The 57,671-nt window shown below is 59.6% G+C and carries 54 protein-coding genes (1 of these 54 running past the window's edge); 21 read left to right on the top strand and 33 right to left on the bottom strand.

Features of this window, described 5'->3' with window-relative positions:
- Positions 1 to 128: 128 nt before the first annotated feature.
- On the top strand, positions 129 to 581 hold the full coding sequence (locus HU770_RS18795; protein ID WP_186664821.1) for a putative adhesin: 453 nt from the start codon (positions 129 to 131) through the stop codon (positions 579 to 581).
- 176 nt (positions 582 to 757) lie between these two features.
- On the opposite strand, the gene HU770_RS18800 is transcribed toward HU770_RS18795, so the two are convergent.
- Together HU770_RS18800 and HU770_RS18805 are read right to left on the bottom strand one after the other, a co-directional pair.
- Positions 758 to 1,297 (bottom strand): Rrf2 family transcriptional regulator, encoded by a 540-nt coding sequence (locus HU770_RS18800; RefSeq protein WP_186659469.1) that lies wholly within the window; start codon positions 1,295 to 1,297, stop codon positions 758 to 760.
- Between the two features lie 106 nt (positions 1,298 to 1,403).
- The gene (locus HU770_RS18805) at positions 1,404 to 2,783 is read right to left on the bottom strand and encodes an NAD(P)/FAD-dependent oxidoreductase (protein WP_186659467.1); all 1,380 of its coding nucleotides are present in this window, start codon (positions 2,781 to 2,783) and stop codon (positions 1,404 to 1,406) included.
- Between the two features lie 511 nt (positions 2,784 to 3,294).
- Here HU770_RS18805 and HU770_RS18810 point away from each other — a divergent pair.
- On the top strand, positions 3,295 to 4,497 hold the full coding sequence (locus tag HU770_RS18810; RefSeq protein WP_186664825.1) for an NAD(P)/FAD-dependent oxidoreductase: 1,203 nt from the start codon (positions 3,295 to 3,297) through the stop codon (positions 4,495 to 4,497).
- Positions 4,498 to 4,724: 227 nt separating this feature from the next.
- Positions 4,725 to 6,350, top strand: a complete 1,626-nt coding sequence (locus HU770_RS18815) for a methyl-accepting chemotaxis protein (protein ID WP_047583889.1) — start codon at positions 4,725 to 4,727, stop codon at positions 6,348 to 6,350.
- Positions 6,351 to 6,487: 137 nt separating this feature from the next.
- Here HU770_RS18815 and HU770_RS18820 read toward each other — a convergent pair whose 3' ends face one another.
- The gene (locus HU770_RS18820; protein ID WP_186659461.1) at positions 6,488 to 7,891 is read right to left on the bottom strand and encodes a cytosine permease; all 1,404 of its coding nucleotides are present in this window, start codon (positions 7,889 to 7,891) and stop codon (positions 6,488 to 6,490) included.
- A gap of 316 nt (positions 7,892 to 8,207) precedes the next feature.
- Between HU770_RS18820 and HU770_RS18825 the strand changes: the two genes are divergently transcribed.
- The 10 genes from HU770_RS18825 to HU770_RS18870 all read left to right on the top strand — a co-directional run bounded on the left by HU770_RS18825 (position 8,208) and on the right by HU770_RS18870 (position 17,685).
- The gene (locus HU770_RS18825; RefSeq protein ID WP_033697327.1) at positions 8,208 to 8,693 is read left to right on the top strand and encodes a flavin reductase family protein; all 486 of its coding nucleotides are present in this window, start codon (positions 8,208 to 8,210) and stop codon (positions 8,691 to 8,693) included.
- Between the two features lie 66 nt (positions 8,694 to 8,759).
- The gene (locus HU770_RS18830; protein ID WP_186664828.1) at positions 8,760 to 9,800 is read left to right on the top strand and encodes an LLM class flavin-dependent oxidoreductase; all 1,041 of its coding nucleotides are present in this window, start codon (positions 8,760 to 8,762) and stop codon (positions 9,798 to 9,800) included.
- 230 nt (positions 9,801 to 10,030) lie between these two features.
- Complete coding sequence (locus HU770_RS18835) at positions 10,031 to 10,627, top strand: amino acid synthesis family protein (protein ID WP_033697324.1); 597 nt, start codon at positions 10,031 to 10,033, stop codon at positions 10,625 to 10,627.
- A 68-nt stretch (positions 10,628 to 10,695) separates the two neighbouring features.
- A complete protein-coding gene (locus HU770_RS18840; RefSeq protein WP_033697323.1) occupies positions 10,696 to 11,529 on the top strand; it encodes an alpha/beta fold hydrolase in 834 nt (277 codons plus the stop codon).
- A complete protein-coding gene (locus HU770_RS18845; protein ID WP_047583887.1) occupies positions 11,526 to 13,007 on the top strand; it encodes an aldehyde dehydrogenase in 1,482 nt (493 codons plus the stop codon). The genes HU770_RS18840 and HU770_RS18845 overlap by 4 nt, the downstream gene beginning before the upstream one ends.
- Positions 13,008 to 13,020: 13 nt before the next feature.
- Positions 13,021 to 13,506: a flavin reductase family protein gene (locus HU770_RS18850; RefSeq protein ID WP_033697321.1), complete on the top strand. Its 486-nt coding sequence runs from the start codon at positions 13,021 to 13,023 to the stop codon at positions 13,504 to 13,506.
- Between the two features lie 84 nt (positions 13,507 to 13,590).
- A complete protein-coding gene (locus HU770_RS18855) occupies positions 13,591 to 13,980 on the top strand; it encodes a carboxymuconolactone decarboxylase family protein (protein WP_033697320.1) in 390 nt (129 codons plus the stop codon).
- 88 nt (positions 13,981 to 14,068) lie between these two features.
- Positions 14,069 to 14,833, top strand: coding sequence for a GntR family transcriptional regulator (locus tag HU770_RS18860; RefSeq protein WP_033697319.1), 765 nt, complete (start codon positions 14,069 to 14,071; stop codon positions 14,831 to 14,833).
- Between the two features lie 2 nt (positions 14,834 to 14,835).
- On the top strand, positions 14,836 to 15,399 hold the full coding sequence (locus HU770_RS18865) for an NUDIX hydrolase (protein ID WP_033697318.1): 564 nt from the start codon (positions 14,836 to 14,838) through the stop codon (positions 15,397 to 15,399).
- A gap of 102 nt (positions 15,400 to 15,501) precedes the next feature.
- Positions 15,502 to 17,685 (top strand): response regulator, encoded by a 2,184-nt coding sequence (locus tag HU770_RS18870; protein ID WP_186659459.1) that lies wholly within the window; start codon positions 15,502 to 15,504, stop codon positions 17,683 to 17,685.
- Positions 17,686 to 17,692: 7 nt separating this feature from the next.
- On the opposite strand, the gene HU770_RS18875 is transcribed toward HU770_RS18870, so the two are convergent.
- From HU770_RS18875 to HU770_RS18885, 3 genes are all read right to left on the bottom strand, one after another.
- The gene (locus tag HU770_RS18875) at positions 17,693 to 19,864 is read right to left on the bottom strand and encodes a response regulator (protein ID WP_186659451.1); all 2,172 of its coding nucleotides are present in this window, start codon (positions 19,862 to 19,864) and stop codon (positions 17,693 to 17,695) included.
- 86 nt (positions 19,865 to 19,950) lie between these two features.
- Entirely contained in the window at positions 19,951 to 20,583 is a 633-nt protein-coding gene (locus tag HU770_RS18880) for a LysE family translocator (RefSeq protein ID WP_033697315.1), read from the bottom strand.
- Positions 20,584 to 20,649: 66 nt separating this feature from the next.
- Positions 20,650 to 21,264 (bottom strand): LysE family translocator, encoded by a 615-nt coding sequence (locus HU770_RS18885; protein ID WP_047583884.1) that lies wholly within the window; start codon positions 21,262 to 21,264, stop codon positions 20,650 to 20,652.
- Between the two features lie 111 nt (positions 21,265 to 21,375).
- Between HU770_RS18885 and HU770_RS18890 the strand changes: the two genes are divergently transcribed.
- A complete protein-coding gene (locus HU770_RS18890; protein WP_033697313.1) occupies positions 21,376 to 21,828 on the top strand; it encodes an Lrp/AsnC family transcriptional regulator in 453 nt (150 codons plus the stop codon).
- 315 nt (positions 21,829 to 22,143) lie between these two features.
- Positions 22,144 to 23,556 carry a cytosine permease gene (locus tag HU770_RS18895; protein WP_186664830.1) on the top strand — a complete coding sequence of 471 codons (1,413 nt, stop codon included), beginning with the start codon at positions 22,144 to 22,146 and terminating at the stop codon, positions 23,554 to 23,556.
- A gap of 83 nt (positions 23,557 to 23,639) precedes the next feature.
- Here HU770_RS18895 and HU770_RS18900 read toward each other — a convergent pair whose 3' ends face one another.
- A complete protein-coding gene (locus HU770_RS18900; RefSeq protein WP_033697311.1) occupies positions 23,640 to 24,533 on the bottom strand; it encodes a LysR family transcriptional regulator in 894 nt (297 codons plus the stop codon).
- A 147-nt stretch (positions 24,534 to 24,680) separates the two neighbouring features.
- Between HU770_RS18900 and HU770_RS18905 the strand changes: the two genes are divergently transcribed.
- The 4 genes from HU770_RS18905 to HU770_RS18920 all read left to right on the top strand — a co-directional run bounded on the left by HU770_RS18905 (position 24,681) and on the right by HU770_RS18920 (position 29,837).
- Entirely contained in the window at positions 24,681 to 25,751 is a 1,071-nt protein-coding gene (locus HU770_RS18905) for a 4-oxalomesaconate tautomerase (protein WP_077068377.1), read from the top strand.
- Positions 25,752 to 25,813: 62 nt separating this feature from the next.
- The gene (dctA, locus tag HU770_RS18910) at positions 25,814 to 27,130 is read left to right on the top strand and encodes a C4-dicarboxylate transporter DctA (RefSeq protein ID WP_033697310.1); all 1,317 of its coding nucleotides are present in this window, start codon (positions 25,814 to 25,816) and stop codon (positions 27,128 to 27,130) included.
- A 91-nt stretch (positions 27,131 to 27,221) separates the two neighbouring features.
- On the top strand, positions 27,222 to 28,547 hold the full coding sequence (locus HU770_RS18915) for a citrate:proton symporter (protein WP_328286657.1): 1,326 nt from the start codon (positions 27,222 to 27,224) through the stop codon (positions 28,545 to 28,547).
- 36 nt (positions 28,548 to 28,583) lie between these two features.
- On the top strand, positions 28,584 to 29,837 hold the full coding sequence (locus tag HU770_RS18920; RefSeq protein WP_186659433.1) for an OprD family porin: 1,254 nt from the start codon (positions 28,584 to 28,586) through the stop codon (positions 29,835 to 29,837).
- Between the two features lie 28 nt (positions 29,838 to 29,865).
- Here HU770_RS18920 and HU770_RS18925 read toward each other — a convergent pair whose 3' ends face one another.
- The 4 genes from HU770_RS18925 to glnT all read right to left on the bottom strand — a co-directional run bounded on the left by HU770_RS18925 (position 29,866) and on the right by glnT (position 34,215).
- Positions 29,866 to 31,191, bottom strand: coding sequence for an FMN-binding glutamate synthase family protein (locus tag HU770_RS18925; RefSeq protein WP_033697307.1), 1,326 nt, complete (start codon positions 31,189 to 31,191; stop codon positions 29,866 to 29,868).
- Positions 31,192 to 31,206: 15 nt separating this feature from the next.
- Positions 31,207 to 31,881, bottom strand: coding sequence for a protein glxC (locus HU770_RS18930; protein WP_186664833.1), 675 nt, complete (start codon positions 31,879 to 31,881; stop codon positions 31,207 to 31,209).
- A 27-nt stretch (positions 31,882 to 31,908) separates the two neighbouring features.
- On the bottom strand, positions 31,909 to 32,814 hold the full coding sequence (locus HU770_RS18935) for a glutamine amidotransferase family protein (protein ID WP_156311414.1): 906 nt from the start codon (positions 32,812 to 32,814) through the stop codon (positions 31,909 to 31,911).
- A 66-nt stretch (positions 32,815 to 32,880) separates the two neighbouring features.
- Positions 32,881 to 34,215, bottom strand: a complete 1,335-nt coding sequence (gene glnT / locus HU770_RS18940; protein ID WP_186659429.1) for a type III glutamate--ammonia ligase — start codon at positions 34,213 to 34,215, stop codon at positions 32,881 to 32,883.
- A gap of 303 nt (positions 34,216 to 34,518) precedes the next feature.
- On the opposite strand from glnT, the gene HU770_RS18945 reads away from it, so the two are divergent.
- Complete coding sequence (locus HU770_RS18945; protein WP_186659426.1) at positions 34,519 to 35,112, top strand: cupin domain-containing protein; 594 nt, start codon at positions 34,519 to 34,521, stop codon at positions 35,110 to 35,112.
- 294 nt (positions 35,113 to 35,406) lie between these two features.
- On the top strand, positions 35,407 to 36,336 hold the full coding sequence (locus HU770_RS18950; RefSeq protein WP_186664836.1) for a DMT family transporter: 930 nt from the start codon (positions 35,407 to 35,409) through the stop codon (positions 36,334 to 36,336).
- A gap of 57 nt (positions 36,337 to 36,393) precedes the next feature.
- Here HU770_RS18950 and HU770_RS27130 read toward each other — a convergent pair whose 3' ends face one another.
- The 22 genes from HU770_RS27130 to HU770_RS19060 all read right to left on the bottom strand — a co-directional run.
- A complete protein-coding gene (locus HU770_RS27130) occupies positions 36,394 to 36,723 on the bottom strand; it encodes a transposase (protein WP_346014125.1) in 330 nt (109 codons plus the stop codon).
- Positions 36,724 to 36,988: 265 nt separating this feature from the next.
- The gene (locus HU770_RS18960; protein WP_186664839.1) at positions 36,989 to 37,357 is read right to left on the bottom strand and encodes a histone-like nucleoid-structuring protein, MvaT/MvaU family; all 369 of its coding nucleotides are present in this window, start codon (positions 37,355 to 37,357) and stop codon (positions 36,989 to 36,991) included.
- A gap of 86 nt (positions 37,358 to 37,443) precedes the next feature.
- Complete coding sequence (locus HU770_RS18965; protein WP_186664842.1) at positions 37,444 to 38,412, bottom strand: AraC family transcriptional regulator; 969 nt, start codon at positions 38,410 to 38,412, stop codon at positions 37,444 to 37,446.
- A gap of 552 nt (positions 38,413 to 38,964) precedes the next feature.
- Entirely contained in the window at positions 38,965 to 40,560 is a 1,596-nt protein-coding gene (locus tag HU770_RS18970) for a hypothetical protein (RefSeq protein ID WP_186664847.1), read from the bottom strand.
- A gap of 51 nt (positions 40,561 to 40,611) precedes the next feature.
- Positions 40,612 to 41,838: a carbohydrate porin gene (locus tag HU770_RS18975; protein WP_186664850.1), complete on the bottom strand. Its 1,227-nt coding sequence runs from the start codon at positions 41,836 to 41,838 to the stop codon at positions 40,612 to 40,614.
- Between the two features lie 200 nt (positions 41,839 to 42,038).
- Positions 42,039 to 42,923, bottom strand: coding sequence for an alpha/beta hydrolase (locus HU770_RS18980; RefSeq protein ID WP_186664853.1), 885 nt, complete (start codon positions 42,921 to 42,923; stop codon positions 42,039 to 42,041).
- 41 nt (positions 42,924 to 42,964) lie between these two features.
- Positions 42,965 to 43,738, bottom strand: a complete 774-nt coding sequence (locus HU770_RS18985; RefSeq protein WP_186664856.1) for an SDR family oxidoreductase — start codon at positions 43,736 to 43,738, stop codon at positions 42,965 to 42,967.
- A 136-nt stretch (positions 43,739 to 43,874) separates the two neighbouring features.
- The gene (locus HU770_RS18990; RefSeq protein ID WP_186664859.1) at positions 43,875 to 45,311 is read right to left on the bottom strand and encodes an NAD(P)(+) transhydrogenase (Re/Si-specific) subunit beta; all 1,437 of its coding nucleotides are present in this window, start codon (positions 45,309 to 45,311) and stop codon (positions 43,875 to 43,877) included.
- Between the two features lies 1 nt (position 45,312).
- Positions 45,313 to 45,627 (bottom strand): NAD(P) transhydrogenase subunit alpha, encoded by a 315-nt coding sequence (locus HU770_RS18995; protein ID WP_186664863.1) that lies wholly within the window; start codon positions 45,625 to 45,627, stop codon positions 45,313 to 45,315.
- A gap of 11 nt (positions 45,628 to 45,638) precedes the next feature.
- Positions 45,639 to 46,760, bottom strand: coding sequence for a Re/Si-specific NAD(P)(+) transhydrogenase subunit alpha (locus HU770_RS19000; RefSeq protein ID WP_186664866.1), 1,122 nt, complete (start codon positions 46,758 to 46,760; stop codon positions 45,639 to 45,641).
- Between the two features lie 59 nt (positions 46,761 to 46,819).
- On the bottom strand, positions 46,820 to 47,905 hold the full coding sequence (locus tag HU770_RS19005) for a Gfo/Idh/MocA family oxidoreductase (RefSeq protein ID WP_186664869.1): 1,086 nt from the start codon (positions 47,903 to 47,905) through the stop codon (positions 46,820 to 46,822).
- A 47-nt stretch (positions 47,906 to 47,952) separates the two neighbouring features.
- Positions 47,953 to 48,930, bottom strand: a complete 978-nt coding sequence (locus HU770_RS19010) for a Gfo/Idh/MocA family oxidoreductase (RefSeq protein ID WP_186664872.1) — start codon at positions 48,928 to 48,930, stop codon at positions 47,953 to 47,955.
- An 85-nt stretch (positions 48,931 to 49,015) separates the two neighbouring features.
- Positions 49,016 to 50,176, bottom strand: a complete 1,161-nt coding sequence (locus HU770_RS19015; RefSeq protein ID WP_119688877.1) for a Gfo/Idh/MocA family oxidoreductase — start codon at positions 50,174 to 50,176, stop codon at positions 49,016 to 49,018.
- A gap of 143 nt (positions 50,177 to 50,319) precedes the next feature.
- Positions 50,320 to 52,029: a biotin carboxylase N-terminal domain-containing protein gene (locus HU770_RS19020; protein ID WP_186664875.1), complete on the bottom strand. Its 1,710-nt coding sequence runs from the start codon at positions 52,027 to 52,029 to the stop codon at positions 50,320 to 50,322.
- Complete coding sequence (locus HU770_RS19025; protein WP_202883865.1) at positions 52,026 to 53,612, bottom strand: urea amidolyase family protein; 1,587 nt, start codon at positions 53,610 to 53,612, stop codon at positions 52,026 to 52,028. Before HU770_RS19025 ends, HU770_RS19020 begins: the two co-directional genes overlap by 4 nt.
- A gap of 16 nt (positions 53,613 to 53,628) precedes the next feature.
- Positions 53,629 to 54,402, bottom strand: a complete 774-nt coding sequence (locus HU770_RS19030) for a 5-oxoprolinase subunit PxpA (protein WP_186664881.1) — start codon at positions 54,400 to 54,402, stop codon at positions 53,629 to 53,631.
- Positions 54,403 to 54,445: 43 nt separating this feature from the next.
- On the bottom strand, positions 54,446 to 54,736 hold the full coding sequence (locus HU770_RS19035) for a putative quinol monooxygenase (protein WP_186664884.1): 291 nt from the start codon (positions 54,734 to 54,736) through the stop codon (positions 54,446 to 54,448).
- A gap of 23 nt (positions 54,737 to 54,759) precedes the next feature.
- Positions 54,760 to 55,209: an OsmC family protein gene (locus HU770_RS19040; protein ID WP_186664887.1), complete on the bottom strand. Its 450-nt coding sequence runs from the start codon at positions 55,207 to 55,209 to the stop codon at positions 54,760 to 54,762.
- Between the two features lie 23 nt (positions 55,210 to 55,232).
- On the bottom strand, positions 55,233 to 56,036 hold the full coding sequence (locus HU770_RS19045; RefSeq protein ID WP_186664890.1) for a putative hydro-lyase: 804 nt from the start codon (positions 56,034 to 56,036) through the stop codon (positions 55,233 to 55,235).
- 30 nt (positions 56,037 to 56,066) lie between these two features.
- Complete coding sequence (locus tag HU770_RS19050) at positions 56,067 to 56,474, bottom strand: heme-binding protein (protein ID WP_186664893.1); 408 nt, start codon at positions 56,472 to 56,474, stop codon at positions 56,067 to 56,069.
- Positions 56,475 to 56,493: 19 nt separating this feature from the next.
- Positions 56,494 to 57,249, bottom strand: a complete 756-nt coding sequence (locus HU770_RS19055) for an SDR family NAD(P)-dependent oxidoreductase (RefSeq protein ID WP_186664896.1) — start codon at positions 57,247 to 57,249, stop codon at positions 56,494 to 56,496.
- Between the two features lie 64 nt (positions 57,250 to 57,313).
- Positions 57,314 to 57,671: the end of an acetoin dehydrogenase dihydrolipoyllysine-residue acetyltransferase subunit gene (locus tag HU770_RS19060; protein WP_186664899.1), read on the bottom strand. It continues 767 nt past the right edge of the window; only the last 358 of its 1,125 coding nucleotides appear in the window; its start codon lies off the right edge, out of view — the gene reads right to left on this strand; it ends in the stop codon at positions 57,314 to 57,316.

The raw sequence follows: 57,671 nt of genomic DNA on the forward strand, positions 1-57,671 counted from the left end.
CGACTTTGCTGTCGGGACGCATCATGGCGGACTGGCTCCAGAAAGAAATCGGGAGCGCAGCATCGGGCTTCAGGTAGTCGCTTGGAATGTGGGCTTCATGGAGCGGACACCCATCAGACAGAGTGGTCATGTCATTCCACGGGAAAAATGCAATCAGAGGAGGGAAAGTAGAAATCCCGTCCAATTCCCAACTTAATCATTACGCCCCCGCAACTGGCACGGCAAACACTGACATCGCATACATCCGGAGAACAAACATTGTCTCTCGAGATGTTGGATTAGGAAAAGTAGCTGCAGGAACAGGTAATATAACCAAAACCGTACCCGGCGGCCACTATACATCTAACTACGTGATTGACCATTTTGAAAAATACAACCACACGAATCTGTGGGACCTCGTGGAGAAGCATAATGTCGACATACTGGTTCTCAAACCTAACACCGGCTCCCACACACTCGAAGACGCCTTCAACACACTCGAAACCGCCGGCCACCAATATAAAGTCTACGACTACGTCGCCTGCCGTGCATCAGAAATAAAATTGAACCTCTGGATGAAGTTACCTGCCAATAAAATTTGACAGGGAATACCCGATCAGAACTGCGAAGGCGCCGAGTTTTTACTCCAGAAGAGTAAAGGCTGCATCAGGCCCCAACTGCGCCGAACAGGCCTCCCACCGATTCGCAACTCAATACAGAGGTTGTGCATCGGTGAGAAGCCAGTTTGCAGACAGTTCGTACTGAATCTGAGCGCGCCCTACAGCTGACCGACCGGGATATCCCCCCCGCTCTTGCCATCACGCCGCTCACCCATCCACTCATTCACCCGCTGCCCAAACGCCGCCGGTGCCTTGCGCCCGAAGCGCCGCGCCAGGTCGAGGATGGTCTGCTGCGCCAACGCCTCTTCCATGCGCTTCTGCGCCCCCAGCATCACGGCATGAATCGCACAGGTGCCTTCAGTCGCCCAAGCGGGCGGCGAACCTTCGAACAGCGTGCAACGCTCGCGAATCTCGCGGCAGTCGAAAATAGCCTTGGGCCCGTCAATAGCATTGACGATATCCAGTACGGTGATTTCGTCCGACGGCCGCGCCAGGCGGAAGCCACCGCGCACGCCTTCGGTGGCAGCCACCAGCCCGGCGCGGGCCAGTTTGGTGAAAACCTTGGCCAGGTATTCCTGAGGCACACCTTGCAGCTCAGCCAGGTCGCGCACGCTGGACTCACGCGTGTCACCGCGCTCGCCCACCAGGTACAACAGGCAATGGATGCCGTATTCGACGCCAGCACTGTAAAGCGCCATAACAATCTCCGACCAACTTTGTCGCAAATGATACGCGGGGAAGGCCAGCACCGCAAAGCACTTCCCCGCATGTCAGGCAACCTGGTCGCGATGTCAGGGTTGGCGGCTACCCGCGCAGCACCTTCACCTCACCTTGCTTGCCGTCCGTTTCGCGCAAGTACTCCTGCAGCGAGTCGTCCATCGCCTGCAGCCAGCGGGTATGGTGAGGCACGGCCTTGGTGCCGGTGATCACAGAGCGGTACGATTTGTCACGGTAGCCCATGATGTCGTGCTTCTTGTCGCTCTTCCATTGCAGGAAGATGCGGTTCACCGCATCGATATCGAAGCGCGGGTAATCGGTCTGCTCGATCAGGTGCTTGATGTATCGGCCCTGGAATTCATACATCGAAGCGGTGGTTGCCAGCTGCTCCTCTTCCTCGCGCCAGCGCGCGCTGTCGGCCTGCATGGCCGCCTTGGCCGGCAGCTTGATGCGCCCCAGCATGTAGTCGCGCGCAAACCATGCCTGGGCGTCGAACAGGTTGAAGCTGTACCACAGGTCCTGCATGCCCAGGTAGAGCAACTGCGGGTTCTGCTCCCACACCACGCCTTGGTACAACCCGGCAGGCCACAGGCGGTTGTTGGTCTTGAGGGTGAGTTCATCGGGCAGGAACGGGAAGTGATGCTGGTAGCCCGTGCACAGGATGATCGCATCCACACGCTTGTTCGAGCCATCGGCGAAGAACGCCAAGTCGTTTTCGACGCGGACCAGCTGCGGGCGCTCTTCCCAGCCCTTGGGCCATTTGTAGCCCATCGGCTGGGTGCGGTAGGCCGTGGTGATCGAGCGCGCGCCGTACTTGTAACACTGCGAGCCGATGTCTTCGGCCGAGTAGCTGCTGCCGACAATGAGCAGGTCCTGGCCGTTGAATTCCATCGCTTCGCGAAAGTCGTGGGCATGCAGGATACGCCCGGTGAACCGCTCGAAGCCTTCAAACTCCGGCACGTGCGGGGTAGAGAAGTGCCCACTGGCCACCACCACATAATCAAACACCTGCTCGATGCCAAGCCCCGCGCTGTAGTCGTGGGCGCTGACGGTGAACTCGCGGGTGTTCTCATCGAAGCTGACGTTCTTGACCGCAGTATTGAAGCGGATGTAGTCGCGCACCCCGGCCTTCTTCACGCGGCCTTGGATGTAGTCCCACAGCACCTCGCGCGGCGGGTACGAGGAAATCGGCCGGCCAAAGTGCTCATCGAAGCTGTAGTCGGCGAACTCCAGGCATTCCTTGGGGCCGTTGGACCACAGGTAGCGGTACATGCTGCCGTGCACCGGTTCGCCATGCTGGTCGAGGCCGGTGCGCCAGGTGTAGTTCCACATACCGCCCCAGTCGGCCTGCTTTTCGAAGCATACGATCTCGGGCATGGGTGCGCCCTGGGCATGGGCGGATTGGAAGGCACGCAGTTGCGCAAGGCCGGACGGGCCGGCACCGATGATTGCGACACGAAGAGTCATAGTGATTCCTGAACAGTTGAACGCTGAAAAAATGCAAAGGCTCCCCAACCCCGAACGGCAAAAGGCCGGGGGTGGTGGAATTCAGGCGCTACGGTGCAGGTGGAGGGACGGGGCGTTTGCGCATCTGGGTCAGCAGGAGCTTGACCGGCGGGATCGACAACACGTGGAACAGGCTCGAAAGCGGAGAAGGCGTCATTGAGGTCGGCCCGTATCCATCTGCGCAGGGCGCGAAATGGGGGCCTGAGGGGCGGAAGATACGTGTGATCTCGTGCATGGGGGCTGAAATGGCCTCTTTTCTTTATGGTTTCCTTTTTATCTATAACGGATGGGGGTGGGGATATCAAGGTTTGCGGCCCCGCCGCCCCCTCCTCCCTGCCACTGCAGGAGGGGGTGGATAAGAAAAAAAGCTTGCAGGCAATAACTACGACCAATAGAGTCGTAGTTATTCGAGAGGCACCTTGCGTGTGATCGAAGCCCCTTTTTCTCTATCCGACCTCTGCGGAGCACTTGCATGAAATCCAACATCCTGATCATCGGTGCCGGCTTTGCCGGTGTCTGGAGCGCCCTGAGCGCTGCCCGCCTGCTGGACCAGGCGCAACGCGAAGACGTGCGCATCAGCGTGCTCGCCCCGCAACCCGAACTGCGCATTCGCCCACGTTTCTACGAGGCGGATGTGCAGGCCATGAAGGCACCGCTGGGCGAGCTGTTCGAGGCCGTGGGCATTCACTTCATCCAGGGCAACGCTGACCGCATCGATGCCGACGGGCGCAGCGTCAGCTACACCGACGCCGCAGGGCAGCAACAGCAGCTCGGCTACGACCGCTTGATCCTCGCCGCCGGCAGCCAGGTAGCACGCCCGCCGGTGGCGGGCCTGGCCGAACACAGCTTCGATGTCGACCAGATGGAGTCGGCCATCGCCCTTGAGCAGCACCTGCTGCGGCTGGCCGCCCTGCCCGCCTCCCCGGCACGCAACACGGTAGTGGTCTGTGGGGGCGGGTTTACCGGCATCGAGACCGCCACCGAAATGCCCGCGCGCCTGCGCGCCATCCTGGGTGACGACAGCGCGGTGCGGGTGCTGCTGGTCGACCGCGGCGCCAGCGTGGGCGCGGCGCTGGGCGCGGGCATCACCCCTTCGATCCAGGCCGCCTCGGCGCAGGCGAGTGTGCAATGGCTGACCGGCACCTCGGTGGTGGCAGTCGACGCCGGCGGGGTAACCCTTGACAGCGGCGCGTACATCGCCAGCAACACCGTGATCTGGACCGCAGGCGTCAAGGCCAGCCCATTGACCGCACAGGTCGCTGGCGAACGTGACGGCGCGGGCCGCCTGCGGGTCGACGAGCACCTGAAAGTGATCGGCCAGGCGCACATCTATGCCACGGGCGACACTGCGTGGGCCGCCGTCGACGACCTGGGCAACCACGCCCTGATGACCTGCCAGCACGCCATCCCCATGGGCCGGCACTCTGGCAACAATGCGGCCGCCGACCTGCTCGGCGTCGAACCTGTTATCTACCGCCAGCCCAAATATGTCACCTGCCTCGACCTGGGTGACTGGGGCGCGGCCTACAGCGAGGGCTGGGAACGGGAGCTGAAGCTGCACGGCCAGGAGGGCAAGGCGCTGAAACGCCAGATCAACTCGGTATGGATCTACCCGCCAGCCGCTGACCGCGCGCAGGCACTGGCCGCTGCCGACCCGTTGATCCCGATCGTATGACGTCTGATTGCGGGCAAAACCGTCAGTAAACGACGGATTTGCCCGCACACGTCGTTACATTGAATGACTGGTCAATAATGATGGCACTGTGACATCATTTAAATAAAAACGTAAGAGGGTGAGGCACACACACTAAATCCGCAGCGCATCGAGAGCTGGCACCCCCTGGTGAGCCGGCCTTCCGTCCATGCTCTTGACGCCTGCACGCCACCGTCAAGGAGCATTCCATGCAATTACGGAATATGAAGATCGGCATTCGCGCAGCCAGCGTATTCGCCCTGTTGGGCGTATTGGTACTGGCCATGGGCATGATAGCCCTCTATGAAACCCGGCAAATGGATGAGGCCACGGATGAAATCCGTGTCACCTGGATGCCGGCCGTGGTAGCCCTCAGTGAAATCAGCAGCAACCTCGGCCGAGCGCGTGCCATCACCCTGCGCGCAGCGCTGGAAGAAACCGACCTGGAGCGTGCGCGCAGTCTGGACATGCTCAAAAGCATCAATGCGCAACTCAAGGACGGCCTGAAGGATTATGACAACACCATCGTCGCCGCCGATGACCGCGCCCTGTTCAACCGCTTCAATACCGCCCACGAGCAATACGTCAGTCTTCAGGCGCAGGTCATCAGCGACATCGCTGCCGGGCGCCTCGACCAGGCCAAACTGCAGATCAACGGCCCGCTTTCCGAGCATGCCGACAGCATGATGAAAGCCATGGCGGCGCTGATCGCCTACAACGGCAAGGGCGCCGAAGAGGCCTCGCAACGCAGCAGCGACGTCGCTGACCAGGCGTTGACCGCGATCATCGGTTCATTGCTGGTCATCATGCTGGTACTGGCCGCCATCGCCACACTGCTCACCCGCAGCATCGTGGTGCCCCTGGCCGATGCCGTGGCCGTGGCCGAGCGCGTGGCCACCGGCGACCTGACCCAGAACATCCAGGTCACCGGCCGCGACGAGCCTGCCCTGCTGCTGCTCGCCTTGGGCCGCATGCAAGAGAGCCTGCGCGACACCTTGCGCAAGATCGCCGCCTCGTCCGACCAACTGGCCTCGGCCTCCGAAGAGCTGCATACCGTCACCGAAGACACCAGCCGCGGCCTGCATCAGCAGAGCGCCGAAATTGACCAGGCAGCCACCGCAGTCAACCAGATGACCGCCGCCGTGGAAGAAGTGGCCAACAATGCAGTGAGTACCGCTGACGCCTCCAAAGGCGCCGACCGCACCACCCGTGACGGCCGCGACCAGGTCAACCAGGCGCTGGCGTCGATCCAGCACCTGGTCGACGACGTGACCGGCACCTCGGCCGAAATCGAACAGCTGGCCAGCAACGCCAACGAGATCAGCCGGGTGCTCGATGTGATCGGCGCAATCGCCGGGCAAACCAACCTGCTGGCGCTCAATGCCGCCATCGAAGCCGCCCGCGCGGGTGAGGCCGGCCGCGGGTTTGCGGTGGTGGCGGATGAAGTACGCGCCCTCGCCCACCGTACCCAACAGTCGACGGCAGAGATCGAGCAGATGATCGTGGGCATCCAGACCGGCACCGAGCGTGCGGTGACGGCCATGCACAGCAGCCAAGGGCGCGCTGCGGGTACCCTGGAAGTGGCGCAGGGTGCGGGCCAGGCGCTGGAGGTGATTGCCGAGGCCATCGCCTCGATCAACCAGCGCAACCTGGTAATCGCCAGCGCCTCTGAAGAACAGGCACAGGTGGCGCGCGAGGTGGACCGTAACCTGGTGAACATTCGTGACCTGGCGATGCAGACATCGGCGGGGGCAAACCAGACCAGTGCAGCGGCGCAGGACTTGTCGCAGTTGGCAGTGGACCTGAATGGCATGGTGGCGCAGTTCAAAGTCTGATCAGGAATAACCGGGCTGCTTTGCAGCCCATTCGCGGGACAAGCCCACTCCCACAGGTTGATTCAGTTTTTTGAGTGATCCTGTGGGAGCGGGCTTGTCCCGCGAATGGGCCGCAAGGCGGCCACCCGTTGCAACTGTCAGTCGTTGACGCTGATAACCCGCGCACTGTTTACCGCCTGCCCTCGCGTGGCCAGGCAGTAATACAGCGGCACCGTCACCAGCAAGCCGATCAACCAGGACAAATCAGCCCCTTCGACAAGGTTCGAATACGGCCCCACATACAGCGCGGTATTGGCAAACGGCAGCTGCACCGCAATCCCGCAAGCATAGGCAATGATCGCGTGGTGGTTGAAGCGGCCATAGATGCCGCCGTCGGCACTGAAGATAGACGCGATGTCGTACTGGCCCTTCTTGATCAGGTAGAAGTCGATCAGGTTGATCGAGGCCCACGGCACCAGCACCAGCAACAGCGCCAGAATCAGGCCGATGAACTGGCCGATGAAGTCCGCCGATGCATTCAGCGCCACCAAGCCACAGCCCAGCAGAATTACCGAGGCCAGGGCCACCCGCACCTTGATGCTCGGCGTCCACTTGGCGAAGAAGGTCTGGATGGCCGTGACGATCGACAGCACCGCGCCATACAGGTTGAGCGCGTTATGGCTGATGATGTTGAGCAGGAACAGCACCATCAGGATCGGCCCCAGCCAGCCGGTGGCTTGCTTGACCGCGTCCATCGCGTCGGTGCCTTCTGGCACGCACAGCACCGCCACTGCACCAAAGCTGAAGCACAGGATGGTGCCCAGGGTGGCGCCGAAGTAGGTCGCCCAGAACGGCTTGGCAATGCCCACTTCCTTGGGCAGGTAGCGCGAGTAGTCCGAGGTGTACGGCGAGAAGCTTATCTGCCAGATCGTGCCCAGCGACACGGTGGCGATGAAGCCGGACAGGTTGAACGCCCCACGGCTGAAGAAATCAGCCGGCAGCTCCTGGACGAACATCATGATGAAACCGGCCAGCAGCGCCGAGCCCATGACCCAGGTACCGATGCGGTTGAGGATATGTATGAAGCGGTAGCCGATCACGCCGATGGCCGTCGCGCTGAGGGCGCCGATGACGATGGCACCGGGCATCGGCACGCTCGGGGCGATGCCGTGGATGGTCTTGCCCGCCAGCACGATATTGGAAATGAAGAAGCCGACGTAGATCAGCGCCGTGAAGAACACGATCAGCAACGCACCATAACGGCCAAACTGGCCGCGGCTCTGGACCATCTGCGGAATGCCCAACTGCGGTCCCTGCGCAGAAGCCAGCGCGATGACCACGCCCCCGGCAAGATGGCCAAGCACGATGGCGACCAGGCCCCACAACAGGTTCAGGTGGAACACCTGGACCACCATGGCGCCGGTGACGATGGGCAGTGGCGCAATGTTGGTGCTGAACCAGAGGGTGAACAGGTCGCGCGCCTTCCCATGGCGCTCGGCAGGTGGAACGTAATCGACCGTGTGATTCTCGACAAACTGGTGTTGCGATGACGGTTGGGACATGGTTTTCAGCTCGAAAGGTCGTTTTTATCTTTGTAAGGAAACCGCGTCTAGGCGGCCTCTCAGCTGCGGACCATATTATGGTATTCCAAACTTTTGACAACACTGATTCGGTCTAAAAATCTTTAACTGATCCGGTTCAGCAGCCGCGCTCAGGCCGTCTCGCTTTCGCCAAACCCACTATTCACGCGGCTTTGCGCCATTCATCGCGAATTTTGTGCGCTAGAAAATTCCGCTTGCAAATCGAGTATTACGGTATACCATCAGACACATCAACGATAAAAAGCGGCCCACCGCTACCCCTTTCGAGGAACACGCCATGATCGACGCAACCGTCTATAAGAACGTCCTGGGCTCCTTCCCCTCAGGCGTCACCGTCATCACCACCCTGGACGACGACGGCTCGATCGTCGGCCTCACCGCCAGCGCCTTCTCTTCGTTATCGATGGACCCGCCGCTGGTGCTGTTCTGCCCCAACTACAGCTCCGACTCCTACCCTGTGCTGATCAAGCAAAAGCGCTTCGCCATTCACCTGCTGTCCGGTGAACAGCAAGCCGAAGCCTATGCCTTCGCGAAAAAGGGCAAGGACAAGGCCACCGGCATCGAGTGGACCCTCAGCGCCTTGGGCAACCCGTTGCTGGCCAATGCCACCGCCATTATCGAATGCGAACTGTGGCGTGAATACGAAGGTGGCGACCACGCCATCATGGTCGGCAAAGTGCACAACCTCATCGTCCCCGAGCAAGCCCCGCAGCCGATGATCTACTGCCGCGGCAAGATGGCCAGCCTGCCCGCCTTCGCCTGAAGCACCTAGCCTTATTACTGACGCCTGGTGCGCCAGGCGAGACTTTCAAGCTCCGAGGAAAGCCCCATGAAATTTTCGTTGTTCGTACACATGGAACGTTGGGATGAACAGGTCAGCCATCGCCAGCTGTTCGAAGACCTGACCGAACTGACCCTGATGGCCGAGCACGGCGGTTTCAGCACCGTGTGGATCGGCGAACACCACGCCATGGAATACACCATCTCGCCTAGCCCGATGCCGCTGCTGGCCTACCTCGCTGCGCGCACCGAGAAGATTCGCCTGGGCGCCGGCACCATCATCGCGCCGTTCTGGAACCCGATCCGCGTGGCTGGCGAATGCGCCCTGCTCGACGTGATCAGCAACGGCCGCATGGAAGTGGGCCTGGCACGTGGCGCCTACCAGTTCGAGTTCGATCGCATGGCCAATGGCATGCCCGCCACCGACGGCGGCAAAGCCCTGCGCGAGATGGTACCGGTGGTGCGCAAGCTGTGGGAAGGCGACTACGCCCACGACGGCGAGGTGTACAAGTTCCCCACCTCCACCAGCGTACCGAAGCCTTTCAACGCCGAACCGCCGATGTGGATCGCCGCCCGCGACCCGGACTCGCACAACTTCGCCGTGGCCAACGGCTGCAACGTCATGGTCACCCCGTTGATGAAGGGTGATGAAGAAGTGCTGGACCTGCGCAACAAGTTCCAGACGGCCCTGGACAACAACCCGGATGTGCCACGCCCGCAACTGATGGTGCTGCGCCACACCCACGTGCACAGCCCGTCCGAGCCTGAAGGCTGGAAGGTCGGCGCCCAGGCCATTTCGCGCTTCTATCGCACCTTCGATGCCTGGTTCGGCAACAAGACCGTACCGGTCAATGGCTTCCTTGCGCCAAGCCCGGAGTCGAAGTTTGCCGAAGTGCCGGCGTTCCAGCTGGAGAACATCCGCAAGAACACCATGATCGGTACACCCGAAGAGATCATCGCGCGCATCAAGTACTACCAGGAACTGGGCGTCGACGAGTTCAGTTTCTGGTGCGACAACAGCCTGCCCCACGCCGAGAAGAAGAAGTCGCTCGAGCTGTTCATCAACGAAGTGGTGCCGGCATTCGCCTGAATTCCCTTTGCCTGAAGTAGTTGCGGGATCAGCCCGCTCCCGGGGGTCCTCGTGGCCCTCGCGAGCGGGCATTTTTTTGAGTTTTCGGCCGGTACAGATGCCGCGCAAATCAAGGGATCAAGACGCCTTTCGTCCCCCGGCAAGAGATTTTTCCAGCCCCCTCTTGCACAACAAATATTATGGTATACCATCAGACAACAAGAGCTGATAACCCTCACCAGGAGCCACCCATGAGTTTCGAAATCCGCAAGATCGTCACCTACTCCGAAGAGACCCGCATCGAAGGCGGCAAGGCCACCGACAAACCGGTGACCATGGTCGGCCTGGCTGTGGTGATCAAAAACCCATGGGCCGGTCGCGGTTTTGTTGAAGATCTGAAGCCGGAAATCCGCGCCAATTGCTCCGAGCTGGGTGCGCTGATGGTCGAGCGCCTGATTGCCGCCATCGGCGGTGCCGACAAGATCGAAGCCTACGGTAAAGCCGCAGTGGTCGGCGCCGACGGCGAAATCGAGCACGCCTCTGCCGTGATCCACACCCTGCGCTTTGGCAACCACTACCGCGAAGCGGTGCAGGCCAAGAGCTACCTGAGCTTCACCAACAAGCGCGGCGGCCCAGGCACCTCGATCCAGATCCCGATGATGCAGAAGGACGACGAAGGCCTGCGTTCGCACTACATCACCCTGGAAATGCAGATCGAAGACGCCCCACGTGCCGACGAAATCGTCGTGGTCCTGGGCGCCGCCGACGGTGGCCGTCTGCACCCGCGCATCGGTAACCGCTACATCGACCTGGAAGAACTGGCTGCCGAAAAAGCCAACGCTCAATAACAACAACCAAGACGGGCCGGGGCGTGGCGTGCTTACCCGCCGCGCCCGACCTTCAAGGAGCGCCCTCCATGATTCAGCCTGTCGCTGAACGCACACCGGCCGGGACCAGTTACCTGGTTCAAGGCCAGGGCCAGGCTGTGGTACTGATCCACGGCGTGGGCCTGAACAAAGAAATGTGGGGTGGTCAGTTCGTTGGCCTGGCCAACGACTACCGCGTCATCGCCTATGACATGCTCGGCCACGGCCAGAGCGCGCTGCCAGCCGCCGACACCAGCCTGGAAGGCTACGCCGCCCAACTCGCCGAGCTGCTCGACCACCTGCAGATTGCCCAGGCAACCGTCATCGGCTTCTCCATGGGCGGCCTGGTAGCCCGCGCCTTCGCCCTCGCCTACCCGCAACGGCTGGCGGCGCTGGTGGTGCTCAACAGTGTGTTCAACCGCACCCCCGAGCAAAGTGCCGGGGTAATCGCCCGCGCCGCCCAGGCTGCAGAACTGGGCCCCGACGCCAACGTCGACGCCGCCCTCGACCGCTGGTTCAGCCGTGAATACAAGGCCGCCAACCCGGCCCAGGTCGCCGCCATTCGCCAGGTACTGGCGAGCAACGACCCGCAGGGCTACCACACTACCTATTCGCTGTTCGCCACCCAGGACATGTACCGCGCCAGCGACCTGGGCAGTATCCAGGTGCCGACACTGATCGCCACCGGCGAACTCGACTCGGGCTCCACCCCGGCCATGACCCGCCAGCTTGCCGCCAGCATTCCGGGCGCGCACAGCGTGGTCCTCGCCGAGCAACGGCATATGATGCCGGTGGAAGCACCGCGTGAAGTCAACAAGATGCTGTTGGACTTCCTCAAGCAAGCCCGCACCCTCACCGAATCCGCCAAGGGGATTGTTGCATGACCCTCGTACGTTTCCAGATGTGCATCGACGGCCAATGGCTCGATGCCCAGAGCGGCAAGACCTTCGACAGCCTCAACCCGGCCACCGCCCAAGCCTGGGCGCAACTACCCGACGCCGACGAAGCCGATGTGGAGCTGGCCGTGCAGGCCGCCCAGCGCGCGTTCGACAGCAAGGCCTGGCGCAGCATCACCGCCACTGCGCGCGGCAAGCTGCTGCGCCGCCTGGGTGACCTGATCGCCGAGAACAAAGAGCACCTGGCCCAGCTGGAAAGCCGTGACAACGGCAAGCTGATCCGCGAAACCCGCGGCCAGGTCGGCTACCTGCCAGAGTTCTTCCACTACACCGCAGGCCTTGCCGACAAGCTCGAAGGCGGCACCTTGCCGTTGGACAAGCCGGACCTGTTCGCCTACACCGTGCACGAGCCGATCGGCGTGGTCGCCGGGATCATCCCGTGGAACAGCCCGCTGTACCTGACCGCGATCAAGCTGGCCCCGGCCCTGGCCGCCGGCAACACCATCGTGCTCAAACCGTCCGAACATGCCTCGGCGACCATCCTCGAACTGGCTCGCCTGGCCCATGAGGCCGGCTTCCCGCCGGGCGTGGTCAACGTGGTCACCGGCTACGGCCCAAGCACCGGCGCGGCGCTGACCCGCCACCCGCTGGTGCGCAAGATCGCCTTCACCGGCGGCGCCGCCACCGCCCGCCACGTGGTGCGCAGCAGCGCCGAGAACTTCGCCAAGCTGTCGCTGGAGCTGGGCGGCAAGTCGCCGAACATCATCTTTGCCGACGCCGACCTGGACAGCGCCATCAACGGCGCCGTGGCCGGCATCTATGCCGCCTCCGGGCAAAGCTGCGTGGCCGGTTCTCGCCTGCTGGTGCAGGACGAGATCTTCGACGAATTCGTCGCCCGCCTGGTCGAGCGTGCCAAGCGCATCCGCATCGGCAACCCGCAGGACGAGGCCAGTGAAATGGGCCCGATGGCCACCGCCCAGCAACTGGCCGTGGTCGAAGGCCTGGTCGCCGCGGCCAAGGCTGAAGGGGCCAAGCTGCACTTGGGCGGCAAGCGTGCCGAGGTTGAGGGTGACGGCTGGTTCTACGAGCCGACCCTGTTCGAGTGCGACAGCAACGCCATGACCATCATGCAGGAAGAGGTGTTCGGCCCAGTGGCTGCGGTCATCCGCTTCAAGACCGAGGAAGAAGCCCTGGAAATCGCCAACGACTCGCAGTTCGGCCTCGCCGCCGGCATCTGGACCCGCGACCTGGGCCGCGCCCACCGCCTGGCCCGCGACGTGCGCTCGGGCATCATCTGGGTCAACACCTACCGCGCGGTATCGGCCATGGCGCCGATCGGCGGCTTCAAGAACAGCGGCTACGGCCGTGAAAGCGGCATCGATTCGGTGCTGGCCTATACCGAGCTGAAGACCGTGTGGATCAACCTGTCCACCGCGCCCATGCCCGACCCGTTTGTGATGCGTTGAGAGGTAGCACGAGATGATCGAACCAGGCATCTACAAAGACGTGATGGGCTCGTTCCCGTCCGGCGTTACGGTGGTCACCACCCTGGACGCCGACGGCGGCATCGTCGGCATCACCGCCAGCGCGTTCAGCGCGCTGTCGATCGAGCCGGCGCTGGTGCTGTTCTGCCCCAACTACGCCTCCGACACCTACCCGATCCTGCGTGACAGCAAGCAGTTCGCCATTCACCTGCTGTCTGCCGACCAGACTGCCGAGGCTTATGCGTTTGCCGGCAAGGGCAAGGAGAAAGCCAAAGGCATCGACTGGCACCTGAGCGAGTTGGGCAACCCGTTGCTGGCCAAGGCCACGGCGATCATCGAGTGCGAACTGTGGCGCGAGTACGACGGCGGTGACCACGCGATCATCGTCGGCGCGGTGAAGAACCTGGTGCTGCCGGCTGCGCCGGTGACGCCGATGGTTTATCACCGGGGCAAGCTGGGCGCCCTGCCGCCACTTGGCTGACAGACACCGACCGTCCTGCTTTTAGGGGCCGCGCTATCGCCTCACCCTCGGTAGCGGCCCCTGTTTTCTTCCGGAGTACAGTGCATGAGCAACGAAAAGTACGAGAAAGGCCTGCAGATCCGCACCCAGGTGCTGGGCGAGGAGTACGTCAACCGTTCCATCCAGAACGCCGACGAGTTCACCAAACCGCTGCAGGAGCTGGTCACCGAGTACTGCTGGGGCCATGTCTGGGGCCGCGATGGCTTGTCGCTCAAAGAGCGCAGCATGATAAACTTGGCCATGATTTCCGCGCTCAACCGGCCCCACGAACTCAAGCTGCATATCCGCGGCGCATTGCGTAATGGGCTGAGCCGTGAACAGATTCGCGAGATCCTGCTCCAAGTCGGCATTTATTGCGGCGTACCCGCGGCGGTGGACAGTTTCCGCCTGGCCCGCGAAGCGTTCGCCGAAGCCGATGCGGAGTCAACCCGTTAACAACGGGCTGTTCGAACCACTGCAAGGAGTGCCAAGGTTCCAGGCACTCCGCGATGTTGGCGCAACAGCCTCATAAAGAGCGCACCTGATGAAACGCCAGCCACTCGACGACAGCTTCAAGGTCAACCGCAACCCCGTTACCCTGCGCGAAATCGTGCTCGACAAGCTGCGCGCCGCGATCATGAACTTCCATCTGCTGCCGGGTGACCGCCTGGTAGAACGCGACCTCTGCGACCGCCTCGGGGTCAGCCGTACCTCGGTGCGAGAAGCGCTGCGCCACCTGGAATCCGAAGGCCTGGTCGAATTCGCCGATGCCAAAGGCCCGCGCGTGGCAATCATTACCCTGGAAGATGCCCGCGATATCTACGAGCTGCGCTGCGTGCTCGAAGGCCTGATCGTCCAGCTGTTCACGCTCAATGCCAAGGCCAAGGACATCCGCGCCCTGGAACGCGCGCTGGAGGTCAACCGCGAAGCGCTGGAAGAAGGCGAGCTGCAACAGGTGCTCGACTCGGTGCAAGGCTTCTACGACGTGCTGCTGGAAGGCTCCGGCAACCAGGTCGCCGCCCAGCAGCTGCGCCAGTTGCAGGCACGCATCAGCTACCTGCGTGCCACCTCGGTCTCGCAAGAGAACCGCCGGGGTGCCAGCAACCGGGAGATGGAAAAGATCGTCGAGGCGATCAAGGGCGGCGACCCGCTGGTTGCCCACCAGGCCTCGGTCGATCACGTCCGCGCTGCCGCCAAGGTAGCCCTGGACTATCTGCGCCAGAAGCAGGATGACAACACCAAGGTGCGCGACATGGTCGAGCCCCTGGCCCTCAAAGAACCCCGTATAGAACCCCGCATAGGCCGCTGACCATGCCCAACGCCCCGCGCTACTGCCCGCACTGCACCACGGAACTGGCTCGGGGCGTTCCCACAGGCGACACCCACGAACGCCTGCGCTGCACCGCCTGCGGTTACATCCATTACATCAACCCGAAGATCATCGCCGGCTGCATCATCGAGCGCGATGGCAAGTACCTGTTGTGCCAGCGCGCCATCCCGCCGCGCCCTGGCACCTGGACCTTGCCTGCAGGCTTCATGGAAGCGGGCGAAACCACCGAGCAGGCGGCGTTGCGCGAAGTGTGGGAAGAAAGCGGCGTGCACGCCGAAATCGTCTCGCCCTATTCGATCTTCAGCGTGGCCAAGATCAGCGAGGTGTACATCATCTTCCGCGCCATCGCCACCCAGGAGACCGGGCAGTTCGGGCCGGAGACCCTGGCCTACAAGTTCTTCGAACCGGGGGAAATCCCCTGGGACGAGATCTACTATCCGGCGATCCGGCAGATTCTAGAGCGCTACATTCTTGAGCGCCAGGCGGGGGTTTACGGCATCTACATGGGCAACGACGATACTGGCAAGGTGCACTTCATTCGCTGAGCCTGCCCCGCGAAAAGGCCGGACCAGGCGACATAAAGGCCTCGCCAATTGGCCATTCTCGGTGCACCCTTATGCTCCCAGGCAAAAGGATCGGCAGAGCACATGGCGAAATGGCTAGATGGCGGCGGGCTGATGGCCGAACACATCCGCCAGCATGATTGGCACAGCACCCCACTTGGCCCACTGCAGGCATGGCCCAGCGTACTCAAGACGACGGTGGCCCTGTGCTTGGGCTCGCGCTTCCCGCAGGCAGTGCTATGGGGCAATGAGCTGATTACCCTCTACAACGACGCCTTCACCGAGATTCTCGGCAGCAAGCCACAGGCCCTGGGCCGCCCGTTCAGCGAGGTGTGGCAGGAAGCCTGGGGCGAGATCGGCGCCATGGCCGACCGCGCCCTGGCCGGTGAAGCGGTGTTCATCGAAGACTTCCCGCTGGTCATCGACCGCAACGGTGGCCCCGAGCGCGCCTATTTCACCTTCTGCTACAGCCCCATCCGTGGCGAGGACGGCAGCGTGCTGGGCATGCTCGACACCGTGACCGAAACCACCACCAGCGTGGTCAACAGCCAGCGCCTCAACTTCCTCGACGGCCTGGGCCGGGAGGTGGCCAACGCCACCGACCCCGAGCGGATCATGGCCATCACCACGCGCATGCTGGTCGAGCACCTGCAGCTTTCCAGCTGCGCCTACGCGGTCATGGATGCAGACCAGGATGGCTTCAACATCTGTGGCGACGCCGTGTCAGCCGGTTCACCACGGCTGATCGGCCAATACCGCCTGGCCGACTTCGGCCGCCTGGCAGTCAGCCAGTTGCGCGCTGGCGAGCCGCTGGTCATCAACGACAACCTCAGCGAACTGGCCGCCGAAGAAGCGGCGACCTTCCAGGCCATCGGCATCACCGCGACCATCTGCATGCCGCTGATCAAGGACGGTCGCCTGACCGCACTGATGGCCATCCACGACAAGGCGCCCCGGGTGTGGACCGGCTACGAGCTGCGCTTGATCGGCGAGGTGACCGAGCGCTGCTGGTCGCATATCCAGCGGGTCCAGGCCCATGCCGAAGTACGCGAGGCAATGGCGGCGCTGGAGGCGCTCAATGCCACGCTGGAACAGCGCGTCGACCAACGCACCAGCCAACTGCTGCACACCGAAGCCGTGTTGCGCCAGGCGCAGAAGCTTGAAGCCATCGGCCAGCTGACCGGTGGCGTGGCGCACGACTTCAACAACCTGCTGACCATCATTCGCTCGTCGTTGCACTTCCTGCAGCGCCCCGACCTTGAGCAAAGCCGTCGCGAACGCTACCTGAAGACCATGGCCGACACCGTCGACCGCGGCGCCAAGCTGACCGGCCAACTGCTCGCCTTCGCTCGCCGCCAGGCATTGAGCCCACAAGTGTTCGAGGCCGGGCCACGCCTGGAAGCCATGGCCGAGATGCTCGACACCGCCACCGGAGCACGCATCAAGGTGGAACTGCAACTGCCAGCCGCGCCTTGCCATATCCGCGCCGACCTCAGCCAGCTCGAGACGGCGGTGATCAACCTGATGCTCAATGGTCGCGATGCCATGGCCGGCGAAGGCACCTTGCGCCTGCGCCTGTTGGCCGATCAGCACATGCCCGCGCTGCGTGGTCAGCCTGCGCCAGCGGGCACGTTTGCGGCCATCTCGGTGGTGGACAGCGGTATCGGCATTGCCGCGAAGTTGCTCGACCGCATCTTCGACCCCTTCTTCACCACCAAGGCCCCCGGTGAAGGGACCGGGCTTGGCCTGTCCCAGGTGTTTGGTTTCGCCAAGCAGTCCGGTGGCGATGTAGCCGTGGTCAGCGTCGAGGGCGAAGGCACAACGTTCACCCTGTACCTGCCGCAAGAGGCCCCGCCTGCCGAACCGGCCGACGTCACCGCCGCCCCCACCCAACCCGAGGTCGGCAAGGCGCGAGGGCGGATACTGGTGGTGGAGGACAACCCCGACCTCTGCACGTTCACCGCGCAGATTCTCGAGGACCACGGCTACCGGATCAGTTGGGCAAATTCGGCAGAGGAAGCGCTGGCCTTGTTGGCAGGCCCGGCGGGCGATTTCGATGCCGTGTTTTCCGATGTGCTCATGCCCGGCATGGGGGGCTTGGCACTGGCCCGCGAACTGCGGCGCCAACGCCCGCAACTGCCGGTGATCCTCACCTCGGGCTACAGCGATGCGATTGCCGAAGGCGGCCACCAGGGCTTTGCCTTCCTGGCCAAGCCGTACTCGGCCGAGCAGGTGTGCCAGATGCTGGCCAAAGTGCTGGGAAGCTGAACAGCGGCTAACGCGGGGCGGCCAGCAACCGCGCCACACTCTGCGCCAGCTCGGCGCGCCGGTACGGCTTGCGCAACACCTCGAATCCCTTGAGCTCGCGGGGTGTAAGGTTGGCATAGCCGGTGATGATCAACACCGGCAGGTCAGCCTGGCGCTCGCGCATCTGTTGGGCAAAACGCACCCCGGTCATGTCGGCCATGACGTGGTCTGTCACCAGCACGTCCGGCTGCCAGCCCTGCTCCACCCGCTGCAGCGCTGCCGCGGCACTGCTCGCTTCGCACACCTCGTACCCCAGGTCGCGCAATTGCAAGGCCGTGGCATGGCGCACGATCGCCTCATCATCCACCAACAGAATTCGGCTGGCGCGGTCGGCCAGGGGCGCCTCTGCACTGTCACTGTCACTGTCACGGCCAACTGCGGCGACATCGCTGATCGGCAACCACAGCGTGGCCACAGTCCCCTCCCCCTGCTGCGAGCGAATCGCGAAGCCACCACCCGACTGCACCGCCAGCCCCTGCACCATCGGCAGGCCAAGGCCGGTGCCCTTGCCCACGCCCTTGGTGGAATAGAATGGCTCGACGCAGCGGCGCAGCTGCTCATCGCTCATGCCGCTGCCACTGTCGCGAACCTGCAGCCAGACCAACGGCGCGCCCGCAGTGCCTGCCGGGTGCGGTGGGCCGTCGGCATCGAGCCCGGCGACGATGCTCAGGGCACCGCCGCCGGCCATGGCGTCGCGGGCATTGACCACCAGGTTGAGCAGCGCCAGCTCCAGTTGATGCGGATCGACCAGCACGGCGGGCAGCAACGGGTCGACTTGCACCTGCACGGCAATGGTCGGCCCAAGCGAGCGCGCCATAAGTTCGCGCATGTCCTCCACCAAGGCAGCCAGCGACACGGCTTGTGGCTTGAGGGTTTGTCGACGGGCGAAACTCAGCAAGCGCCCCACCAGGTTGCGCGCCCGCTCGGCAGCCTGCAGGCCACCGTCGATCAAGCGGGGAGCTCGCTCGGATTGCGGGTGCCGACGCATCAATTCGAAGGAGGCGATAATTGGCGTGAGCATGTTGTTGAGGTCATGGGCGATGCCACCGGTCAACTGGCCGATCATCTCCAGCTTGTGCGCTTCATGCAGTTGCAGAATCGCCGCCTCGCGCTCGGCCAGCACGGCCGCGACGCGCTCCTCCAGGCTTTCGTTGAGCAGGTGCAGGGCACGCTCTGCACGGGCATGGGTAATGGCCGCCCAGGCTTGCTTGGCGGCATCCTCGACCAGTTGGCACTCGTCTTCGAAGCAGTGATGTGGCGTGTGAAAGTGCACGGCAAGCATGGCTTCCAGGTGGCCGGCGCGCAGCACCGGCACATGCAGCGTGCTACACAAGCCGCTCAGCGGCGCCGATGCGCTGTCATAAGCCTGCTGCACCACCTTGCCCGCCACCAACTGCTCACGCAGCGATGCCCCGTAGGTGGCGTAGCGGTGCTGGCCGACCCTCGAAGGCAGGCCGTCAGCCCAGTCATGCGCAACCTTGTAACCTGTGCCGTCGCCCAGGTCCTCGCCGAAACACACCTGCGTCGCCCCCAGGTGCTGGGCGAGGCGTGCTACCACATACGCTTCGATACGCTCCGCTTCACCCAGCCCAGGCAAGGTGCGGCCCAGCTCCAGCAAAAACGCCTGGCGCTGTTGGAAACGAACCCGTTCGGTGGTTTCAGTCACCAGGCACAACACCCCGCCAACGCTGCCATCGGCTTCGCGCACGGCGGAATAGGAGACATCGAAGTACACGGTCTCACCCAGGCCGCGACGCTCTATATAGAACGGGCGGTCCTTGGCTGAAAACGTCTGGCCGGTCTCACGCACGCCACGCAGCAGCGGCTCAAGGTCGTCCCACAGCTCACGCCAGTTGTCCTCAGCCGGGCGCCCCAGTGCCTGGGGATGCTTGGTACCAATGGTCGGTGCATAGGCATCGTTGTAGAGCGCTACGTAAGTTTCGCCCCAGAACAGCACGAACTGCGCCTGGGCCGGCAGCAATGTAGCCATTACCGCCTGCAGGTGGGGCGACCAGTGCTCGGGGGGGCCGAGCGGCGAGCTGCTCCAGTCCATCGACTGCAGCAGGCCACCGATGGTGCCGCCGTTGAGCAGAAAATGCAGTGGCGGAGTGTGCGCATCGCGTTGCTGTAACAGGTTCATGTCTGGGAAGCCCCGGGCACCTTGCTATCCATCTTACGATAGGAGCGTTGCAATCAACGGTTCGTTCCACAGAGATCAGCGGTTGTTCAGCGGCGCCCTTCGGCCAGCATGCGCAGGGCAAGGCCGGCCAGTACGGTGCCCATCAGCCAGCGCTGAACCTGCTGCCACACGGGCCGGCCGCCGAGAAACACGGCGATGGAACCGGCCATCACGGCGATCAGCGCATTGACCGATACGCTGATGGCGATTTGCGTGCAGCCCAGCACCAGCGACTGCACCAGTACACTGCCGTGACCGGGCTCGATGAACTGCGGCATCAGCGACAGGTACATGACCGCGATCTTGGGGTTCAGCAGGCTGGTGGCAAAACCCATGGTGAACAGCCGCCGCGGGCTGTCGGCAGGCAGTTCACGTACCTGAAATGGCGAGCTACCGCCGGGCCGCAGCGCCTGCCAGGCCAGGTACAGCAAGTACAGTGCGCCACCGATGCGCAGCACGTCATAGGCAAACGGCACCGCCATCACCAGCGCGGTGATACCCAGCGCCGCGCAGAGCATATAGATGACGAAGCCCAGGGCCACGCCGCCAAGGGATATCAAGCCGGCGTTACGGCCTTGGCAGATCGAACGAGAAATCAGGTAGATCATGTTCGGCCCGGGCGTCAGCACCATGCCCAGGCAGATCAGCGCGAATGTCAGCAGTTGGGCGGTTTCGGGCATGGGGCACATCCTGGCTGTGCGAAGAGAAGCGGCAAGTGTATCCGAGCCACGTCAGCGCCGGTAGATTCAGCCCAACTGCCCGGCAATCAGCCCCAGGGCCACCGCGATCATGGCAAGGCCCGATACCCGCCCGACCATCTTCGCTGCCCCAGGCCGGGTACTCAGTACGGCCTTGGCGCCATAGCCCACCAGCGAATAGATCACCAGCGAGCTGCACAGGTGCACCAGCCCGAGCAACAGGATCTGCAGCGGCACGGGCCAGCTGGAGTGTGGGTCGGTGAATTGCGGCAGCAGGGCAAGAAACAGCAGGAACACCTTCGGGTTCAGCCCACTCACGCAAAAGCCCTTCAATGCCCAGCGCGAACCGGAGTCCCCCACGCCGTCCTGCCCCGCCTGCGGCACACCCGGGCTCAGCAGCAGGTTGCCGCCCAGCCACAGCAAGTAGGTACAGCCCGCCAGCGTCAGCAACATCAGCGCCAGCGGGTGCCCAGCGAGCAGGCTGCCCACGCCCGCAGCCACCACCAGGGTTGCCAGGAAGTGCCCCGACAACATGCCTGCCACCGCAGGCATCACCCAGCGCCCGCGCATGCCCGCGGAGATGGCATACGCCCAGTCCGCCCCTGGGGTGATCACAAACAGCAACGACACGGCCCAGAACGCCGTCAGCACACTGATTGCCACTTGAATCTTCCTTATGTGTTGTCTTGATGTGCAGAAAGATTACGGATTCCGTCGGGGCATTTTCTTTCGTATATTCCCCACCAACATACAAATACTGGAAGATTCTTCTCAATGGACCGGACAGATCGAAAAATCCTTGCCGAGCTGCAAAAAGATGGGCGCCTGTCGGTGACCGAGTTGGCTGACCGCGTAGGGTTGAGCTTGTCGCCCTGCCATCGTCGCCTGAAGGCGCTGGAAGACGCCGGCGCCATTCTCGGGTACCACGCGCGCCTGGCACCGGCCGCGCTGGGGCTTAACTTTGCCGCGCTGGTGTTCGTCACCCTGCGCGAGGTGACGCGCCAGCCGGTGGCGGACTTCGAGGCGGCACTAGCCGAGATCCCCCAGATCGTCGAGGCGCAGCGGTTGTTCGGTGACCCGGATTACCTGCTGCACGTGGTGGCGAAGGACCTGCCAGCGTTTCAGAAGCTGTATGACGAGCACCTGACCAGCATTCCCAATGTGAAGCGGCTGAGTTCGACATTGGTGATGAAGGAAGTGATTCAGGATCGGCTGTTACCGATGTAGTGACAATTTCTGGTTTTCTACCGCCTGTTCACCTGCACTGGAAACGCGCACGCCGCACCACGCCGGCTCACCTGTGCTGTTTCCCGACAGCCTGCAGCCCCCAAGCTCAAGGCTTTCAGCGCGGTGGCCCGCTCCTTGCTCACACTCGTCCCTTAACCTTTTGTCAGCCTTAGGTTTTTTAAGGTTTATGGGCACATATTTACTAATTTCTCGTTATCCCGACTCCCCGCATCATCCCTCCAACAAGAACGCGTTGCCCTTCGCCGGCACGCCCCCGGGCAGTACCCCCTGCCCCACCTTGCCTTGGAGTCAGTCATGACCAGTGCAGCCAACACGGCACCCCTCATAGAAAAACACACGATCGGCTACGTGCCCCCGCAAGACCGCCATGGAAAGGTAAGGGATCTGTTCACATTGTGGTTCGGCGGCAACATCGCGCCGCTGCCCATCGTCACCGGCGCGCTGGGCGTGCAGTTGTTTCACCTGAACCTGGTGTGGGGCATCATCGCCATCCTGGTCGGCCACCTGGTCGGCGGGGTGTTGATGGCGCTGCACTCGGCCCAGGGCCCGCAGATGGGCATCCCGCAGATGATCCAGAGCCGCGCCCAGTTCGGCTCACTCGGCGCGCTGCTGGTGGTGGTGATCGCCGGGGTGATGTACATCGGCTTCTTCGCCTCCAACATCGTCCTGGCCGGCAAGTCGCTGCATGGTGTGGTCGAGGCCGTGCCGGTACCGGTGGGTATCGTCATCGGTGCGCTGGGGTCGGGCATCATCGGCATCATCGGCTACCGCTTCATCCACGTGCTCAACCGCATCGGCACCTGGGTGCTCGGCATCGGCATCGTGGTCGGCTTCGGCTACATCTTCAGCCATGTGCAAAGCGACGACTTCCTGACCCGCGGCGGCTTCAACCTGGCCGGCTGGCTGGCCACCGTGTCGCTGGCGGCGCTGTGGCAGATTGCCTTTGCCCCTTACGTGTCGGATTACTCGCGCTACCTGCCGGCTGACGTGAAGGTCTCATCGACCTTCTGGACCACGTACCTGGGCTCGGCCCTGGGTTCGAGCCTGTCGTTCATCTTCGGCGCCGTGGCGGTGCTGGCGATCCCGGCCGGCATGGACACCATGGACGCGGTCAAGCTCGCCACCGGCACCCTCGGCCCGATCATGCTGGTGCTGTTCCTGCTCAGCGTGATCAGCCACAACGCCCTCAACCTGTACGGCGCGGTGCTGTCGATCATCACCCTGATCCAGACCTTCGCCCACCGCTGGATCCCCACCGCCAAGAGCCGCGCGGTGCTGTCGCTGATCGTGCTGACGGCTTGCAGTGTGGTAGCCGTGTTCGCCTCGAAGGACTTCATCGGCCACTTCGTCGACATGGTGCTGGTGCTGCTGGTGGTGCTGGTGCCCTGGACCGCGATCAACCTGATCGACTTCTATGTGATCCACAAGGGCGACTACGACATCCAGTCGATCTTCAAGGTCGATGGCGGCATCTACGGGCGCTACAACCCCCAGGCGCTGATTGCCTATGCGGTGGGCATCGTGGTGCAGATCCCGTTCATGAACACGCCGCTGTACGTCGGGCCGATCTCCGAGCACATCAACGGCGCCGACCTGTCGTGGCTGGTCGGGCTGCTGGTCACCTCGCCGCTGTACGGGTGGCTGGCGAGCCGCGACAGTGCCTATCGTCGTCGGCAGACCAGTGCCAAGCTGGCGGTGGGCGTGTGATCGCCCGCTGAGCCAACCGGCATCACCTGCAGCCGGCCCGTGGCGACACGGGCCGGCTTGTTTCTGACCCCCGCACGGCGTTTCTAGCCGCCCCGCCATTTTTCCAGCAGGATCGACACGAACTTTTCTGCAGCCGGCGACAGCGAAGCCCCGCGCCGATAGACCAGGCCCAGAGTGCGCGTCACCTGTGGGTCGGTCAGGGGCACGCTGACCAGGGTCGGGTGGTCCGCTGCCGGCATGGCCAGGCTGGGCATCGCAGACACACCAAGCCCTGCCTCGACCATGCCGAGCGAAGTGGACAGGTGCTGCACCTCATAAAACCATTTGGGCCGTATGTTGAGCCCCGACAAGGCGTGGTCCAGCAGCATGCGGTTACCACTCAGGCGCCCCACGCCGATCAGGCGGTGGTCAGCCAGCTGCGTCCAAGTCACCGATTCGCGGCTTGCCAGTTCATGATCGCGGCGGCAGGCCAGCACGAAATGCTCGTTGACCAGCGGCACAAACTCGATGTCCGGGTGCTGGCCACTCATCATGTTGATGCCGAAATCGGCCTCGCCGCGCAAGACGGCTTCAAGGCCATCGTTGGCGCTGAGATCGAGCAGGCGGATGCGGATTTTCGGGTATTGCTCGTTGTACTGGCGAATCACGGTGGGCAGGAAGTAGAACGCCGCCGTCGGGATGCACGCCAGGGTGACTTGCCCAGTCTGGCGCTCGGCCAGTTCGCGAATACTCAGGATCGAGTCTTCGAAGTCATCGAGCAGGCGCCGCGCCTTGGGCAGGAAATCGCGGCCGACACTGGTCAGGCCAACCCGACGCGTGGTGCGTTCGAGTAAAGGCGTGCCCAGGCCCTCTTCCAGCTTCTTGATCCGCCGGCTGAGTGCTGGCTGGGAAAGGTGCAGGGCCTCTGCTGCTTCATGAAAGCTGCCGAGTTCGGCGATTTTCACGAAAGAACGGATATCTTGCAGCTCATATTCCACAAGTTTGACTCCACGTCATAGCGCCGGCAATTATTCAACTGGATGCATCAATCGCTACGATATTTGCATTGGATTGATTTATCAACGCCTGTCACTCTTTCTCTCAACACATCAATGATGCCAATTGATCAACGAGAGTCAGTAGTCATGCAACGAATCCCTTGTGTGCTCATGCGCGGCGGTACCTCCAAAGGCCCTTTCTTCCATGCCTGGGACCTGCCGGCCAATGTGGTGGAACGCGACGAAGTACTGATCAGCCTGATGGGGTCTGGCCATGAGCTGGAAATCGACGGCATCGGGGGTGGCAGCCCGCAAACCAGCAAGGTGGCGATCGTCAGCCCCTCGCTACACCCTGACGCCGACGTCGATTACCTGTTCGTGCAGGTCATGGTCGCCGAGCGACGCGTCGACACCGCGCCCAACTGCGGCAACATGTTGTGTGCGGTCGGCCCATTTGCCATCGAACAGGGGCTGGTGAAAGCCCAAGGCGACAAAACCCTGGTGCGCATTCGCAACCTCAATACCCAGACCTTCGTCACCTCGCTGGTGCAAACCCCTGGCGGCACCGTCAAGTACGAAGGCCGCACCGCTATCGACGGCGTACCCGGCACGGCCGCGCCGATCCACCTGACCTTCCTCGACGCGGTCGGCAGCAAGACTGGAAAACTGTTCCCCACCGGGCAGGCCCGCGATGTGTTCGATGGCACGGCCGTCACCTGCATCGACATGGCCATGCCGCTGATGATCATCGAAGCCAGCCAGCTGGGCCTGGCCGGTAACGAGCGCCCTGCCGCCCTGGATGCCGACAGCGCACTGCTCGAGCGCCTGGAAGCCCTGCGGTTGCAAGCGGGCCGGGCCATGGGCCTGGGTGATGTGCGTGGCATGGTGATCCCGAAACCGGTGGTGGTGTCGCCGCCAACCAGCGACGGCACGCTGCAGGTGCGCTACTTCATGCCGCACAACTGCCACCGTGCGCTGGCGATCACTGGCGCGATTGGCCTGGCCACGGCCTGCGTGACTCCCGGCACCGTGACCGCCCAACTGTTGGGCGAGCACGCCCTGCAACTGTCCGAAGTACGGCTGGAGCACCCCAGCGGCGTCATCGATGTGGCCTTGAGCCGCGATGGCGGCAAGCTGCAGGCGTCGGTGATCCGCACTGCCCGCCGGCTCTTTTCAGGTTACGTGTATGCCCCGACAATGCGCCGCCTTGCCAGCTAGCGCGTACTGCACATGTTCAACCCAAAGCGCATCCGCACAATTTCAACAATGGGTGATGCCTCATGAAACTCATCAAATCGTTGTACTTTCAGATCCTCTGCGCCGTGCTGCTGGGTGTACTGGTCGGCCACCTCTGGGCCGAGCAGGCCGTGGCGCTGAAGCCGCTGGGCGATGCCTTCATCAAGCTGATCAAGATGATGATCGCGCCCGTGGTGTTCTGCACCATCGTCACCGGCATTGCCGGCATGACCGACAAGCGCTCGCTGGGGCGCCTGATGAGCAAGACGCTGCTGCTGTTCCTGGTGCTGACGGTGATCAGCCTGGTAATCGGCCTGGTGGCCGTGCATGTGTTCCAGCCTGGCGTGGGCATGAACATCGACCCTGCCACGTTGAGCACGGCGGGCCTCAGCCAGTACACCGCGTCGGCGGCCAAGCTGGGCGTGGTCGACTTCTTCATGCACATCATCCCTGACACCTTCATGGGCGCTTTCAACAAAGGTGAAGTGCTACCGGTGCTGTTCATCGCGGTGCTGTCGGGGTTTGCCCTGTCGGCCATGGGCGAACATGGCCAGCCTGTGCTGAACGTGCTGGAGTCCGCCTCGCAGATGGTGTTCCGCATCTTCGGCTACCTGATGCGCTTTGCCCCGGTCGGTGCGTTCGGCGCGCTGGCCTTTACCGTGGGCCAGTACGGCATTACCTCGCTGGGCGCCTTGGCCAAGCTGGTGATGACCCTGTACATCGCCTGCGCGTTCTTTGTGCTGGTGGTACTGGGTGGCCTGTGCCGGCTGCACGGCTTCAGCTTGTGGAAGCTCTTGCGGTTCTTCCGCGAGGAGTTCCTGGTGGTACTCGGCACCTCGTCTACCGAGCCGGTATTGCCACGGATGCTGGAAAAGCTGCAGGCGCTGGGGTGCAGGAAGGGCGTGGTCGGGCTGGTGCTGCCCACGGGCTACTCCTTCAACCTCGATGGCACTGCGATCTACCTGTCGCTCGCCGCCGTGTTCATCGCGCAAGCGTGCAACATCGACCTGAGCCTGGGCCAGACGCTGACCATGCTGGCGATCATGCTGTTGTCGTCCAAAGGCGCCGCCGGTGTGACGGGCAGCGGTTTCGTGGCGCTCGCTTCGACGCTGACGGTGATCCACGATATCCCGCTGGCCGGCCTGGCGCTGCTGATCGGTATCGACCGCTTCATGTCAGAGGCACGCGCCCTCACCAGCCTGGCCAGCAACGCCGTGGCCACCGTGGTCATCTCGCTGTCCGAAGGTGCTTGCGACCGGCAGGTGCTCAGGCAAATGCTGGCAGACGGGAAAATGCCGTCAACCGCCGTCGCCGAGCCGAACGCCCCCTGGCCGGCCGCTGAGCCTACCCGCCAAAGCTGACCCCCGCTGCACCTACGTTAACCGCACCGCCCGGCAGGCATGACGCCGGGCGGCAAGACCGCCGTTTGCCTTGCGTTCGGCCACACTGACAATAACAACAAGAGAGAAAACCATGCTGGCATTGCTGGGTTTGACCATGGTGGTGGCATTCACCTACCTGATCATGAGCAAACGCTTGTCGCCTATCGTCGCCTTGACCTTGGTGCCGATCGTGTTCGCCGTGATCGGAGGCTTCGCGCCCGACCTTGGCAAAATGATGCTCGACGGCCTGAAAATGGTCGCACCCTCGGCAGCATTGCTGCTGTTCGCCATCTTGTTCTTCGGCCTGATGATCGATGCCGGCCTGTTCGACCCGCTGATCCGCATGATCCTCAAGCGTGTCAACGGCAACCCGGTAAAGATCGCCATCGGTACCGCCCTGCTCTCGCTGCTGGTGGCGCTGGACGGCGATGGCACCACCACCTACATGATCACCTGCGCAGCCATGCTGCCGCTGTACAAACGCATCGGCATGAACCCGATGATCCTCGCCACCGTAGCCATGCTGTCGCTGAGCATCATGAGTGGCTTGAGCCCTTGGGGCGGGCCGGCGACGCGGGCGATTGCGGCACTGGGCCTGGACGCGTCCGAGTACTTCATCCCCATGCTGCCGACCATGGTCGGCGGTGCCGCCTGGGTGGTGTTCACGGCATTTCTGCTGGGGCGCGCCGAGCGCAAGCGCATCGGCAACATCCAACTGCAAGCAGGCGGCGGCAACTGCTACATCAAGGCCATTCTGGAAGAGACCCCGCACAAGCGCCCACGGCTGGCCTACGTCAACCTGGTGCTGGTGGTGGCAGTGATGATCGCCCTGGTAGCCGGGGTGATGCACGCCGCGATTCTGTTCATGATTGGTTTTGTCGCCGCGCTGATGATCAACTACCCGCAACTGAATGTGCAGAAGGAGCGGATACTGGCGCACTCCGGCAATGCCATGACCGTCGTACTGCTGGTATTTGCCGCAGGCATCTTCGCGGGCATCTTCTCCGGCACCAAGATGGTCGATGCGCTGGCGCAGACCTTGGTCGACTGGATTCCGCCATCCTGGGGCCACTGGTTCCCGCTGGTGGTGGCCATTACCAGCATGCCGCTGACCTTCGTGCTCTCCAACGATGCCTATTACTTCGGTGTGGTGCCGATCCTGGCCAATGCCGCCGCAGCGTATGGCATCGACCCGGTAGAGATCGCCCGCGCCTCGGTGCTCGGCCAGCCGGTGCACCTGATGAGCCCGCTGGTGGCCTCGACCTTGTTGCTGGTAGGCATGGTCGACCGGGATATCGGCGACTTCCAGAAAGCCACGGTCAAGTGGGCCGTGCTCACCTCGCTGGTCATTACTGCCATTGCGCTGCTGACCGGAGCGCTGTCGTTCTTCGTCTGAATGCCCAACCCACAATAACAAGAGAGTATCCGGACCATGACCCAAGTCATTCTCCGCAGGGCTGCGTGCGGCCTGCTGTTTGCCCATGTGCCCCTGACCCACGCTGCTGGTTTCATCGAAGACAGCGCACTCAAGCTGCAATTGCGCAACGTGTACTTCAACGAGAACTTTCGCGACGAGCAAGGCCTCAGCGCACGTGCTGCTGCTACGGCAAAAAGTGAACGGGTGGAATGGGCGCAAGGGTTCTTGCTGGATTACGCATCCGGGTTCACACAAGGCACGCTAGGGGTAGGCCTGGATGCCATGGCGCTGGTGGGCGTCAGGCTGGACTCGGGCCGTGGGCGCAGCGGTACCGGCTTGTTGCCGGTGCATGACGATGGCCGCGCGGCCAATGAGTTTGCCAGTGCCGGGGTCACCGCCAAGGCCCGGCTGGGCAAGACCGTGATCAAGCACGGTACGTTGCTGCCCAAGACACCGGTATTGGTGTACAACGACGCGCGCCTGCTGCCGCAGACCTACCAGGGCACCCAGCTGGTCTCCAGCGATATTGACGGGTTGACCTTGACCGGTGGCCATCTGCAGCGTTTCAAGCAGCGCGATTCGTCCGACAGCACTGGCCTGTTCGCCGATGGCTACAGCGGCGATGCATCGGCGGATTTCAGCTATGCCGGTGCCGATTACGCAGTGAGCAAAACCCTGCGATTGAGCTACTTTCGCGGCGAGCTGAACAACTTCTACCGCCAGGACTTTGCCGGCATTGCCCATGAACTGCCGCTGGCAGGGGGCGTGCTGGCCAGTGATGTGCGTTACTTCAAGAGCCGCGACGATGGCGCAGCGCAGGGTGGCCCCATTGATAACGACATGCTCAGCGGCCAGCTCAGCTATGCCCACAGCGGCCACACCGTGGGTGCGGGTTATCAGGTGCTCGATGGGGTTGCCGGGCTGCCCTACATCAGCGGCGCCACCGTGTACTCGTTCAGCAACGTCGGTATCGGCAAGTTCATTGAAGAAGACGAGAAGACCTGGATGGTCAGTTACGCCTACAACTTCGCGGCAGCCGGTGTGCCTGGGCTGACCTTCATGAGCCGCTACCTGAGCGGTGACAACGACAAGGCAGGTGATGCCGGGGCACGTGAATGGGAGCGCGACAGCGAACTGGCCTACGTCGTGCAGGCGGGCACATTCAAGGGGCTGGGAGTGAAGCTGCGCAACTACGTCTACCGCGCTGATTATTCCCGGGGGCGGGACAGTAACCGGGTCTACCTGACCTATGACATCGCGCTCTGGTAGGGGCCGCTTTGCGGCCCCAATTACGGCATTAATACTGCGTCTGCCCTGGCACCCAGGCAGTGCCCGCCAGCGGCACCCGTGCCATCGCCGCCGCCTCCACAGTCAACGCCACCAGGTCCTCCGGGTCGAGATTATGCAGGTGCGACTTGCCACAGGCGCGGGCCATGGTCTGCGCCTCAAGCACCAGCACGCGCAGGTAGTTGGCCAGCCGCCGGCCGGCCTCCTCCGGGTTCAGGCGCTTGGCCAGTTCCGGGTCCTGGGTGGTGATGCCCGCCGGGTCACGGCCGTTCTGCCAGTCATCGTAAAAACCAGCCGCAGAGCCGATCGCCTTCAACTGCTCATCCAGCCGCGGGTGGTTGTCACCCAGGGCGATCAGCGCGGCGGTGCCGATGGCCACGGCGTCAGCCCCCAGGGCCATGGCCTTGGCCACGTCGGCACCGTTGCGGATACCACCCGAGACGATCAGTTGCACCTTGCGGTGCATGCCCATCTCCTGCAGCGCCTGCACCGCCTGCGGGATGGCCGGCAAGATGGGAATGCCGACATGCTCGATGAACACCTCCTGGGTCGCGGCGGTACCGCCCTGCATGCCGTCGAGCACGATCACGTCGGCGCCGGCCTTCACCGCCAGCTTGACGTCGTAGTACGGGCGGCTGGCGCCGATTTTCACGTAGATGGGTTTCTCCCAGTCTGTGATCTCGCGCAGCTCGGCAATCTTGATCGCCAGGTCGTCCGGGCCGGTCCAGTCTGGGTGGCGGCAGGCGCTGCGCTGGTCTACGCCGATCGGCAAGGTGCGCATGCCGGCCACCCGCTCGGTAACCTTCATGCCCAGCAACATGCCGCCGCCGCCCGGTTTGGCGCCCTGGCCGAGGACGATCTCGATGGCATCGGCCTTGCGCAGGTCGTCGGGGTTCATGCCATAGCGCGACGGCAGGTACTGGTACACCAGGTGCTGCGACTGGCCACGCTCTTCCGGGGTCATGCCGCCGTCGCCGGTGGTGGTACTGGTACCTGCGATGGTCGCACCCCGGCCCAATGCTTCCTTGGCATTGGCCGACAGCGCGCCGAAGCTCATGCCGGCAATGGTCACCGGGATCTTCAGGTGGATCGGCTTCTTGGCAAAACGGTTGCCGAGCACCACATCGGTGCCGCACTTTTCGCGGTAGCCTTCGAGCGGGTAGCGCGACACGCTGGCGCCCAGCAGCAGCAAGTCGTCGAAGTGCGGCACACGGCGCTTGGTGCCGCCGCCGCGGATGTCGTAGATGCCGGTTTCGGCGGCACGCTGGATTTCCTGGATGGTCAGGCGATCGAAGGTGGCCGATTCACGCAGTACCGGGGGGAATTGTTCGCTCATGGGTAGGCTCCTGGATCAGTACGCGCTGGCGTTGTCGACTTTGAAGTTGTACAGCTGACGGGCCGAGCCGTAGCGTTTGAAATCGGCGGCCTTGTGTTCCAGGCCTGCCTCGTTGAGCAACGCCTGCAGCTCTTGCAAGTGCTCGGCACGCATCTCTTTTTCGATGCAGTCCGAGCCTAGCGACTGCACCGAGCCTTTGACGTAGATGCGCACCTCGTACAGTGAGTCGCCCAGCGCATCGCCGGCATCGCCGCATACCACCAGGCGCCCGGCCTGGCCCATGAAGCAGCTCATGTGGCCGATGCTGCCGCCGACCACGATGTCCACACCCTTCATCGAAATGCCGCAGCGTGCCCCGGCATCGCCCTCGATCACCAAGAGCCCGCCGTGGGCCGTGGCGCCGGCTGCCTGCGAGGCACTGCCCTTGACCCGCACCGAGCCGGACATCATGTTCTCGGCCACCCCCACGCCGACGTTGCCGTGCACGGTGACGCTGGCCTGTTGATTCATGCCGGCGCAGTAGTAGCCGGCGTGGCCGTCGATATCCACCGACACCGGCTGGTTGATGCCCACGGCCAGGTTGTGCTTGCCGTCCGGGCGGTTGACCCGCCATTCGCGGTCCTGCACGTCGCCATGCAGGGCCTGGTTGAGTTCGCGCACCGAGGCGCTGGAAAGGTCGATCGTTTTCATGAGGTGCTCCAGTGAGTCGGTGACAGGTCAGGCGCTTTCGCGCTCCCAGACGTACAAGGTGGCCGGTGCTGGTTCCCAGACCTTGGCGTTTTCAATGCCCGGCAGGCTGGCCAGGGCCTGGTACTCGGAGGCCATGGCCACGTAGTCGTCGGTTTCGGCGAGCACCGCCGGCTTGCAGGCAATCGGATCGCGGATCACGGCAAAGCCGTTGCGGGTGCCGATGGCGAAGGTAAAGAAGCCGTCCAGGTCTTGCAGGGCGCCATCCAGGGCCTGTGCCAGGCTGTCGCCTTGCTGCAGGCGCCAGGCCAGGTAGCCAGCCGCCACTTCGGTGTCGTTGTCGGTCTCGAAGCTAATGCCTTCGCGTTTCAGCTCCTGGCGCAGGCGGAAGTGGTTGGACAGCGAGCCGTTGTGCACCAGGCACAGGTCGGCGCCGGTGGAAAACGGATGGCTGCCTTCCAGGGTCACTGCACTTTCAGTGGCCATGCGGGTGTGGCCGATGATGTGGCTGCCTTGCATGCCGGCCAGGCCGAAGCGGCTAGAGATCTCGGCCGGCAGGCCCATGCCCTTGAGGATTTCGATGCTCTGCCCGGCGCTCATGATGCGCACGTCGGCGGCCAGTTCGGCCAAGGCTGCACGGGCGGCCGCTTCGCACGTGTGCACCTTGAGCACGGCGGCGCTGGCGTTCTGGAACCAGTCCAGCGAGCAGCCCAGGCGCCCTTCCAGTTGCCCCATCAGCGCCGCCCACGGATAGTCCACAGCGCTCGCCTGCAAGGTCAGCTTGACCCAGCCATCGGCCACTTCATCGCCATAGATGGCAAAGCCGGCGCTGTCCGGGCCACGGTCGGTCATGGCCTGCAGCATGGGTTCGAAGAGTTTGCCGAGCTGGGCTTCCAGCGCCGGCTTTTTCAGGTACAGGCCTACGATTCCACACATGGTGTTGCTCCTTACTGGGCAGTGGGCGACCGCTGTCTTGCTGGCCGCGCCAAGGATGGGGGGCGGTCAGAAGAACTCGGTGTAGCGCTGGATTTCCCAGTCGGAGACGTGGCGGCAATACTCCACCCACTCCATGCGCTTGAGCTTGATGAACTCGTCGACGATCTCGGCGCCGAGTACCTCGCGGAACAGCGGGTCGGCCTCCAGCGCGTCGGCGGCTTCCTTGAGCGACTGCGGCAAGGTCTTGATGCCGCGTGCGGCGATTTCTTCCAGGCTCAGGTTGTAGAGGTTCTCGTTGCACATCTGGCCAGGGTCCAGTTCACGGTCGATACCATCCAGGCCGGCGGCGATGATCGCGGCGGTGACCAGGTAGGGGTTGCAGCCGGCATCCGGCAGGCGAAACTCCAGGCGGCCATAGGGGATGCGCACCATCGCCGAGCGGTTGTTGGCGCCATAGGCCACGAAGGCTGGCGCCCAGGTAGCACCGGACAACGAGCGGCCGACCACCAGGCGTTTGTACGAATTGACCGTGGGCGCGGCGAACGCGCACAGCGCCGGGCCATGGGCAAGCAAGCCCGCAGCAAAGTGGTAGGCCAGCTTGGACAGGCCCATGCCGCTGCTGTCGGAGGGGTCATGAAACAGGTTCTTGTGTGTGCTGCTGGCCAGCGACAGGTGGAAGTGCATGCCATTGCCGGCACGCTTGGGGTCGGGCTTGGGCATGAACGAGCAGATCATCCCCAGGTCGTTGGCGATTTCGCCGGCCGCCATGCGGAAGAAGGTGAAGCGGTCGGCCGACTCCATGGCATCGCTGTAGGTGTAGTTGATCTCGAACTGGCCGTTGGCGTCCTCGTGGTCGATCTGATAGATGTCGAAGCCCACCGGCTGCAGGGCTTCGGTCAGGCGTTCGAGGAACAGCCGCGAGCGCGACAGGCCCTTGTAGTCGTAGCACGGCTTGTCGAGGTTGTCGGAGGCATCCACCACCTGCAGCTTGCCGGCTTCGTCCCGGCGGAACAGGCTGAATTCAGGCTCAAGCCCGGTGTTCAGCGTCCAGCCCTTGTCGGCCAGGCGCTGCACCTGCTGCTGCAACACATAGCGGCTGTCGTAGGGCCAAGGCTTACCGTTGACGTGGCCGACGCATACCACCCGGCCATAACCAGGCTGCCAGGGCACCGGGATCAGCGTGGCCAGATCGCCACGGGCCATGAAGTCCGGGCCGTGCGGCTCCATGCCCATGCCGCAGATGGCGAACCCGGCGAAACCGGCGCCCTCCTCGGCCACCATCTTCAGGCCCGAGATCGGCACCGATTTGGTCTTCGCCGAGCCATGGATATCGACGAACTGCGCCAGCACGTACTTGATGCCGTGCTGGTCGAGCGTGCGCTGGGTTTCTGCTGGCAACATGGGTTGAACACTCCGGGTAAGGGGCGGCATGTAATTCCGCATGGGAAACTTACTTTCATCACAGGAATGCAATGTGCTTGCCAACTTACCGAGTGCTACCGCTTAGCGGGCACGTCCCCTCCCACAATCCCTTGCCACAGGGGGCTTGCCCGCGACAGGAACTGGTGCCATGACGGAGACATTTTCGTTATAGATATGGGAAACTCGTTTTCACCCGAGGAAACCGACGGCCATCGCAGCCGCCTGGCGCACTTTCCCAGTGCGAAATCTTTATTCTTGAACTGAAACCGTGCAGGACTCTTGATGCCGACCGAAACCGAACCCCGCCTTCGCCTGGAGCAGTACCTGGGCCTGCAGATCAAGCGCCAGCGCCAGGCCCAGTCGCTGAAGCTCGCCGATGTGGCGCGCATCGCCGGGATCAGCCAGGGCATGCTGAGCAAGATCGAGAACGCCCAGGTGTCGACCAGCCTCGATACCCTCAGCCGCCTGTGCGACGTGCTGGGCATGCCGATGGCCAAGCTGTTCAGCCAGTATGACCAGCCCGATGGCAACGCACTGCTGGTCAAGGCCGGTGAAGGGCTGGAGGTGGTGCGCCGCGGCACCGAGAAGGGCCATACCTACCACTTGCTCAATCACGCCAGGGGCCCGAAAAAGAACTTCGAGGCGTACATGGTGAGCATGGACGATGCCAGCGAGGAGTTTCCGACCTTTGCCCACCCGGGCACGGAGTTCCTGCATTTGCTGGAGGGTGAACTGGTGTACCGCCACGGTAACCAGCTCTACCACCTGCATGCCGGCGACAGCCTGACCTTCGATGGCGAAACCCCACACGGGCCGGAGCAACTGGTGCAGGTGCCGATCCGGCTGTTGTCGATCATGAACTACGGCGAAGAATGACACGGCGCGGTCAAGCAACAAGCGATGTCGCGATCTGACATGTATGCGTCGCCCGCAATCGGCCTCACATCCCTGTATACAAAAATAATACACACATCGACCAGCCCCGCGCCGTGGGCTGGTTGACGCGGTATTTGCGAGTAAGCAGCCTCGCTTCACAATTCCAACGCTGTGGCGCCTTTTTGCACCGGGCAATTCGCCCGGGCTCATAACGATAAAACTCCCAGAATCAGAGACCCGCGCCGCGCCAGCCGGGAGTGTTTGCGCGCGCCACTTTGTGAAGATTTGACTGCCATGATCGCGACTTCAATCCCCGTAGCCGGTGCTGCCACCGGCCGGCGCAACGCCCTGCTCGTTGCACACCTCGCCGCTGTGCTGTTCGGCCTGACTGGTATCCTCGGCCATTTGATCGAGGCCGACGCCAGCATCATCACCTTCGGCCGTGCCACCTTCGCCTTCATTGCCCTGGGCTTTGTCGCCGGGCTCAAGGGCACCCGCCTGCTCGATGCGCTGACCTTGCGCAACCTGCCCATCCTGGGCGTGACCGGCGCGCTGCTGGCAATGCACTGGGTGACCTTCTTCATCGCCGTCAAGGTCGGCGGCGTGGCTGTGGCCACGCTGGGCTTCGCCAGCTTCCCTGCCTTCATAGCCATGATCGAACGCGGCGTGTTCGGCCAGCGTATCGGTGCCGTACAGGGCTTGCTGTTGCTGATGGTGACTGCGGGCCTGGTGATGGTGGTGCCGTCCTTCGACCTGCTCGACAGCGGCACCCTTGGCCTGATCTGGGGCCTGGGCTCGGGCCTGGCGTTCGCCGTGCTGACCGTGGCCAACCGCCGCAATGCGTCGAGCATGAATGCCTTGCAGGTAGCTTTCTGGCAGAACGTGGTGGTAGCCGCGCTGGTTGCGCCGTTCGCCTTCACCCACCTGGCCAGTACCAGCCTGGGCGGCGACGACTGGGTCAACCTGGCGCTGTTGGGGGTGTTCTGCACCGGGCTGTCGCAGTTTCTGTTCGTCAAGAGCCTCGAAGGCCTGGAGGCACGTACCGCCGGCATGATCATCGCGCTGGAACCGGTGTATGCGATCCTCGGTGCCTGGTGGCTGTTTGGTGAGCAGCCGAGCCTGCGCATGGCGGCCGGGGCGGCGTTGATTGTGTTGGCGACCCTGCTGGCTGCGGCGCGCACAGCGCCGGCGGAGCATGGTGATACCAGCCGGTGTGGGCGGTAAGAATGGCTGTGGGTTGCTCGTCGGATCGAGGGGCTTGAGCGAAGCGCGTGCCTTGGTTTATCTGGCGCCTATGAGATCGAGCGCGGCGCTTCGCGGCGCAAGGCCGCTCCTACGTGACTGGGCTTGTTTCAGGCGCCGCCTGTCATCGTCTCGCTGCTGAGCCAAGCGATCACGTTGCTGCAGCAGCTCTCGCAGCAGCGCCCTGTCAGGGCTGATTTGCAGGGTAGGCTGGTCCGGAATGACTTCGGCGAAATGGGCCAGCACTTCAGCGTCGATAGCATCGGTCTTGGCTTTGACGCCCATAGAGTCAGCGAATTTCCTGGCTCGCAAGGGATTAACGCGTATGACCTTGTAGCCAGCGTCCTGCAAAAAGCGCAGGACGAGCACGCTCGTAGCCACCTGTGGCCTCGAGCAAGATACGCTTGATACGGAACTTGCGTAGGATCCTTTCCAGCTCTTCAAATCCAGCTGGATCATTGCTCACAGCGATTTTGACGCCCTGTGGCCGCACCCAGCTATAGAGCGATCTTTTGCAAGACGCTACGAAACCGCTCAGGAATACAGCACCAAGCGACCTCGAGCTTTGAGGATAGGATACGCTCATACTAGGAGCCGCCCAAAGGGCGGCTTCTTGAACCTGGCTGTGACCCCATTAAAGGGCGAGCCAGCTCTCCACTTCGTCGCCACCGTATTGCTGCTTCCACTCTTTCAACTGCTTATGGTTGCCGCCCTTGGTCTCGATGACTTCGCCAGAGTGCGGGTTCTTGTACTGCTTCACTTGGCGAGCCCGTCGCGGAGCCTTTTCTGTTGCAGCCGGCGCAGTAGCACGAGCCCTGGCTTGCGGATCCAGAATGTTGATGATGTCGCGCAGATTGAAGCCGTACTTGGTAAGCAGATCACGCAGTTTGGTCTCAAACTCGATCTCTTTCTGCAGCTCGGAGGAACCTTTCATCGCCTCCAACTCGGCCAGCTGAGCTGCGAGTTTCTGCTCAAGTTGACGGAATTCTACCAGACGAGACATATATGCTCCTCAAGGGTGATCATCTAGATGGCTATCGTATAGCAGATCGATCAATTACCGTAAAGCTCGGCAGCGCCGACTCAGCTTTACAAGCCTCGACGATAGGCGCCGGGAGGCACGCCGAACCAACGCACGCAAGCCTTATGGAAGCTGCTGTGATCCGCGAATCCTGTGAGGTGAGCGATATCCTTGAGTGACCTCTGAGAATCCCGGAGCAGTTCACTCACAAGCAGAGAACGGGTCGAATCTGCAATGCTCGCATAGTTAATACCTTCTGAATTTAATGCCCCCTGAAGGCTTCTCGGGCTCATCTTCATAGCAAACGCGACGTCTGCAACCGCCGTTGACTCCCCCAATATCCAGCGCTCGCGGATTTCTAAAGCCAACGCTTCGGACACTTTTAACTTTGCCTTGGACAACTGATTCAACTGGCTCACATGCAAGTTCCACAGTGCCTCAGACCCCATAGGCAACGGCAGCTTGGCCATTGCTAGTGAAAAACTAACACTGTTGCGGGGCGCTGAAAAAACAGGTGTACAACCGCAAACCTCCATTAGCGCCTTTATGCTTTTAGGCCTCTCGTATGTGAGTTCAACTTTTTCAGGCGAAATACGAGTGATGGGCGAAAGCCACTTAAGAATACCGATGATGACCGCGAGGCCGGCATCAATAAACGGCCTCGGCGCAGGATCTCCCACTTCAATTCCGACCAATGTGATTAGCTTCCCAGACGTTTCGACAGTGAGAACAGAGCCATTAGTATTCAAGTGATGAAATTTAGCCAGGCACTGCAGAGCATGTTCGAGGGTTGGGCACGCCATAACAGCATGGCTCAGTTTCTCCAGCATAGCCGGATGTGCATGCGTGTACACCTGCAAGCCGAAGTCAGAATTATCAGCACAGTCATTTACGGAATTCAATAATAGATAAAGGTCTTTAAGACTGTAAACCCCGGCACTATTCGGAACAAGCTGACCAGCGGGGAGCCCCGAAACTCCACCATCAACCAGACTTCGAACTAGTATATCGACAAATGGGGCACTTATAGTTAGCATAGTTATTCAGCTAAATTGTGGGTAGCCTAAGACGCGCTCAGACCGTGGAGAGACACAGTGGGTTCTGTGGACACAAAAAACGCTAATGAGGACACAACGAACCATTGCAAGGCGTGAGAAAATCTGCTGCAAGTTTTAACGGACGCTTTGCTTCATTCTACTATGCTATATCACCCTCACCCTCCAGAAGGCTTGCTGACAGTCATGAAAGCCCCTTCGAACTCGGCGTTGCACTGGTTCTCAAAATATATCCGAAAACCGTTTGTCGACGAAAATGAATATTTTGCAGCGATTCACGAGGCTGAAACACTTCTTACAGCAGTAAAAATCACGAACGAAGAGTGGTGCTTGATGGTTCGCTTAGCTAATCGAGCCCTGAGTAATCTTCAAGCACCCAAGAGCAGCCGCATTTATCGATAGGTAAGATGATGCGTACCAAACGAAATACCCGAACAATATCTCAACCTCCAATCTCAGCCCTCGCACAACTTTAGCTAGTGAAATTAAAAAAAGCCCGGCAAGTGCCGGGCCAGTAAATCAAGTTGCACAATATTATGTTGCCAGATTTGAACGCTGGCCGACCATCCCATCAGACTCAACTTTTACCGCGTGCAAGAACGCCGCATTCCCCTCTCCGCAGCCTGTACAAATGGCCTCTTGATTATGTGAAGGATCTCTATCCATCTCGATCGCGCTATATGAACGATTGCACACATGACACTCGATATGGTAGCGCCAAGGGTCTTGTACATCGTTGCGAGGATCAGAAAGCCGAGCAAGTCGCCCACCAAATGTGAACCGGGTCAATAGCCAATAGGTAGTTGCAGCAACTACAGCTATTAACATCGGTGCAATTTCCACGAACCACGCACCTTTCGGGCCCAACTCGATAATCATAATTCCCAGTACTGTCGATGCAATAATAGCCCATGCACCTGGCATCACTGCTTTGACTCTGCCAGGGCGGAACTCATCTCTGCTTGCATCGGGATAGATGGCATAATGAGTTAGGAGTATTGCAACCCATGATGTAACTGCCACCCCTTGCCACGCCAACGCTTTAAGCAAGTAACTGAAAACGTTTGTCAACATCAGAGAGTATACGCATGCTCCGACAAACAGAATCCATACACCACGACGCCAACGTAGCCCAAAGGCGCGCGCTGCGAAACCGGCCATATTAAGCGAAGCCATGTAGTAGTTTGCAGTATTAATTCGAGTCTGGCTGACCAGAATAAACAGCAAACCTATAACACCAGATGACTTAAGCACAGCCTCCGCAATACCCTGTTCGCTAGCTTGCAAGCCTGGGAAAACGGTATCCATGATGAAGATTCCAGCGACACCGTTAACAGCAAACAGAGCGAAATAGAACAACGGGCCGTATGTCACCCAACCATGGAAATTAGCGTCTTGCGGCTTGCCGAATCGCGAGAATTCAGCGGTAACCATCATATTGACACAGATGCCCATGTAGACGATAAACGCCCAGAGCCACCCTGGAAGGTTAGTATCGACATGGCCCTCAAGCGACAGGAAATTGGTTGAAAAACCAAAGCGACTTCCCGCCATGATAATCACCGTTGCCAAACCAGCGATATACAGTGGTAACAGGGCGCCGTTAAGCTTATCCATCCAAGCTTGAATGCCACCCGTCACCAGCGGCAGTGCATATAGCACGACGAGCAAATACCACCACCGAATATCACTTCCAGGCGCAAAATATTGCTGGAAAGCAACTGCGATTATGGAACCCTCAAACACGGCATAGTACATCGCGGTAACTGCAAAAAGCAGCGATGATATTACCGCTCCCGCGCCCCCAAATATCCCTCGAGAAAGAAGAGCTACGGACAAGCCGTTTTTGATCGATCGCTGACAGATCACATAATTGATCAACCCATAAAATACGATCGACAATCCGATGCCCAACAAGGCACTACGCGTCCCGACTGCTTGCGCTACAGCTACGCTGATGTAGAGGTAAAATAGAGCGCTCAGCACTGACCAAGAGGCCATGGCCAAGCTCCACCGACCTGTACGGGCGGCCAATGGAACGACATGTCGCGAATAATCCTCGGCAGACTGCTCCTGCAACACACGGCGATCATCATTATCACTGATATTTAAACGACCTTGCTGTGACATATCACTCTCTCGCTTTTAAGTCGGTTGCCTGGAAGCGTTGCTAGCTTAAAGTTACTCCCACCCATACTCAAATTGAAGGCCAAAGTTGGATCCATGAAGAGCACTCCCAAAAGCGCCTGAATCCGAGAGCGCTGACCCGGTTGCAAACTCGTTGGCCGCTCGTTGTGCAGCAGCATTCCAACGTGCATAAGTGTAATAAAGACGGATCTCTGGCCGATCGTTAAATCCGGGGCCAGTTGGCGACCATGTTGGCGCGATTGTGACCTTTGTCAGTTTTCGAGTCCCACCAGGTGCCGTTACCTGATCTCGCCCAAGCTCAACCGCAAGCTTGAACTGCTCGGTGAACCCATAGACTGGACGAACACCGACAGACAGCCAGTTTTGGTCTGCGTCGTCTTGTCGTTTATCTTTCTGGAAAACGACATTAAATTGCCCGCCAAAGTTTCGGGTTGACTGCCAGTCGAAAATTTCTACTGCTCGCCAGCTCCGATTACTCTTGTCGAGCTCTGGATCACCTGTATAACCCAACGCCGTTCCTGGGCCTTCACCATACTGCAACGCAAACTTGTTCTGACCGCCGAGGAAGCCAGCCTGTTTGTGCTGGACAGCTGTTGACCACCCGTCATGGGTATTAGTACCGCTTGGAGCCCGAAGAAAGCTGACCCCTACCTCAATCTCGCCACCCGGGTTGACCTTAAAGCCTTCGACGTTGAAGTCTTGTCGGGTAATCTTCTCTTTCTGGAAGACGCTGTCCTTGCGTGAGAATACGTAGCTGTACTTATAGTCGCCTATTGCTACCCGATCCAAGCCAAAACCGGTCGCGCTCTGGTTCCAATAGAAGAAGTCTGAGATGTTGATGTCATTTCGCTTGTAGAATCGACGCCCGGCCCAAAGTGACCCGCCTCCCAATGAAGGCATCTTGCTCCATTCCACATAAGCTTGGTTCATTCGGGTGAAGCTGTCGTCACCTGAAAGCGCCGGCGTGTGACCATAATCTGTTTGTGTTTGAACCATTCCATCCAGACTGATAACCGAACCATCATCGAGAGTGGCTACATCTTGCCTCCCCTCCACCTCGATGTACTGCTCACATTCGTTGCCGAGGCGGTACTTCGACTGGGCTCCGGGGAGCATGAAACAGCTTTGCTTACCCCCCGATGTTGAGCCACCAGCGCCGCTTCGTATGTAACCATTGAATTCAATTGCAGGCGCTTCTGTTGGCAACAAAAGCGCAGCCGAAAGCGCGCCCCCAAAAGAGCTCAACCTCAAAGTCCTCATTCACGACTCCGTTATTATTATTGAGTGGACACTGAACAATGCATGAACAAAGGCACACACGGCCAACCAATAAACCATGAAAACTCATAGCTTCAGTCGTCGACCATGACAACAAAATTTGAATAACAGATACAAAAAGGCTAGAAACCGATTAACATCGGCTCCTAGCAAATGTGGCACAGCGACGAAAATTCAGAGTATTACTTTGAGAAGTACTTCAGCAGTTCATTAGTCAACTGCTCAGGTTGCTCTTCCGGAATATAGTGACCGCTCTGAACCAGTGTTCCGGTCACATTCGCCGCGACAGCTTTCAACTCAGTGACCAGGTCAGGCATCGAACCCTGATCTGCATGAACCGCCAGAATAGGCACTTGTAGCTTACCCTTCTTCGCCAACTCACGGTTCTGATCAGCCGATTTTGCCATGGCACGGTAGTAGGCCAGGCCGCCTTTCAGGCCGTTGAGTTTGAAGACCCGCAGGTACTCTTCAAAGTCATCTTGAGTGAAGATCTGAGGAATAGCAGCTTTGCGCTGGAGGTACCACTGCAGGTAGATATGCTCGCGCCCTTCCAGGAGAGCCTCAGGCAGATCGATGAGGTTGTGGAACCCGCAGTGCCAAGTACGCCAAGCGACATTTCCAGCCCATGGAAGGTTGTCTGGCAGGCTGATACCAGGAATGCCGCAATCGAGAATGGCCCACCCGGTGACCTGATCGCCATAGATCGCACAGTAGGGGTAGCTAACCCATGCGCCGAGATCATGAGAAATGAGGGAATGCTTGCCCACACCGATCTTGTCTAGCATGCCACGCAGCAAGCGAGCGATGTTGGACGTATCACACTCTGCAGGGCGATCAGAGTCGCCTTGACCTGGCAAATCAGGCGCAATTACCCGGAAGTGCTTGCCCAGGATCGGGAGGACTTTTCGCCATGCATACCAGCTTTGCGGAAAGCCACAGACCAGCACCATCACTTCACCGTCTTCGCGGCCACCACTCACGTAGTGCATCCGCGTGCCTTCAACGGTTACAAAACCACGCTGAAATCCTTCTACGCCGCTATCGGGCCATTCACGCTTGCTAAACATCGTATTCACCTATGCTGAAATGCTTGCAGACACCAGGTCTATCAGAAAGGATCGCGGGCAGCGGCCAGCCAGCCACCATCCATTACGTATTCACTACCGTGAACGAAGTCCGCCTCATCACCGCCCAGGAATGCGGCAAGCTTGGCGATTTCACTCGGCTGGCACCAGCGCCGGGCAGGGAACTTCTCAAGGGCAGCCAGCATATCAGGCGAGTGAGCAGTCACAGGATCAGCCATAGCGAGTGGGGTGGCAGTTGCCCCTGGGCAGATTGTGTTGACACGGATACCGCTTGCTCCGTACTCGAACGTCAGCTGTCGAGTAAGGCCAATGACGCCATGTTTAGAAGCAGTATAAGCAGTACCGCCACCCGCGGCACTGAAGCCGGAAGTGGAGGACGTGTTGATAATGGCGCCTTTTTTCTGCTTGAGCATTTGAGGGATGACAGCACGTGCCATCAGGAAAGGCCCGGTCAGGTTGACCGCAATAACGCGGTTCCACTCTTCAATGGAAACCTCGTGCGCGGTGGAATGCCCATCAAGGATACCGGCGTTATTACAGAGCAGGTCAATTCGCCCCCACTTGGCGATGACTGCTTCCACCGCTTCGTTCACGCTGGCAGGGTCGCTTACATCGACACGATAAGCGAAACCGGCCTCAGGATTTGCAATTTTGGAAATCGATTCTTCGGCGGCTTTCAAGTTGATATCAAGTGCTACAACTAAAGCTTGGCGCGCGGCGAATTCTTCTACCATTGCCCGTCCCATGCCAGAGCCTGCACCGGTGATAATGACTACTCGACCATTGTAATTATTCATATAGCACTCTTTGTCAGATAGTTAATTGCGCATTGATATCTAGCGCCGCCAGATGCCTTCGATGATCAGCGAAGGATCTGAACGCGTCCAATCGCCATTTACGATGCTTTTAGATCACATTTCATTATCAGCCGTGTCACGCCACAGCCTTCACCATGTCCTCGATCGTCTTTTTGGCATCACCGAAGACCATCATCGTCTTTTCCATGTAGAAGAGCTCGTTATCGAGTCCGGCATAGCCGCTCGCCATGGAGCGCTTGTTAACGATGATGGTCTTAGCCTTGTACGCTTCAAGAATGGGCATGCCGGCGATCGACGACTTCGGATCGTTCTTCGCCGCCGGGTTAACCACATCATTGGCACCGAGCACCAGCACCACGTCAGCCTGTCCAAATTCGGAGTTGATGTCCTCCATTTCGAACACCTGGTCGTAGGGCACCTCAGCTTCCGCCAAGAGCACGTTCATATGCCCTGGCATACGGCCAGCCACCGGATGGATCGCGTACTTCACGGTAACGCCGCTCTGGATCAACTTTTCAGTCAGCTCCTTCAGCGCGTGCTGGGCACGAGCCACGGCCAGACCGTAACCAGGAACAATAATCACGGTGTCGGCGTTGGTTAGCAGGAAGGTGGCGTCATCGGCAGAACCAGACTTCACTGGTCGCTGCTCCTTAGATCCCTGATCTGCGCTGATATCAGCGTCACCACCGAAGCCGCCCAAGATCACGCTGAAAAATGAGCGGTTCATCGCCTTGCACATGATGTACGAGAGGATTGCACCACTGGAGCCAACCAAGGAGCCGGCGATGATCAGCATTGAGTTGTTCAGCGAAAAACCGATGCCCGCTGCGGCCCAGCCTGAATAGCTGTTCAACATGGAAACCACCACTGGCATGTCTGCGCCGCCAATGGGGATGATCAAGAGAACGCCGAGGACGAAGGCGAGCAGCAGCATCAGAATGAAAGCGTCAAACAAGCCTGTGGTGCTGTAAATGATGCCTAGGCCGATTGTCGTGAACAGCACCAGAAGGTTGGTTCTGAATTGGCCCCGAAAGACAAATGGCGCTCCTTGGAAGAGACGGAATTTGTATTTGCCAGAAAGCTTGCCGAAAGCGATCACAGAGCCTGAGAAGGTGATGGCACCGATCGCCGCGCCTAGGAAGAGCTCAAGACGGTTCCCACCCGGAATGGGGTCGTTGATCGAGGCAACGATACCGAGTGACTGGGGCTCAATAACACCTGTAATGGCGATGAACACCGCTGCCAAGCCGATCATGCTGTGCATGAAGGCGACCAGCTCTGGCATCTTGGTCATCTCCACGCGCTTGGCCATGATCGAACCGGCTGTGCCGCCGACCAACAGCCCGAAGATGACATAGCCCATCCCACCGCTGGCGATTCCTGAACCCAGCTTATAGATGAGCCCTACGGTCGTCAGGATGGCGATGCCCATGCCAATCATGCCGAACAGGTTACCCCGTCGCGAGGTTGTCGGGTGAGACAGACCTTTGAGCGCCTGGATGAAGCAGACCGAAGCGACAAGGTAGAGCAGCGTTATCAAGTTGATACTCATGTTACTTCTGCCCTTCGCTTTTGGTTTTCTTCTTGAACATTTCCAGCATGCGCCGGGTAACCAGGAAACCGCCGAATACGTTCACTGCAGCTAAGGCCACGGCCAAGGTGCCCATGATTTTTCCTGCAGGTGTCACAGTGAGTGCGGCAGCCAGCATGGCACCAATGATCACGATCGCCGAAATGGCGTTAGTGACGGCCATCAATGGCGTATGCAGGGCTGGAGTGACATTCCAAACCACGTGGTATCCCACGTAGATGGCCAGCACGAAGATGATGAGGTTGTAGATGCCATGGGCAATCACCAGGTCTTCCATTGTCGTGCTCCTCAGCTGTTCTTGCGCACGACCTGGCCATCGCGGCACATCAGGCACGCGGCGACAATGTCGTCTTCCAGGTTGATGTCTAGCGCACCGTCCTTGTCGAACAGCAGCTTCATGAAGTCCAGCAGGTTGCGGGAGTAGAGCGCGGACGCGTCAGCACCCACCTGAGCGGGTAGGTTGGTCGGGCCGACGATAGTCACACCATTTTCTACAACTACTTGATCGGCAACGGTTAGCGGACAGTTGCCACCCTGAGCAGCAGCCAGGTCAATGACAACGGATCCGGGCTTCATCTGCGCCACAGTGCCAGTGTTCAAAAGAGTCGGCGCTTTGCGTCCCGGAATCAGGGCGGTGGTGATGACAATGTCAGCCTGCTTAGCGCGGTCATGGACGGCTTGTGCTTGTCGAAGCATCCAACTTTCCGGCATCGGGCGAGCATAGCCGCCAACCCCTTCGGCGCACGCTCGCTCCTCATCCGTCTCGTAAGGTACGTCGATGAACTTGGCGCCCAGAGATTCGACTTGCTCCTTCACGGCGGGGCGCACATCAGACGCTTCAATCACCGCGCCCAGGCGCTTAGCCGTAGCGATGGCTTGAAGGCCGGCAACACCCGCTCCGAGGACAAGCACCCGTGCCGCTTTAACAGTACCCGCAGCGGTCATGAGCATGGGCATGAACCGTGGGTAGTACTGAGCAGCAAGCAGCACGGCCTTGTAGCCCGCGATGTTGGCCTGCGACGACAGTACGTCCAGGCTTTGCGCACGAGAGGTGCGTGGCGCAGCCTCTAGTGCGAAAGCGGTTATCCCCCGATCGGCCATCTTGCCGATGAGCTCGCTGTTGAACGGGTTGAGCATGCCAATTATCACGCTACCCGCATTGATTAGCTCAAGTTCTTGGTCACTAGGGGCAACTACTTTCAGGACAATTTCCGCACCAAAAGCATCGCTCGCCTCCCCGACCTTGGCGCCCACGGCCTCAAACGCGCGGTCGGTAACGCAAGAAAGCAGCCCGCAGCCTCTTTGGACGACAACTTGATGTCCAGAAGCAACCAGTCGCTTTACTGTGTCTGGGGTGACCGCAACACGCGTTTCACCGTAAGCGGTCTCCGACGGTACTCCGATATACAAGGAACTTCTCCGTTTATTATTCTTGATTCGAGGATCCTTCATGGAATGAAGAATGCGGATCAGGCAACCGCCCGTTTGATTGTCCTCAGGGTTTCTTCTGATGGCCGAGCTCTACTTTTCTTTGGCAACAACGTTTGTGGCAAACCGGAGGCAGCAGCGCGCTCGATGGCGAAAAGAATTTCCAGGTCTGCAAGCCCCTCCTCACCACATGGCTGCGGTGCTTTGCCCTGCTCAATACAATCCGAGAAGTATGAGATTTGACCCGCGAAGTGATCGTAGAGCGGGAAGTGAACGTATTCGTTCTCATCCCGGCTCTTCAGCGACATCGCCATGGCGTGCTCAAACCGGAAGCCAGGATCCATGTTCAGAACGCCATCGGTACCCACGATCTGATAAGTGTCGACAGGGTAAGCTCCGAAGCTGCAATAGAACTGCGCTAGCCGATCGCCTGGGAATCTGAGCGTAACCGCGATCGAATCATCCACGTTGGCGAATCGGGGATCGCCGGCGCGACGGGTGCTCATTGCAGAGACTGCGATAGGATCAGATTCAAAGACGTGGCGAGCGGCATTAATGCAGTAGATGCCAATGTCTTGCAGTGGGCCGCCCCAATGCTCCACATCCAATCGGTGGTTACCAATATCGCTTTGGAAACTAAACGTCGCGGACATGAACACTGGCTGACCGATTCGACCCTCTCGAACAGCTTGCAACGCCGCGATGGTGCCTACGTCATGGTGCAACCTGTAACTGGTCATGAGTGACACCCCTGCAGCTTGAGCTGTGGCGATCATCGCGTCAGCATCAGGCAGGGAAGTGGCAATTGGCTTTTCTACGAGCACATGCTTGCCCGCCTTCGCTGCCTGGATGGCGTAGGTAGCATGCAATGGATTGGGTACGGCCACGTAAACAGCGTCAATCAGATCACTCGCTAGCAGCTCATCAAAATCCTCATACGAGCAAACATGTTCGATGCCATGTTTATTCGCCAGCTGACGAGCACGCTCCGGGTTTCCTGAGACAAGTGCTGTAACCACTGCGTTCTCTAACAGAGAGACAGCAGGGATGAATGCGGTCTGGGATATCCAGCCAGTTCCCACTACGGCATATCGAATCACGTTTAGATCCTCGAAGAACTGCGCCATACCGAGCGGTCTACCGTTTAGTAGGGGCGCAACTCAGATAATCATGTTTATCGGTACAGCGAAGGACAAGGTGGCAGATCAAGTATGATTGTTTGATCAGTGCCTATCCGTTTAACCAATTGCTCGGCAATCAGAGTAGTGAGGTAGCCATCCCATGCTGTTGCCCCATGGTTCGGGACACCAGAAACAATGCTTTGAATCCAGCGGCGCGTTTGCGCCTGGTAAGCCGCGGTGAAGCGTGGTATCCAGTTCCGAGGAACATGCGATGCACGATGACCCGATGTGCTTATGACAGGCGCTGAAAACTGAGGCAAGGCCACAGTCCCCTCTGTACCTACTAATTCAGCATGAACCTGGTAGCCGAATTTACAGTTCATGAAAAGTTCAGTAGACGAAATCGCACCGTTCGCAAGCCGCGTCACGATCATCATCGGATCACCTTTTTCGGCAACAGTGATCCTGACGGCTTCAAGCTCGGTATGCATCAGCCAACGCATGACATCAATCTCATGAACAAAAGCGTTTGTGATGAGCATGTCACCCGTCATCCAATCTGGGGCAACTGGATTACGATGGAAGTTGTGAAGAATCTCGGGGGAACCAACGGCATTCGCGTCGAAAAGCCTTTTGAGCTCTTCATAACCTGGGTCGAATCTGCGCATGTATCCGACTTGAACGAAGGAGCGCTCTTTGGAGCATTCTGCCTCGACGACCAAGCGCGCTTGTTCAGCGGTCATGGCCAATGGTTTTTCACACAGTACTGGTTTCTCTGCAGCTATGCAGGCTTGCACCAGATCAGCATGAGTAGAATCCGGTGATGCAATCAGAACCGCATCAATTTCCCTAGAAGCAATCAGATCCAACGGATCGGAAAAAACACATGCCTTACCAGCTATAGATCGGGCTTTGTCTGAATCGAAATCACAGACCCCTGCCAAGTGAGCATTTGGGGTATGCATGGACAGAATACGACCGTGCTCCCTGCCCATGACACCAGCACCAATCAGTCCAACCGCGATACTCATTAAGAGTCTCCTGCAGTGTCAAACGTTACGGTGGGACAGGTGGGCGTGACCGAGATCACGTCCACCCTAGGCTAGTGTTCAGCTATCAAGCAGGCTGCTCGATATGCTCCCAATCGCCACTCACGCCCGAAGTCAAGATGGCGTCAGCAATTCGCTCGATCTGCAGGCCGTCATCGAAGTTCGGAGAAGCTTTGCCGTTCTCAGCAATGGCTTTCAGGAAGTTGTACCACTCGATCGATTTGATATCGATGTAGCCCTGGCCCATGCCGGCAACTGGCCACAGCTTGTCGCCGAACGGCTGGTGAGGGCCCGAGTAAATGGTACGGAAACCGAAAGCATCCTTAGGATCATCTGCGAAAGCAACGCGCAGCTCGTTGAGGCGCTGGTAGTCGAAGGCGATAGAACCTTTGGTACCGTAGATTTCGAAACCGAGCTGGTTGTGGTGGCCCCACGCATTTCGAGTCACCTCGATGGTGCCGTACACACCGTTGGCAAACTTGATCATAGTGAGTGCGGCGTCATCTACGTCAACCTTGCCACGCTCGCTCGAAGCTTGACCCGCTGGGCCAAAGAATCGGCCAGCTGGCAGCGGACGTTCTTGCACGAAGGTCTTGACGATTGAGTTCACCGAGGCGAACTCACCTACCAGCAGGCGAGCAGCGTCGATAACGTGAGTACCGATGTCGCCCAGAGTGCCGGAACCTGCTTTCGCTTTGTTGAAGCGCCAGGACAGCGGCAGCTCAGGGTCAGCGCCCCAGTCTTGCAGGTAGTAACCACGGAAGTTCAGAATGTCACCGATGCGGCCTTCGTCAATCAGGCGCTTGGCCATTTGAACCGCTGGAGTGTGCCGATAGTTATAAGAAACCATGGTCACCACACCGGTTTCCCGGGCGGCTTCCTGCATACGCTGAGCTTCTTCAACAGTCATCGACATCGGCTTCTCACACATAACGTGCTTACCAGCCAATGCCGCTGCAATTGCGATCTCTGCGTGAGTGTCGTTTGGGGTGCAGATATCGATGATGTCGATATCTGGGCGGTTCACAACGTCACGCCAGTCAGTAGCGTACTCGGTAAACCCATACTGCTTAGCTGCGTTTTGCGCCAATTCTTCATCGATATCGACTACTACCTTACGCTCAATCTCGACCGGGGCACCGAACAGGATTGGGACAACTGCAGTGGCGATCGAATGGGCCTTACCCATGAAGCCAGTGCCGATCAGTGCGACATTATATTTTTTCACGATCCTTACTCCTCTAGGGCTGACTGTTTGTCTGACCCTGCTTCTGTTAAACCTACCCCAACGATCTTTATCAGATGCTGGACACTTCGTTAACAAGTGCCGCCTTACACGGCACTACTCTACCCGACCGACTGGCTTAGTAATTAGCCAATTATTGCTAATTCTTCACCGAGCGTAACAGCAGATCCAGAGCCAACCAGAATCTTGATTTTCCCGCTCAATTTGGCAAGCACTTGAGTTTCCATTTTCATCGCTTCAACGAGAGCAATGGTTTCACCTTCTTTAACAACTGCTCCATCTTCAACAAGCCACTGCTGCAGCGTACCTGGAATAGGAGAGCTTACCGAATTAGCATTTTCGGATTTCGTCACCCTGGCGGATTCAGTACTTGATTTACTGAATGAGAACAGTGCTGTGGGAACCCCAAGACGATGGATCTTTCCATCAATTTCAATTACGCATCGAACCAATTGTTCTTCCGAGTAATCTACACGGTCTGCCGGAGGCAAACCTTGAAACTCCGTCTCAATCCAGTTGGTATAGACCCCGAACGATTCAGTACCATTGAATTTCGGCTCCTCCATGACAGCCCGATGGAAAGGAAGAACAGAAGCCACTCCTTCGATCTGGAACTCTGCCAGCGCCCTCCGAGCTCGGTTTACGGCTTGCTCGCGGGTCTCACCAAAGACAATGAGCTTGGCCATCATAGAGTCGTAGAGCCCTGGGATGGAGGATCCACTCTCCACGCCCGTGTCGAGACGAACGCCAGGGCCCGATGGGGCGCGAAACTTTTCAATACGACCTGGTGTGGGCAAGAAGCCGCGCCCAGGATCCTCGGCATTGATACGAAACTCGAACGCATGCCCACGGGTTACCGGAGTCTCCAGGACGGAAAGTGGAAGCCCATCAGCAATGCGCAATTGCTCAACCACGATGTCGATGCCGGTGGTGACTTCTGTAACTGGATGCTCAACCTGCAGCCGGGTGTTTACTTCCAGGAACGAAATCGTCCCGTTACGGGAGAGCAGAAACTCAACAGTACCTGCACCGACGTAGCCGGCTCGGCTACAGATGTCCCGGGCAGCCTTATGAATAGCTTCACGCTGCTCTTCAGAGATGAATGGCGCCGGCGCCTCTTCCACCAGTTTCTGATTGCGGCGTTGCAGCGAACAGTCGCGAGTGCCAAGCACCACAGTATTGCCATGGGTATCGGCAATCACCTGCGCTTCGATGTGGCGGGGTTGTTCCAGGAATTGCTCGGCGTAGCACTCACCACGTCCGAACGCCTCAGTTGCTTCACGCACTGCCGAATCGAAGAGCTGCCCCACCTCCTCCAGCTTATGGGCAACCTTCATACCGCGACCGCCGCCACCGAACGCCGCCTTGATAGCAAGCGGCAAACCAGCTTCCTTGGCAAATGCGACCGCTTCACGGGCATTCGCAAGCGGGCCTGGAGTACCTTTTACCAAAGGTGCTCCAACTGCTTGCGCGATATGTCGAGCTTCGACCTTATCACCCAACGCCCGGATTACCTGTGGAGAAGGCCCCACCCAAGCCAAGCCGGCATCAAGAACCGCCTGCGCGAACTCGGCCCGCTCCGACAGGAAACCATAGCCAGGGTGTACAGCATCAGCCCCAGCACGTTTGGCGATCTCAACAATTTTCTGGATATTGAGATAGGTGTCGACTGGTCGACCTGGGCCGAGACCGTAGGCTTCGTCAGCCAGCTCCACATGAAGGGATGATGCGTCGACGTCCGAATAGATGGCAACGGAAGTCACACCATAATCCTTCGCAGCTCGGATAATCCGGATTGCGATTTCGCCTCGGTTAGCGATGAGTAACTTCTTCATCGATCGATTTCCTTTACTTGCGGATCAAAGCCAGCGATAGCGTTAAAGCGGATGCGTGCACCAATCGGGATCTGCGCCGCCAATGAGAGGTGATGCTCGGCTACTACGGCAATCACCGGGTAGCCGCCAGTAAGTGGGTGATCTGCGAGGAACAGCACAGGCTGACCATTGCGGGGTACTTGAATCGACCCCCGAGAAGCACCTTCCGAGGGAAGCTCGTCAGCACACTCACGAGACAGCGCACTCGTACCATTGAGCCGAACACCCACACGGTTCGACTCTGGTGTTACTGCCCAGGATTGCTCAGTGAACGTGCGAATCGCTTCAGGGGTAAACCAATCAGTGCGCGGCCCCATCACCACGTCGAGCACCACAATGTCGCTACTTGCAGGCAACTTGGGGGCCTGCGATGCGTATGCAGAAACGGAGCCACGCACATCATTCGATGGCTGCAGGCTCACGCCAGAAGTGATCGCGCCTGGCCCAACTTTCGCGAGTGTATCGGTCGACGCTGACCCCAATACTTTCGCGGCAGCAAAGCCACCACGCAGAGCAACATAGCTTCGAACACCTTTCGTTGGCACACTCAGGGCCAAGCTGTCACCGGCATCCAATGCAATCGGAGCATAAGGGGGAAGTGTTCTGGTACGCCCATCTGCGGTAGTGAGAGTGAGACCCGCTGGAGCTCCACTTATGGCAACAGTCAGAGGAATCTCAGCCTCGAAAACGGCACCACCATAGGTCACCTCGAGCGCCACTGCTGCTTCGTGATTGCCGACCAAAGAGTTGGCGTCACGCAGCGCCTGCAGATCAGCTGCGCCCGATTGAGAGACGCCCTGGTGAGCGTTCCCAGCCCGGCCTAGATCTTGGAACAACAATGGCCTATCAGTGCTGACGACCTTTAAGCCTTTAGCGATCTGAGTCGAGCTCGGAGCCGACTCAGCCTCGGCAGACGGAACTGGCAGTTGGTCGTTGACGGCCTCCACGAAGCGAACCTGGTCGCCGGGCTTCAATAGCGCCGCCTGCTCACGGTCTACATCCCACATCGGTATTGTCGTGGCGCCCAGCAGCTGCCAGCCACCTGGTGTATCAGAAGGATAAATGCCGCAAAAACGGCCAGCGAGGGCTACAGAGCCCGCAGGGATCCGCACGCGTGGGCTATCTCGACGAGGGACATCCAATTCAGGATCGTCACATGTCATGTAAGCGAATCCAGGGGCGAATCCCGTGAATGCAACGGTGAAAGTTGCTGCACGGTGGCGGCGAATCAGCTCAGGTACCGACCACCCCAGATAACCGGCAACAAACGCGAGATCTTCACCGTCATAAGCCATCGGGATCTCAACGAGATCGCCCGAACGGCTGCAACCAACCTGGGGCCGCAGCGAGGAAATTTGCGCATAAAGTTTTTGCGCTGAGGTAGCAAGCGGGTCAAACGACACATGGAGTGTCACAGCGCCTGGAATGACCTCGGCCACACCCTCGATGCAGGCTGCCTTCAGCGCGTCACCGAGAGCGATGGTAGATTCAAGATCATCAAGCTCAACGATGAAGCGATTTGAGCCCGCCGGAAGAAACTGCAGTGTCTTAGACATGCGATCAACCCTCTCTCACGACAGCAAAACTGCGTAGATGAACGTTGTTCATTTCGAAAGCATCGCGAAGGGCTTTGGCAGTCTGAACCGCTGCGGCATTGTCGCCATGGACACAGATCGAATCCGCCTGTAATGGCACGATACTGCCGTCGACGGCCTCAACGACACCCTCTCGAACCAATCTCAGCATCCGCTGGGTAATCAGCTCAGGATCATGGATGACGGCACCTGCTATGCGTCGGTTAACGAGCGATCCATCGCTGTTATAGGCTCGGTCGGCAAAAGCCTCACACACAACCTTCAAGCCCGCTTCGCGCGCTTGTTCGACGATTGGGGCTCCTGCCAGGACAAGCAAAGCAAGCGAGGGATTCACCGCTTTGATTGCAGCAATCACGTCTGCGCCTTGCCTGCGATCCTTAGCGATGGTGTTGTACAGCGCACCGTGAGGTTTGACATAGCTGATCGTGGTTCCTGCGGCCTTGGCTAAGCCTTCCAAAGCGCCAATCTGATAGATCACATCACCTATCAACTCTGAACTGGAAGGCTCCATCACCCGCCGACCGAAACCAACCAGGTCTCGGTAACCAACGTGAGCTCCAATAACGACATCACGCGCAACGGCTTCTTTCAGCACCGAAAGGATGCCAGCGGGGTCACCCGCGTGAAATCCACACGCGATGTTCGCACTGGTGACGATGTCCAACATGGACGCATCGTCTCCCATTGCCCAGGGGCCAAAGCTTTCGCCGAGGTCGCTATTGAGGTCAATCTTTACCATATCCCTGCTCACCTACTGAAGATCACGTTGGCTGATCAAGCAATTACAGCAGCTGATATTTGCTCAGCGAAGACGACTTGACCAGGTGACCGTACTTCTCACCGAACGCTTTCATATTGTCAGTACTGGAGTGCAGATCCAGCGACTTTTGATCGTCCCAGATCTCGTAGAACAGGAACTCGCCTGGATTTTCTTCCGAAACGTGAAGGTCATACTTCACGAACCCTGGCTCGGTTTTAGCGTAAGCGACCAGCTCCAGCAGTGCCTTTTGAAGCTCGGCCTCTTTGCCTGGCTGAGCGTGGGTCACAGCAACAACATACAGTTTGCCCATCATCTTTACTCCTAGCTTATTACGTTTTAAGCGATCTCGACTTTGACAGCAGCCTTAATCGAATTAGCGATGAAACAACCTTTATGAGCCCGGTGATGCAAACGTTCTAAAGCCGACCGATCAGGCTGCTTCTCCGAGCTGAACTCTACATGTGGACTCAGCGTGATGTCAGAGACCCAAAAACCGCCTTCCTCACGTTTAGCAACAATCCCTTTAGCATTATCAATATACTTCGAAACAACGTACCCCTGCCCTTCGCAGATAGCCAGGAAGTACAGCATATGACAACTCGCGAGCGCACCTACCAACAGTTGCTCAGGATCCGCCTTCTCAGGAGAACCCAAGTAATCAGCCGCCGCAGAAGCGGCCACTTTTACTTGGCTACTAAATTCAACTTCGAGGTCACGACTGTAGGTGCCAGCCTTATCTTTGTGCTCAACTGCTGCCCAGACAACTTTTGCAAAATGCTCAGACATTACAAACACCTCGTTAGTTGATACTAGGCAACAGAAAGATCTGGCGAATCGGCAGCAAGGTCAGTCACTAACATGTAACCTGGCTCATGCGTGATAGCAATATCAACGCCTGCTTGCTTAATAGCCATCTGCGGGGTGACACCGCAAGCCCAGAAGCCCAAGATATCGCCTTCACGATAAACGGGAGCATCACCGAAGTCTGGGCGGTCAATGTCCTTGATCCCGATAAGCGATGGGTCACCAATGTGAACCGGAGCGCCATGAGCGAGCGGGAAACGCTCAGACAGGACAATCGCCTTGATCGTGTCTTTCGGGCGGAAAGCTCGCATGGACACCACCATCGACCCTTTAAACGGGCCATACCCTTCGGTCGGGAGGTTGGTGATGTACATGGGCACATTTCGGTTCGCGCTAATGTGCTGGATCTCGATGCCCGCATTGAGAATCGCATTCTCGAAAGAGAACGAGCAGCCCAAAGCGAACGTTACGAAATCGTCTCGCCACAGGTCGACCAGCGAATCAACGGTTTCGGTATGAACGCCGTTCCGATAGACGCGATAGCGCGCCACGTCCGTACGGATATCTATCTCACCAGCCAGCGGAAGGGTCGGGTCACCTGGTTTCCCCATAGCAACCAGCGGGCAGCTCTTAGGGTTCAGATCGCAGAAGACCTTGAAATCATCCGCAAACCGCTTTGGCAGAATCATCAAATTGGCTTGCATAAATCCATCAGCGAAACCGCTCGTTGGAACCCGCAGGTCACCAGCACGGATCATCTGCCTTACTTCAGCGGCAGACTTCGCTTGCATTATTTTAATTGGTTCCATTCTGGCACCTAAGTGAACGACTCAAACCGCTTACTGGGCTTGCAGGACGTCGACCATTGCTTTCGCGATCTCAACGTCAGCTGCTTCCGGCCCACCGGATACGCCGACACCACCCACAACTACACCGTTGATGGTCACTGGCAGACCACCACCGAACACTACGAATGGACGTGCACAGGAGCGCTCAAGCCCATAAAGCTCCTGCCCTGGCTGCGTAATCGCCATCCAGGTATCTGTCGGATTGCGCAGCGCGGCGGCGGTGTAAGCCTTGTTAGTCGCCACCTCGATCGTACCGAAGGCAGCATCATCGACACGGATGAAGCCAACAAGATGACCGCCTGCATCAACGATCGACAGGCAAGAGCGCTGATCGAGTTCGTTGGCCCGTTTGATACCAGCCTGCAGAGCGGCCATGGCAAGTTCGTGTTTAATCAACATTGTGAACTCTCCTATTGACCTAGTTGTACGCACCGCCACAAACATTAATTGCTTGGGCTGTAATGTAAGAGGACTCGTCCGAAGCCAAGAATACGAACAGCGGTGCAACCTCATCAGCGATCGCTTGACGACCCAGCGGAATCAGCGATTTAACCAGCGTTTCTTGCTTCTCTTTGCCGCCGAGGAAGTCGATCACCGGCGCATTGAACGGAGTGTCGATCCAACCAGGACAAACAGCATTGACACGCACACCGTCTTTCGCCAACTCGATCGCCATGGTCGTTGCCATACCAATGACTGCGGCCTTAGAGGACGAGTAGCATGTGAGGCCAGGTGCGCCGCGCTTACCAGCCAGCGAAGACATCATGACAACGGACGATTTCTTAGCCTTCCGCAAATGAGTCAAGGACTCCTGCACGAAGATAAAGCTAGAGCGCACATTGATGCCGTAGACTTTGTCCCAGGCTTCAGTGGAAAAATCAGAAACATTGCCGGAGAGCTGAATACCTGCATTCAAGCACAGGGTATTAATACCTCCCAACCAATCTGCCGCCTTACCCACCACCGACCGGACATCAGTCTCGCTACTAAGGTCAGCACGGAAAAACTTTACAATGCCCGGAAAACGCTGCTCAACTTTCGAACCACGCTCCGCATCGATATCTACAACTGCTACTTTCGCGCCTTCTTGAACAAAGGACTCCAAAATAGCGAGCCCTATATTGGCTACGCCGCCCGTAAGAAGGACGAGCTTACCCGCCAAACGATCGGTCATATTAACCTCGCTCAAATATTTTATTTGAAGTACGCCATCGCTTTATTAGCAATGGCGTTATGCATCACTTCGCTCGGGAAATGTTTTCCAGAACGAGCGAGTTAACTTCCGAAGCAGCTTCCATCTGCGGCATGTGACCTGCGCCACTGATGATGCTCAGCTTGGCCTGAGACGGAATCTGTATATCAACCGGCAGCGGTACGATCTGATCCTTATCGCCCCAGATAAGCGCAACGGGGCCATTGAAGTCGGCGATCGTCCCAGCGATCCAATGACGCTGCTGACCTTCGGCATCAACAATAGTGTCGCGGATCGCCGACAGGGCCTCAGGAACCCCTTCAAGGCGCTTGAAGCGCAGAGTACCTTCGATCATGTCGTTGCTGATTTTCGACGGATCGGCCAGCAGACGTTCCAAGACATCT

The organism is Pseudomonas sp. SWRI68 (assembly GCF_014269165.1).
Classification (GTDB): domain Bacteria; phylum Pseudomonadota; class Gammaproteobacteria; order Pseudomonadales; family Pseudomonadaceae; genus Aquipseudomonas; species Aquipseudomonas capeferrum.

What these genes read in the sequence shown, in the direction of transcription:
- HU770_RS18795 (WP_186664821.1), top strand. Translation starts at nt 129, where the DNA reads ATGTCATTCCACGGGAAAAATGCAATCAGAGGAGGGAAAGTAGAAATC.
- HU770_RS18800 (WP_186659469.1), bottom strand. Translation starts at nt 1,297, where the DNA reads ATGGCGCTTTACAGTGCTGGCGTCGAATACGGCATCCATTGCCTGTTG.
- HU770_RS18805 (WP_186659467.1), bottom strand. Translation starts at nt 2,783, where the DNA reads ATGACTCTTCGTGTCGCAATCATCGGTGCCGGCCCGTCCGGCCTTGCG.
- HU770_RS18810 (WP_186664825.1), top strand. Translation starts at nt 3,295, where the DNA reads ATGAAATCCAACATCCTGATCATCGGTGCCGGCTTTGCCGGTGTCTGG.
- HU770_RS18815 (WP_047583889.1), top strand. Translation starts at nt 4,725, where the DNA reads ATGCAATTACGGAATATGAAGATCGGCATTCGCGCAGCCAGCGTATTC.
- HU770_RS18820 (WP_186659461.1), bottom strand. Translation starts at nt 7,891, where the DNA reads ATGTCCCAACCGTCATCGCAACACCAGTTTGTCGAGAATCACACGGTC.
- HU770_RS18825 (WP_033697327.1), top strand. Translation starts at nt 8,208, where the DNA reads ATGATCGACGCAACCGTCTATAAGAACGTCCTGGGCTCCTTCCCCTCA.
- HU770_RS18830 (WP_186664828.1), top strand. Translation starts at nt 8,760, where the DNA reads ATGAAATTTTCGTTGTTCGTACACATGGAACGTTGGGATGAACAGGTC.
- HU770_RS18835 (WP_033697324.1), top strand. Translation starts at nt 10,031, where the DNA reads ATGAGTTTCGAAATCCGCAAGATCGTCACCTACTCCGAAGAGACCCGC.
- HU770_RS18840 (WP_033697323.1), top strand. Translation starts at nt 10,696, where the DNA reads ATGATTCAGCCTGTCGCTGAACGCACACCGGCCGGGACCAGTTACCTG.
- HU770_RS18845 (WP_047583887.1), top strand. Translation starts at nt 11,526, where the DNA reads ATGACCCTCGTACGTTTCCAGATGTGCATCGACGGCCAATGGCTCGAT.
- HU770_RS18850 (WP_033697321.1), top strand. Translation starts at nt 13,021, where the DNA reads ATGATCGAACCAGGCATCTACAAAGACGTGATGGGCTCGTTCCCGTCC.
- HU770_RS18855 (WP_033697320.1), top strand. Translation starts at nt 13,591, where the DNA reads ATGAGCAACGAAAAGTACGAGAAAGGCCTGCAGATCCGCACCCAGGTG.
- HU770_RS18860 (WP_033697319.1), top strand. Translation starts at nt 14,069, where the DNA reads ATGAAACGCCAGCCACTCGACGACAGCTTCAAGGTCAACCGCAACCCC.
- HU770_RS18865 (WP_033697318.1), top strand. Translation starts at nt 14,836, where the DNA reads ATGCCCAACGCCCCGCGCTACTGCCCGCACTGCACCACGGAACTGGCT.
- HU770_RS18870 (WP_186659459.1), top strand. Translation starts at nt 15,502, where the DNA reads ATGGCGAAATGGCTAGATGGCGGCGGGCTGATGGCCGAACACATCCGC.
- HU770_RS18875 (WP_186659451.1), bottom strand. Translation starts at nt 19,864, where the DNA reads ATGAACCTGTTACAGCAACGCGATGCGCACACTCCGCCACTGCATTTT.
- HU770_RS18880 (WP_033697315.1), bottom strand. Translation starts at nt 20,583, where the DNA reads ATGCCCGAAACCGCCCAACTGCTGACATTCGCGCTGATCTGCCTGGGC.
- HU770_RS18890 (WP_033697313.1), top strand. Translation starts at nt 21,376, where the DNA reads ATGGACCGGACAGATCGAAAAATCCTTGCCGAGCTGCAAAAAGATGGG.
- HU770_RS18895 (WP_186664830.1), top strand. Translation starts at nt 22,144, where the DNA reads ATGACCAGTGCAGCCAACACGGCACCCCTCATAGAAAAACACACGATC.
- HU770_RS18905 (WP_077068377.1), top strand. Translation starts at nt 24,681, where the DNA reads ATGCAACGAATCCCTTGTGTGCTCATGCGCGGCGGTACCTCCAAAGGC.
- dctA (WP_033697310.1), top strand. Translation starts at nt 25,814, where the DNA reads ATGAAACTCATCAAATCGTTGTACTTTCAGATCCTCTGCGCCGTGCTG.
- HU770_RS18920 (WP_186659433.1), top strand. Translation starts at nt 28,584, where the DNA reads ATGACCCAAGTCATTCTCCGCAGGGCTGCGTGCGGCCTGCTGTTTGCC.
- HU770_RS18925 (WP_033697307.1), bottom strand. Translation starts at nt 31,191, where the DNA reads ATGAGCGAACAATTCCCCCCGGTACTGCGTGAATCGGCCACCTTCGAT.
- HU770_RS18930 (WP_186664833.1), bottom strand. Translation starts at nt 31,881, where the DNA reads ATGAAAACGATCGACCTTTCCAGCGCCTCGGTGCGCGAACTCAACCAG.
- HU770_RS18935 (WP_156311414.1), bottom strand. Translation starts at nt 32,814, where the DNA reads ATGTGTGGAATCGTAGGCCTGTACCTGAAAAAGCCGGCGCTGGAAGCC.
- glnT (WP_186659429.1), bottom strand. Translation starts at nt 34,215, where the DNA reads ATGTTGCCAGCAGAAACCCAGCGCACGCTCGACCAGCACGGCATCAAG.
- HU770_RS18945 (WP_186659426.1), top strand. Translation starts at nt 34,519, where the DNA reads ATGCCGACCGAAACCGAACCCCGCCTTCGCCTGGAGCAGTACCTGGGC.
- HU770_RS18950 (WP_186664836.1), top strand. Translation starts at nt 35,407, where the DNA reads ATGATCGCGACTTCAATCCCCGTAGCCGGTGCTGCCACCGGCCGGCGC.
- HU770_RS18960 (WP_186664839.1), bottom strand. Translation starts at nt 37,357, where the DNA reads ATGTCTCGTCTGGTAGAATTCCGTCAACTTGAGCAGAAACTCGCAGCT.
- HU770_RS18965 (WP_186664842.1), bottom strand. Translation starts at nt 38,412, where the DNA reads ATGCTAACTATAAGTGCCCCATTTGTCGATATACTAGTTCGAAGTCTG.
- HU770_RS18970 (WP_186664847.1), bottom strand. Translation starts at nt 40,560, where the DNA reads ATGTCACAGCAAGGTCGTTTAAATATCAGTGATAATGATGATCGCCGT.
- HU770_RS18975 (WP_186664850.1), bottom strand. Translation starts at nt 41,838, where the DNA reads ATGAGGACTTTGAGGTTGAGCTCTTTTGGGGGCGCGCTTTCGGCTGCG.
- HU770_RS18980 (WP_186664853.1), bottom strand. Translation starts at nt 42,923, where the DNA reads ATGTTTAGCAAGCGTGAATGGCCCGATAGCGGCGTAGAAGGATTTCAG.
- HU770_RS18985 (WP_186664856.1), bottom strand. Translation starts at nt 43,738, where the DNA reads ATGAATAATTACAATGGTCGAGTAGTCATTATCACCGGTGCAGGCTCT.
- HU770_RS18990 (WP_186664859.1), bottom strand. Translation starts at nt 45,311, where the DNA reads ATGAGTATCAACTTGATAACGCTGCTCTACCTTGTCGCTTCGGTCTGC.
- HU770_RS18995 (WP_186664863.1), bottom strand. Translation starts at nt 45,627, where the DNA reads ATGGAAGACCTGGTGATTGCCCATGGCATCTACAACCTCATCATCTTC.
- HU770_RS19005 (WP_186664869.1), bottom strand. Translation starts at nt 47,905, where the DNA reads ATGGCGCAGTTCTTCGAGGATCTAAACGTGATTCGATATGCCGTAGTG.
- HU770_RS19010 (WP_186664872.1), bottom strand. Translation starts at nt 48,930, where the DNA reads ATGAGTATCGCGGTTGGACTGATTGGTGCTGGTGTCATGGGCAGGGAG.
- HU770_RS19020 (WP_186664875.1), bottom strand. Translation starts at nt 52,029, where the DNA reads ATGAAGAAGTTACTCATCGCTAACCGAGGCGAAATCGCAATCCGGATT.
- HU770_RS19030 (WP_186664881.1), bottom strand. Translation starts at nt 54,402, where the DNA reads ATGGTAAAGATTGACCTCAATAGCGACCTCGGCGAAAGCTTTGGCCCC.
- HU770_RS19035 (WP_186664884.1), bottom strand. Translation starts at nt 54,736, where the DNA reads ATGATGGGCAAACTGTATGTTGTTGCTGTGACCCACGCTCAGCCAGGC.
- HU770_RS19040 (WP_186664887.1), bottom strand. Translation starts at nt 55,209, where the DNA reads ATGTCTGAGCATTTTGCAAAAGTTGTCTGGGCAGCAGTTGAGCACAAA.
- HU770_RS19045 (WP_186664890.1), bottom strand. Translation starts at nt 56,036, where the DNA reads ATGGAACCAATTAAAATAATGCAAGCGAAGTCTGCCGCTGAAGTAAGG.
- HU770_RS19050 (WP_186664893.1), bottom strand. Translation starts at nt 56,474, where the DNA reads ATGTTGATTAAACACGAACTTGCCATGGCCGCTCTGCAGGCTGGTATC.
- HU770_RS19055 (WP_186664896.1), bottom strand. Translation starts at nt 57,249, where the DNA reads ATGACCGATCGTTTGGCGGGTAAGCTCGTCCTTCTTACGGGCGGCGTA.